This window comes from Shinella lacus, assembly GCF_010994755.1.
Taxonomy (GTDB): Bacteria; Pseudomonadota; Alphaproteobacteria; order Rhizobiales; family Rhizobiaceae; genus Shinella; species Shinella lacus.
Genome location: NZ_WHSB02000017.1, coordinates 1 through 57,671 on the forward strand (window position 1 = coordinate 1; position 57,671 = coordinate 57,671).

The window sequence follows — 57,671 nt, forward strand, 5'->3', positions numbered from 1 at the left end:
CGTCAGGAAACCTTGGAGCGAGTTCGTCGGCCGCCAGAAGCGCCGCCGCTCTCGTTCGATGAGCGGGTTATAAGCCCACCTATACGAACACGTCAACAGCTCAAAACAAGAAAAATCAAAAAAGTGATAAGCTGTTGAAATGATAGGCTTTTCTTGTTTTGGAGCGACTGAAAGGCCCTCGAAGACCCCTCGCAAAGCCCAAATCACTGCGCAAAACTTTGTCCAGATGGTCAAACAGAGGGGTGAGAGGCCGATATTGCACCGCGGCACCTCAAAGGCTCCCGGTGCATAAGGAGAATGTCGGGGAAAGCCCGACGGTTTCGCTTGACTTCGCGCCAAAAGAAAAGGGCGCCGGCGGATATCCGCGGCGCCCTCCCCTACCGGTCTTGGCAAGGCTTTCAGCCCTTCAGCTTGGACATAATCTGTTCGAGGAAACCGAGCAGCACGGCCGAAACCACGAAGGCGAGGTGAATGAAGGTCAGCCACATCAGCTTGGTGTCGGTATATTGCTGCACATTGAGGAAGACCTGCAGCAGGTGGATGGATGAGATCGCGACGATGGACGATGCGACCTTGATCTTCAGGCTGCCGGAATCGAGCTTGCCGAGGAAGGAGACATCCGCCTCCGCCTCGTCGAAGCGGCTGACGAAGTTCTCGTAGCCGGCGATCATCACCATCAGGATCAGGCTTGCGACGAGCGCTGCATCGATCAGTCCGAGCATGGCGAGGATCATCTCCGCATCGTCGAAGACGAAGACGTTCATCGCAACCTTGCCGAACTTGTAAAGGAACGACACCGCATAGACGGCAAGGGCGGCGACGAGGCCGAGATAGAAGACCACCAGGATCCAGCGGCTCGACAGGATGATGCGTTCAACCAGCAGTTCGAGGGATTTCATAAATTGGGCTCCAAGGATTCGGCATGATTAAGCGCTGATTAACCAATGCTCCAAAGCCTCGCAAGGCCTGCGCGGTAGACGCAAAAAGGGCGGCGTCCGCAAACGCCGCCCTTTCAAGGACACATCATCCTCATGCCCGACGGAACAGGCCCGCAATCAGCGACAGGACCAGAAGGGCCAGGAAGACGAAGAACAGGATCTGCGCAATACCGGCGGATGCACCGGCAATACCACCAAAGCCGAGCAGGCCGGCGACGAGCGCAATCACGAGAAAGACTACAGCATAATAGAGCATTTTGAACTCCTTCCTTGTATTGCTTGAAGAACGGCGGACGGTGGGAAAGGTTCCCGGACGTTTTATGGAATAAAACTGTTTTGTAACGACCGACTTTTCCATAAAATGATGCCGCCGCGGCCTTTCGGCTGCGGCGGCATGAGCGGTGACCGATGTGGTCGCGGACATCTACTTTGCGCAATTCTTGCCAAATCGTTTCCGATTCAGGCGGTCATGGCATTAGTGACGCTGCGCCCAATCGTCGATCTGCCGCTCGGCCTCCTCCTTGGCGAGGCCGTAGCGCTGCTGGATCTTGCCCGAAAGCTCAACCCGGCGGCCCTGGATGACATCGAGATCGTCATCCGTAAGCTTGCCCCATTGGGTCTGGGCCTTGCCCTTGTATTCGGTCCACTTGCCTTCGATGATATCCCAGTTCATGTCGCTGTCCTTTCAGTTCCTTGGAACGCCGTGGCGTTGACGAAAGGAAAACCGTTCAGCCTGAAAAAGGTTCCCGATTTGCTCAATGCATGACGGGACGAACGTCTGTTTTGGTGTTTTCGGCAACGATGACGCCCTCTGCCGGCGGGCTTGCCTGGCGCACGTCGACCTCGAGACCTTGTCGGGTCATGCTCCAGCTGATCTCGACGTCTTCTTCGATCCAGGCCGGATCAATTGCCGCGCATCGGGCATGCACGATGCGCCTGCTGGCACCGGCGCCACCGAGCGCCGATGGCAGCGCGCTCTGACATTCTTCCATGGATTCGAACGCCACCTGGGGCGCTTGCAGTTCTTCACAGGCGAGGCTGCCATGGCTGCAGCCGACCAGAAGCATGATTGCGGCTATATGTTCCATTTCATGTCTCCATCACCTTCGGGCCAGACCCGTCGTGTCGGACAAAACAACGGAGGCACGGGCCGGAAAGTTCCGGACCACCCTCATGACGTCGCTGTCACATTTTCGGGAACAAAATCCGTTGCGGCCCGTTGTCGGCCCATCGCTCGATAGCGAAGTGGACGTGAAAGGAAGCGCAGATGCTCAGCACCATACTCCTCGTGATTTTGATTTTGCTTCTGGTCGGCGCATTGCCGAACTGGGGATACAGCCGCAGCTGGGGTTATGGCCCGTCCGGCGGTCTGGGCCTGATCGTCCTTATCCTTCTCATCCTCGTCCTTATGGGACGTATCTGATCCCACAACCATTCCAGGAGCCGCAACAATGAAGAACACCATCATCGCGCTTGCCCTCGTCGCCTCCACCATCACCCTCACCGCCTGCACCCAGACTGAACGCGGCACCGCGATTGGTGCTGGCACGGGTGCCATTATCGGCGGCGTCGTGACCGGCCGTGCCGGCGGCGCGCTTGCAGGTGCTGCCATTGGTGGCGTGGCGGGCTACCTCGTCGCCCGCTCTGACCGCAATGGCTACTGCATCTATCGCGACCGCTACGGCCGCCGCTACGAAGCACGTTGCCGCTGACAGGCAGCGGGTCGATCGAAACGCGAAACGGGCCTCACGGCCCGTTTCTTGATGTGATGAACTGGAATGGATGGATGCGTTCAGGAACCGCGCTTGGCCTTTTCCTCGGCCTCGTCGAGTTTTCCCAACAGGTCCAGAATGCGATCTGGCACAGGCTCCGTCTCGATGACGTCGTAGAAGGATTTCAGCTTGCGGCCGATCGGACCGTTCGGGTCGAACGCAGCCTTGTGCGGCGCATCCCGACCAACGCGTTTCTTTTCCTTGCTGGGCTCGATCATGGTCTTGTTTCCATCGCGTGCTGCCCGCTATCTTCCTTTTGCCCAAGATACCAAATAGCAAGTTTGACTTAGCATGCTACCAATAGGTTTCCGTATAGTGAACTCTAGCGGAAACGGTTCCGATGCGGAACATATTCACGGAGAACTAAATGTCACTTTCCACCCGTATCGCACCGCATCTAGCCTATCTGAGGCGGTTTTCCCGTGCCGTGACGGGCTCCCAGACGTCCGGCGACGCCTATGTCGCCGCCATGCTCGAAGCGCTCGTCGCCGACATTTCGCTTTATCCGGAGGGTCGCAACGACCGCCTGGCGCTCTATCGGCTTTATTGCACGCTGTTCGAGAACCTCGACGTGACGCTGCCGGTCAACACGTCTCCCTTCGGCTGGGAGCGGCAGGCCGCCGCAAACCTCGCTAACCTGCCGCCGGCCGAGCGCAAGGCCTTCCTGCTGGTCTCCGTCGAGGGCTTTGATTTTTCCGAAGGCGCCGACATTCTCGATGTTTCCGAAGAGCGCTTCAGCGAATTGCTCGACGAGGCGTCGCGCGACATCTCCAGCCAGGTCGCGACCGACATCATGATCATCGAGGACGAGCCGCTGATTGCTATGGACATCGAGGACATGGTGAAGGGTCTCGGCCACAATGTGACCGGCATCGCGCGCACGCATTCGGAGGCGGTCGAGCTCTATCACCGCACCTCGCCGCGCATGGTGCTTGCCGATATCCAGCTTGCCGACGGCTCGTCGGGCATCGACGCGGTCAACGACATCCTGAAGAACAGCACGATCCCGGTGATCTTCATCACCGCCTTCCCGGAACGGCTCTTGACCGGCGAGAAGCCGGAGCCGGCCTTCCTCGTCACCAAGCCGTTCAACCCCGACATGGTGAAGGCGCTGATCAGCCAGGCGCTGTTCTTCGACGAACAGGCGCGGCTGTCCAAGTCGGCCTGATAGTCGAGATGGCAATAAAAAAGGCCCGCGCAAGCGGGCCTTTTCCGTTTCAGCCGCGCGGCGCCGATCAGAGCGCGGCGACGACGATGACTTCGACCAGGTAATCCGGCGTGGCGAGCTTGGATTCGCCGGTGGCGCGGGCGGGCGTGTGGCCCTGCGGCGCCCAGGTGTCCCAGACGGCGTTCATCTTGGAAAAATCGGCCATGTCGGCAAGCCAGACCTGGGCGGAGAGGATGCGGGTCTTGTCCGTGCCGGCGAGCGCCAGCAGGCGGTCGACTTCGGCCAACGCCTGCTTGGTCTGCTCGGTGACATCGGAACCAGCCTCGCCGACCTGACCGGCCAGGTAGACGGTTCCGTTGTGCACGACGGCCTGGCTCATGCGCGGGCCGGTTTCAAAGCGTTTGATGTCCATGTGTCGTTCCTGTCAGGTCGAGAAAATCTCCCGCGAAAGCGGTGTGCCGTCTATACGGGGCCACGCCCGGCGGCGCCAGTGGCAGGCCGGCAAATTCCGCCGCAGGCTAGCGAAGCGCGGCCAATCCGTCGAACGCATCCGCGACGATCGCCTCGACGGAAGCATCGATATCGACGGTGACGACGCCGGGCTCACCGGAGGGGTCCTCCAGCGTGGCGAGCTGGCTGTCGAGCAGGCTGACGGGCATGAAATGATCGCGCCGCGCCGCCATGCGGGTCATCAGCAGATCGCGGCTGCCCTTGAGGAAGACGAAGGCGAGCGTGCCGCCGGCGGCGTGGCGCAGGCGGTCGCGGTACGCTTTCTTGAGGGCAGAGCAGGAAACCACGAGGCTCTTGCCGTCGTTCAGGGTCTCGGCCATGGCGCGGCCGATCGTGTCGAGCCAGGGCCAGCGGTCCTCGTCATCGAGCGGAATGCCCTTGGACATCTTTTCGACATTGGAGGCCGGGTGCAGGCTGTCGCCTTCGACGAAGGCGGCGGGAAGCGCTGCGGCAAGGCCCTCGGCGACCGAGGTCTTGCCGCAACCGGAAACGCCCATGACGACGATCGCGCGTGTCACGAGCGTTGGTCCTCAGGCCGCGCGCTTGCGGCGTTCGATGCGGGCGCGGATGGCGTCCACGTCGACCCGCGGCGTCGCGGCGAACAGGGTTTTCGTATAGGCGTGCTGCGGGTCCTCGAAGACCTGGTCGCGGCTGCCATATTCCACCGCCTCGCCGAAATACATCACCATCACGTCGTCCGCGATGTGGCGCACGACCGAAAGGTCGTGGCTGATGAAGACGTAGGTCAGGTGGAATTCGTCCTGCAAGTCGGCGAGCAGGTTCAGCACCTGGGCCTGCACCGACAGGTCGAGCGCGGAGACCGGCTCGTCGAGCACCAGAAGGCGCGGATTGAGCATCAGCGCGCGGGCGATCGCCACGCGCTGACGCTGGCCGCCGGAGAACATGTGCGGGTAGCGCCCGTAATGTTTCTCCTCCAGCCCGACCTTCTTAAGGATCGCCATGGCGCGGTCGCGCCGCTCGCCCGCCGGGATTTTGGTGTTGATGACCAGCGGTTCCGTCAGGATGTCGCCAATCTTCTTGCGCGGATTCAGCGACCCATAGGGGTTCTGGAAGACGATCTGCACCTTGCTGCGCATTTCGGAGGTCAGCGGCTCGCTGGCGATATCGACCTTGCGGCCGTCGATCAGCATTTCGCCTTCGGTGATCGGGTCGATCATCGTAACCATGCGGGCAACCGTGGACTTGCCGCAGCCGCTTTCGCCGACGATGGCGAGCGTCTTGCCCTCTTCGACGTTGAAGCTCACGCCCTTGACGGCGTGAACAGTCTTGGCCGGTTTGAACAGGCCGCCGGGGATATGATAGTCGCGCTTCAGGTTGCGCGCTTCGAGAACAGGGGTCATCGCAAAGCTCCCGCAAAAATCTCGGCGTCGGTCAGCTTTTCCGTGATCGTCGGCAGGCGTCCACCCACCGCGTTTTCCGGAAGCGCGGACAGCAGCGCCTTGGTGTAGACGCTCTTCGGATTTTCGAAGAGCGACAGCACATCGGCCGATTCGATCTGGCGGCCCTTGTACTGCACGATGACGCGGTCTGCCGTTTCGGCCACGACCCCCATGTCATGGGTGATGATGATGAGGCCCATGCCGTATTCAGCCTGGAGCTTCATCAGGAGGTCGAGGATCTGCTTCTGGATCGTCACGTCGAGCGCGGTGGTCGGCTCGTCGGCGATCAGGAGCTTCGGGTTGCAGGCAAGCGCCGTGGCGATCATCACACGCTGGCACTGGCCGCCCGACATCTGGTGCGGGAAGTGGCCGAGGCGCTCTTCCGGGGTCGGAATGCCGACCGACTGGAAGAGCTCGATGGCACGATCACGGCGCGCCTTGCGGCCGAGATCGGTGTGGACGCGCAGCACCTCCTCGATCTGGAAGCCGACCGTGAAACACGGATTGAGGCTGGCGATCGGCTCCTGGAAGATCATCGCAATGTCCTTGCCGATGATCTTGCGCCGGTCGCTGTCCGACATGGCCTGCATGTCGCGACCGTTGAAGGTGAGCACGTCGGCCGTCACCTTCGCCGTCCAGGGCAGAAGCCCCATGGCGGCGAGCATGGAGACCGACTTGCCGGAACCGGATTCGCCGACGATGGCGAGCACTTCGCCCTCGTCGACCTTGAGCGAAACGCCATCCACGGCGCGGAAGGGACCGGAAGCCGTCTGGAATTCGACGGTGAGGTTTTTGACTTCGAGAAGCGGCATCACGACCTCTTCAGCTTGGGATCGAGGGCGTCGCGCAGGCCGTCACCCATCAGGTTGATGGCCAGCACGGTGATGAGGATGGCGAGGCCCGGGAAGGTCACGACCCACCAGGCGCGCTGGATGAATTCGCGCGCTTCGGCAAGCATCGTGCCCCATTCCGGCGTCGGCGGCTGGGCGCCCATACCGAGGAAGCCGAGTGCGGCCGCATCGAGGATCGCCGCCGAGAAGGCGAGCGTCGCCTGCACGATGAGCGGTGCGAGGCAGTTCGGCAGGATCGTCAGGAACATCAGGCGAAGTGTGCCGGCACCCGCGACCTGCGAGCCGACCACATAGTCCTTGGTCTTTTCCGTCATGACGGCCGCGCGCGTCAGGCGCACGAAATGCGGCTGGTTGACGAGCGAGATGGCGATCATCGCGTTGAGCAGGCCCGGCCCCAGAACGGCCACCAGCACGAGGGCGAGCAGCAGGGAGGGGAAGGCCAGGATGATATCCATGATGCGCATGATGAAGGTATCGACCTTGCCGCGGAAATAACCCGCGATGAGACCGATCAGCACGCCCGAGACCACCGACAGCGTCACGACGACGAGGCCGATGAAGAGCGAGAAGCGCGCGCCGTAGATGAGGCGCGAGAGGATGTCGCGGCCGACGGCGTCGGTGCCGAGAATGTGCCCCCACATGCCGCCCTCCTGGAAGACCGGCGGCAGGAGAAGCAGTTCGCGGTTCTGGCTGCTCGGGGCGTGCGGCGCCACGAAGGGCGCGAAGACCGCCACGAACAGAATAATCACGAAGAACACGAGGCCGATGACGGCGCCCTTGTTGCGTGAGAAATAGAACCAGAATTCGGAGAGGCCCGACGGCGGCTTGCCGCCCGTCTTGACTTCGGTGGTGGTTGGAACAGCACTCATGAGATCGCCTCCTAATGCCGGATTCGCGGGTTGACCCAGCCGTAAAGCAGGTCGACCACGAGATTGACGATCATGATGACGGCGGCGATCAGCATCAGGCCACCCTGCACCACGGCATAGTCGCGCTTGAAGACGCTGTCGACCATCCACTTGCCGATGCCCGGCCAGGAGAAGATCGTCTCGGTGAGGATGGCGCCCGCGAGCAGCACGCCGACCTGAAGGCCGATCGTGGTGATGACGGGGATCATCGCGTTGCGCAGCGCATGCACGCCGATGACGCGGAACGGCGACAGGCCCTTGGCGCGGGCGGTGCGGACATAGTCCTCACCCAGCACTTCGAGCATGGCCGAACGGGTCTGGCGCGCGATGACGGCGAGCGGGATCGTCGCGAGCACGACGGTCGGCAGGATCAGGTAACTGAGCGCCGACTTGAACGCGCCCGCCTGCCCCGAGATCAGGCTGTCGATCAGCATGAAACCGGTGACCTGCGGGAAAAAGTACATCAGCGAGATGCGTCCCGAGACCGGCGTCCAGCCGAGATAGCCGGAGAAGAAGATGATGAGCAGCAGCCCCCACCAGAAGATCGGCATCGAATAGCCGACGAGGGCGACGCCCATCAGCGACTGGTCGAGCCAGGTCCCCCGTTTCACCGCGGCGAGCACGCCGGCCGGAATGCCGAGCGCTATGGCGACGATGATGGCGCAGAGCGAGAGCTCCAGCGTGGCCGGGAAGAGGTTGACGAAATCGTCGAGCACCGGGCGCTTGGTAACGATGGACGAACCGAAGTCGCCCGTCAGAAGACCGCCGAGATAGTCGAAATATTGGATGTACATCGGCCGGTCGAGGCCGAGCTGGTGCATGAGCTCGGTATGGCGTTCCGGAGACATGACGCGTTCGCCCGACATCAGCATGACTGGATCGCCCGGCAGAAGTCGAATGAAGGAGAACGCGATGAGCGATACCCCGAGGAACGTGGGTATCAGGACGGCGAGCCGTCCGAAGATAAAGCGAAACATGGGAGCCAATCCCTTCTTTTTTGTGAAAAACCGGCGGCTCGAATGTCTTCGAGCCGCCGGCCAATGCACGCTCTTTGCGGCGTGCCTTTTTCGTAGCCGATATTACTCGGCGATGTCCACGCCTTCGAACACGAAGTCACCGAGCGGCGACTGTACGAAGCCCGAGACCTTCTTGCTCATCGGAACGACGGCCAGCGAGTGGTCGAGGGTGTTCCAGGGCGCTTCGCGCTTGAAGATGACCTGGGCCTCTTCATAGAGCTTCGTGCGCTCTGCAACGTCGGCGGTTTCCTTCGCCTTCGTCATCAGGTCGTCGAATTCCTTGTTGCACCACTGCGCGCGGTTGTTGCCGCCGACAGCGTCGCAGCCGAGCAGGGTGTCAAGGAAGTTGTCCGGGTCGCCGTTGTCGCCGGTCCAGCCGAGGATGGCCGCGCCGTCGCGGTCCTTGGCGGACGAGAGCTTCAGGTACTCGGCCCATTCATAAGAGACGATCTCGACTTCGACGCCGATCTTGGCAAGGTCGGCCTGCATCAGTTCGGCTGCACGGCGGGCGTTCAGCATGTACGGACGCGCAACAGGCATGGCCCAGATCTTCATCTTGAGGCCCGAAACGCCAGCGTCTTCGAGCATCTTCTTGGCGGCTTCCGGATCGAACGCGTCGTCGACGACGGCGTCGTTATACGACCACATGGTCGGCGGGATCGGGTTCTTAGCAACCGTTGCCGCGCCCTGGAAGACGGCGTCGACGATGGCCTGGCGGTTGATCGCCATGTTGAGGGCCTTGCGGACCTCGACCTTGTCGAAGGGTGCAACCAGCGTGTTGTAGGCGAGGTAGGCGACGTTGAGGCCGGCCTGCTCGGAGATGTGCAGGTTCGGATCGGCCTTCAGCTCGGCCACGTCAGCCGCGTTCGGGTAGGACATCAGGTGGCATTCGCCGGCCTTCAGCTTCTGCGCGCGAACGGCGGCATCCGTGGTGATCGCGAAGACCAGGTCGTCGATCTTCTGCTTGCCGCCCCAATAGTCCGGGTTGGCCTTGTAGCGGATCGCGGCATCCGGCTGGTAGGCGACGAAGGTGAACGGACCGGTGCCGAGCGGCTGCTGGTTCATCAGCTCCATCTTGCCGTCAGCCTGAAGCTTGTCGGCATATTCCTTAGAGACGATCGAGATGAAGGGCATGCCGAGGTTCGCCAGCAACGGCGCTTCGGGACGCTTCAGCGTGATCTTGACCGTCAGGTCGTCGACCTTCTCGATCTTGTCGAGAACATCCGGCAGGCCCATGCCGGAGAAGTATTCCCAGGACGCGCCCGGAACGTACTTGTTCCACGGATTGTCGGCCTTGTACTGGCGCTCGAAGGAGAAGATGACGTCGTCTGCATTCAGCTCACGCGTCGGCGTGAAATACTCGGTCGTCTGGAACTTGACGCCCTTGCGGAGCTTGAAGGTGTATTCCTTGCCGTCTGCCGAAATTTCCCAGCTCTCAGCCAGCGCGGGTTCGAGTTCCGTCGTGCCGCGCTTGAATTCCACCAGACGGTTATAGACCGTGTGTGCAGCTGCGTCGAAGGTCTGACCGCCCGTATAGAGGCCGGGATCAAAACCTTCCGGCGAGGCTTCCGAGCAATAGACGAAGGTCTTCGACCAGGCGGCCGTTGCCATCAGTGAGGCAAGCGCCGTCGCTGCGAGAAGAGTAGTCAGCTTTTTCATAGTGAGCTTCCCAGGTTTGCTTTTTTGTTCTCTTGTTGCGGGCTCGGGTGCATTTCCTGCCCCGGCCTTGCGGGGATGGAACGACATTTGCCGCCGGATTGCAATAAGTCCGCGAACAAATTTGTCCAAACGGAAAAAACCACGGAACATTATTCTCCACAGCATTAGAAACGCCTTCAAAAGTGCCGCGAATCAGGCGCCGCGGGACCTGTCAATCCCCACCTGCCCCGATGGCGACGACACGGCAGGCGTGCCATATTAGGACATCGAGGCAAGGGAGGCTGCTCTTCGCTGTTTCGCACCGTGGCGGCGGAGCGAAACGTCAAAAGCGAAGGGCAGCCTCCCTTACATTTTTTCCCAATATTTTCAGTATCTTGGCAAGCGGATGGCAAAAAAGTGTCCGCTCTTCGCGAAATTGTCCGGTAAAACCCTTTGCCGCCAGAGATTGCGGCGCTAGATTTGCACGCGTGGAATCCGGGGGTAGAGACCACGTGCCTGTGTTGAACAAACATTACCGGCGATATGGCTTCGAAAGCGATCTTGAGAAAGCTCTCAATCGCGTCGACTTCTTTCGTATTTTCCATACGATGGCGCTGCGCTACGGCTTCGAGCATTTCGGCGTGCTGCAGCTCGCCAACGAGCACGAGACCAGCATGCTTTCGAGCCGCCTCGTGCTGCACGACCTGCCGGCCGGCCTTGCCGAGACCTACGACAAGCGCCACCGCATCAACGATTCCGCGATCTTCAAGAGCTTCTACAAGTCGACCATCTCGACCGTGTGGCTCGGCACCGACGCGCCGGAAAACGGCGCTGCCGGCGTCGACTTCCTCGACCAGATCGGCTTCGACATGGCGCTCGCCATCCCCGTGCACTCCATCGCCGGCACGCGCTACGTCGTGCTGTTCCTTGGCGACGGCGAGGATATCGGCCGCACCGAACATCTGGAAATCGCCTACGAGGCAAACTGTGCCTTCGACTACTTCTACCGCCAGGTGCTCGCCAACAAGGCCGGCATGGGCCTGACGCCGCGCGAGACGGAAATCCTGCGCTGGATCTCCTACGGCAAGACGGCGAGCGAGATCGCCCTCATCGTCTCGGTTTCCGAGCATACGGTGAATTCGCACACGGCAACGATCTTGAAGAAGCTCGACGTGGTGAACCGCACGCAGATGGTCGCCAAGGCGATCCGCGAGCAGATTATTCAATGACGCTCATAAAACACCTGCGCCATGCCACCGATAGCAGAGTTAGGGACTTGTTAATGGCCGCGGTCTGGATGAGAGTAACGGCGGTTTTTCGAGGCCGGCAGCCTCTTTGATGCAACCAGGTTCAGCTACGGCCATGACAGCAAAAGTGCATATCCTGCTCGTCGATGACGATCCTGCGGAAAACGTCATCCTCAGCGCGCTGATGCGCAAGGTCGCAAGCTATGCGATCACGCTCGACTATGTGGAAACGGTGGAAGGCGCGCTCGATTTCATCCGCTCGTCCGGCGTGCCGCTCGACATGATCCTGATGGACAACCGGTTGCAGCCGCAGGCGGATTTTCGCGAGACGGTGCCGGAGCTCAGACGCGTTGGCTATATCGGCCCGATCGGTGTCATCTCGTCGTCGATCAACGACGCCTATTTCCAGAAGATCGACGACTATGGCGTCGACTTCCGCATCGACAAGGCCGAGCTCGATCCGACGGCCATCGAATTCATTCTGCAGGAATATGTGAAGCGCGACGTCAGCGCCGGGGAATGATCCCGGCGCCGTTGGTCAGGCGCCGGTCGCTCAGGCAGCGGGCTGCTGGACGAAGGCCGTTTCCAGGCCGAGAAGCATGCCGATCTGCGGGCGTGCCTTGACGAGATCGTCGATCGTGTACTGCTGAAGCACTTCGAAGAAGGCGTTCAGCGCCTTGCGCAGCGCCGAGTTGAGGCCACAGCTATCGACCAGCGGGCACTCGACCTCGCCGGCCTCGAAACATTCGGCCATGGCGAAGGAATCTTCCGTCACCCGCACGACGTCGAACAGGGTGATCTCGCTTGCGGGCTTGGGCAGGCGCACGCCGCCGTTGCGGCCGCGCACGGTCTCGATGATGCCGGCCCTCGTCAAAGGCTGGAGGATCTTGAACAGGAAAAGTTCCGAGACACCATAGGCCTTGGCGATTTCCGGAATACGGCTGAGCTTTCCACCATTCGCCGCGCAGTACATCAACATGCGCACGGCATAGTTGGTTTGTTTCGTCAAACGCATCGGGAACTCCGAATCCGGGTTTTGATAGGCATCACATATAGGGCAGATCGTCGTTTAGAACAATTCCAAAAACGCGCAATTTCAGAAAAGCGGAAAATCACAATCATGTTATGCCAGTGGTGACATGGTTGACTGCGAGGGGCAAGCCGCTAAACACGACTTTAGCAGTTAAGAATAAATGCACTCAGGAGGACACTATGCCACTGCTCAAGAACGCCCTCGCCGCCCTCACGCTTTCCACCGCCGCCCTGGCGCTTGCGCTGCCCGCGCATGCGGAAGGTGAAGTCAACATCTATTCCTATCGCCAGCCGGACCTGATCAAGCCGCTGCTCGATGCGTTCACGAAGGAAACCGGCATCACCGCCAACGTGCTGTTCCTCGACAAGGGCCTTGTCGAGCGCATCCAGGCGGAAGGCGCGAACTCGCCGGCCGACGTCATCTTCACGGTCGATATCGCCCGCCTGACGGAAGCCAAGGACGGCGGCGTGACGCAGCCCGTCGTGAGCGAGGTCATCAACAAGGACATCCCGGCGCAGTACCGCGATCCGGACGGCAACTGGTTCGGCCTCACCACGCGCTCGCGCGTCGTCTACGCCTCGAAGGACCGCGTCGCACAGAACGAAATCACCTATGAAGAGCTTGCCGACCCGAAGTGGAAGGGCAAGATCTGCACCCGTGACGGCCAGCATTCCTACAATATCGGCCTGACCGCCTCGATGATCGCCCATCACGGCGAAGCGAAGGCCGAGGAGTGGCTGACGGGCCTGAAGAACAACCTCGCCAAGAAGCCGGACGGCGGCGACCGCGACCAGGCCAAGGCGATCCTCGCCGGCGAATGCGACCTGGCACTCGGCAACTCCTACTATGTCGGCCTGATGCTGACCAACGAGAAGGAGCCGGAGCAGAAGGACTGGGCCGCCGCCATCAAGGTGCTCTTCCCGAACGCCGGTGACCGCGGCAGCCACGTCAACGTTTCCGGCATGGCGCTCGCCAAGAACGCCCCGAACAAGGACAATGCGCTGAAGCTGATGGAATTCCTGTCGGCCGGCACCGCGCAGCAGATCTATGCCGAGCAGGTCTACGAATATCCGGTCCTGCCGGGTGCCGAGCCCTCCGACGTGGTGAAGTCCTTCGGCACACTGAAGGCCGACGAACTGCCGCTCGTCGACATCGCGGCCAACCGCAAGAAGGCATCCGAGCTGGTCGACAAGATCGGCTACAACGACGGCCCGTCGCAGTAAGCCACGGCTTTAAAGCACTCAAAGGAAACGGCGGCCGATGGCCGCCGTTTTCATTTCATTGCAGGTCCGGATCCGACTGGCCGGAAATGATCCGGCTGTAGTCGATGATGTCCTTCTTGCGCTGCGGCGTGCCCGGATGGGTGGAGAGGATGTTGGTATCCCCCTTGTCGCCGAGCTTTTCCTCCAGGAGGCCGAAGAAGCGGGCGATCGCCGTCGGGTCGTAGCCGGCTTTGGCCATCAGCTCCACTGAGCGCCTGTCCGCCTCGGCTTCCGCGCTGCGCGAATAGGACAGCGCCAGCAGGCCGCCGCCCTGTACCAGCACGTCCTCCACGCTGGAGCCGACATCGCCGGCAATCAGCATGATGAGGCCGGTCATGCCGGCGGCGCGGTAGAATTGGCGCAGGCTGTGCTCCAGCTCGACATGGCCGATCTCGTGCGCCAGCACACCGACGATCATCTCGGTGTCGCCGGCTGCCAGCTCGACGAGCTGGTCGGTGATGACCAGCGTGCCATCCGGCAGCGCGAAGGCGTTCGGGCCGATCAGGCCGCCATCGCGGAAATTGAGGTTGTAGGCGCCAGCACCGCGCGGCGACTGCGCGGCAATGCGCGCAAAGCCGTCGGCGATTTCCTTGCGGCGTGCTTCGGCAAGCTTGGTCGGCGAGAAGGTCGTCTGGTCGAGCGCTTCCAGCGTGCCCTGTGCCATCAGTTGCGGCACGATCGGCGGGGTCGTCAGGATGGCGACTTCGACAAGGGCCGGCACGCCCCAGCGATAGACAGCGCCGCCAAGCAGGAAGGCGGCGAGCACGATGAGGATGAGGCGGAGCTTGAACTGCTCCAGCCAGTGCACGAGGCCGGCACCGCCCTTGCCGCGCGCGGCGAGATAACGGTCGATGCCGTCATTGTCCCAGGTCTCGAAGACCGAACCGTCCGGAAAGGTCACGCGGCGCGGGATGGCGCCGACGCGGCTGGAAATCTCCACCCAGGAGAGGCCGGCACCGGCAAGGGGCTTGTCGCCCCCCGCCGGCACGGCGACGATCTCGCCGGCCCGCTCGACGAGGCGAGCCTCGACCGAGCGGCTGGAACCGGCGGGGTGCCAATCTCCGCCGGCTATGGCAACATTCTCAGAAGCCAAAATCGAACCCTTCGAAGTCCATGAATTCGGAGCCGACGGCCGACCCCTGGGCCTCGATCCGGCTGAACAGCTCGCCGATATCGCCCGTGAAGGTGATGCCGGTGTGCTCCCAGGTATAACGCGCCATGCGCACCGCCGCCCAGGGCCGCATCAGGCCGAAGGTCAGGATGGTGATGAGGACGTTGGAAATGGCGATCCAGGTATAGCGGGTGCGCGAGACATCGCTCATCAGCCGGTGCTGACCATCGAAGGTCGTGGCGGAATAGGCGATGTTGCGCACGCACGCCCGGTAGAACAGGCCCGCAATGCCGAAAGTGGCGAACAGCGTGATATAGGCGATCGCGCCGGCGATGAAGAGCGGGATCTGCTGCTCCGGCGTCAGCGCGCCGGGCGTCTCGATCATCGACAGGATGATCGGCAGGTTGATGAAGGCCAAAAGCGCAATGATGCCGAGGCCAAGCACGACGATGAGCAGCGAGAGAAGCCAGGACTTGTAGATCGCGCCGAGCTGCGGATCGGTGTCGAAGGCCTTGCCGCCGTAGCGCAGGTTCGAGCCGACGTAGCGCGAGACCCAGCGGCTGGCGAGCGGTGTCAGGATGCCGATGGTGATGACGGCGAGCAGGCTGCCGAGGATGAAGGCCTTGAAGGCACCGCCGGCACCGCCGACGAAATCGAAGCGCACGTTGCGGTAGCTCGTGACGCGCGCGGAGAAGCGCAGGCCCTTGGCGACCAGCCACGGCAGCGCGATCAGCACGACGAGGGTGGGCAGCAGCACCAGGATCGGCACAAGGGCTGCGATCACGTTGAGCACGACGAAACCGCCGAGAACGATGAGGCGGCCGATGAGGATCTGCAGGCCCTTGGCGTGGTATTCGAAGGACCGGCCAAGCAGCACGGTATTGCCGTAGAAGTATCGATTGCGGCGCACCTTCGCCCAGGCCGAATAAATGCCGAGCGTGATGATCGTCAGCAGCACATTGACGATCCAGATGCCGAAATATTCAGACGCCCTGCCGGTGAACGTAATCCGGTGAAAGCCGCTCGCCTGTGCGGCGGGCTGCGCAGATGCTGCGAATGACATATTGTTTGCCCCTTCCAAATGCATAGAACACGAGGGCTTAACGGGCCGGGCTAGCCGGCTATTCTTCGCAAAGCACAAAAAATCGGCAATGCAAAAAGGGCCCCCGAAACGGGAGCCCTTTGAATTCCATCAGGGAAGAAGGATCACTTCATCGTCGGCATGACGAATTCGGCGCCGTCCTTGATGCCCGACGGCCAGCGGCTAGTGATCGTCTTGGTGCGGGTCCAGAACTTGATCGAGTCCGTGCCGTGCTGGTTGAGATCGCCGAAGGACGAGGACTTCCAGCCGCCGAAGGAGTGGTAGGCGAGCGGAACCGGGATCGGAACGTTGACGCCGACCATGCCGATGTTGATGCGGCTGGCGAAGTCGCGGGCCGCGTCGCCGTCACGGGTGTAGATCGCGACGCCGTTGCCGTATTCGTGCTTCATCGGCAGGTCGAGGGCCTCCTCGTAGTTTTTGGCGCGAACGACGGACAGAACCGGGCCGAAGATTTCGGTCTTGTAGATTTCCATGTCCGGCGTGACGTTGTCGAACAGGCAGCCGCCGACGAAATAACCGTCTTCATAACCCTGGAGCTTGAAGCCGCGGCCGTCGACGACGAGGTTGGCGCCTTCTTCCACGCCCTTGTCGATGAGGCTCAGGATGCGGGCCTGGGCTTCCTTGGTGACGACCGGGCCCATGTCGGCCTTGTCATCGGTGTAGGGGCCGATGCGCAGGCTCTCGATCATCGGCGTCAGCTTTTCGATCAGCCGGTTGGCGGTTTCCTCGCCGACGGGGACGGCAACCGAGATCGCCATGCAGCGCTCGCCGGCCGAGCCGTAGCCGGCGCCCATCAGGGCGTTGGCGGCCTGGTCGAGATCGGCATCGGGCATGATGATCATGTGGTTCTTCGCGCCGCCGAAGCACTGGGCGCGCTTGCCGTTGGCGGCAGCCGTGCCGTAGACGTAGCGGGCGATCGGCGTGGAGCCGACGAAGGAGACGGCGGCGATATCCGGATGCGCCAGGATGCCGTCGACCGCAGCCTTGTCGCCGTTGACGACGTTGAGGATACCGGCAGGCAGGCCCGCTTCGATCATCAGTTCGGCAAGGCGGATCGGCAGCGACGGGTCACGCTCGGAGGGCTTCAGGATGAAGGCGTTGCCGCAGGCGATGGCGGGCGCGAACATCCACATCGGGATCATGCCCGGGAAGTTGAACGGCGTGATGCCGGCGCCGATGCCGACCGGCTGGCGGATCGAATACATGTCTATGTTCGGGCCGGCGCCTTCGGTGAATTCGCTCTTGGACAGATGCGGGATGCCGATGACGAATTCGCAGACTTCCAGGCCGCGGATGACGTCGCCCTTCGAGTCCTCGACGGTCTTGCCATGCTCGCGGGAGATCAGAACGGCGAGCTCGTCCATGTTCTGGTTCAGAAGCTCGACGAACTTCATGAAGACGCGGGCGCGGCGCTGCGGGTTGGTGGCGGCCCACTTCGGCTGCGCGGAAAGCGCGCTGTCGATCGCGGCCTGCAGGTCGGCATCGTTGGCAAGTGCCACCGTCGCCTGGACTTCGCCCGTCGCCGGGTTGAAGACGTTCGCGGTGCGGCCGCTGGTGCCGGCGACCTTCTTGCCGTGAATGAAATGGCCGATCTCGTACATGGGGAGCTCCTCCGTTGTTGTGAGAGGATCATCGCACTTCAATTTGCACAACTCAATCACCTCATATAAGGAACCGTTGTGCAAAAATTGAAGTCGGAGGCCGGTATGAACTGGGATGACGCACGCATGTTCCTCGCCGTTGCCCGCACCGGCCAGATCCTCGCCGCCTCCCGCCGCCTCGGCGTCAACCATGCGACGCTGAGCCGGCGCGTCAGCGCGCTGGAGGAAGCGCTAAAGACGCGGCTCCTGATCCGCCGCACCAATGGCTGCGACCTCACGGCGGAAGGCGAGGTCTTCTTGCGCGCAGCCGAGCGGATGGAAACGGAGATGCTGGCGGCACAGGCGAGCATCGGCCGCATCGACACCGCCGTCGCCGGCACCGTGCGCGTCGGCGCGCCGGATGGTTTTGGTGTGTCGTTTCTGGCACCGCGGCTCGGGCGACTGACGGCGCGGCACCCGGAACTGAAGATCCAGCTCGTCCCGGTGCCGCGTTCCTTCTCGCTGTCACAGCGCGAGGCGGATATCGCGATCACGCTGGAGCGGCCGGAACAGGGCCGCCTCGTCTCCTCGAAGCTCACGGACTATACGCTCGGGCTCTATGCGTCGCGCGACTACCTTGCGGAAAACGGCACGCCGGACACCGTCGAAGACCTGAAGGCGCATCGGCGCGTCGGCTATGTGGAAGACCTGATCTTCACGGCCTCGCTCAACTTCACCGGCGAGATCATGCGCAGCTGGGATGCGAGCTTCGAGATTTCGAGCGCGACCGGCCAGACGGAAGCCGTGCGCTCCGGCGCCGGCATCGGCATCCTGCACGATTATATTGCCCGACAGTACGGCGAACTCGTCCGTCTGCTCCCCGCCAACGCAATCCGCCGCGCCTACTGGACGACCTGGCACGAAAGCGCACGAGATCTCGTGCGCGTGCGCACCGTGGCGGAATTCGTGCAGGAACTCGTGCGGCAGGAGCACGAGATCTTTCTCTGAGGCTTACTCTCCGGGCAGCGGCACCAGCGCGCTTTTCGCCCGCGCGGTCACCGTTGCCTCTTCCACCGGCTTTTCGACCACCGCGACCTTCACCTTTTCCTGGGTGGCCTCGCCCGGCAGGGGAACGCGCACGGCATTGCGGATGATGGCCGGCTCCTCCGCCCGCTTTTCCTCCACCACGCGACGTTTTGGTCTGCGAACCTCGACGTCATCCTCGACGATCGCCACAGGCTCGGCGCGCGTGAGCACGGGCTGGCTGCGGCCGTAACCGCTGCCGCCGGCATAACTCAGCATGTCGAACGTGTCGCGCGTCACCGGCTTCAGCCGCATGCCGGCCATCAGCGACGCGATGCGCTCCTGCGGCATGGTCGGATGGCAGAAGCGCAGGCGCACCTGCGCGGAATAATTGCCCGCCCCGATCCGGCCCATCGCCGTTTCGCGCACCGGCGAAACGCGCTTGGCGAACTGCCAGGCGTAGAGGCAGCTTCCGGACTTCCCGAGCGGGCCGGTGGCATAGCCGTAGATGCCGTGCATGTTCTGGCCGGGCGCGGCATCGATCGTCATGGCGACGCCGGGCAGCGCCTGGCGCATTTCCGCCAGGATGGCGCGGCGTGTCGGTGCGCGCAGGAAGGTCACGCCTTCGGACGGCGTGCCGATGCGCACGGTGAGCACATTTTCGCCGGCGGACGCCGTGGCGTTGGAATAGACGATCGCCTGTTCGAAGAACTCGCCGCGCACCGTCTGGCGCACGCTTTCGATGCGGCCGGAGATCGAGGGCAGATAGGCGGCCGCGAATTCCGGCGACACTTCGGTCGAGATCGGCGGCGCATCCGGCCGGATGGCGCCCGTTTCGAGGAACGGGTCGTGCACCGCGGTGCAGCCGGTGGCGAGGAACGGAAATGCGGCGAGAAGCAGCCAGCGCATGAAAAACCTATCGGGTGGGGTAATCGGAGGAGATGGCGAGGCCCCGCGCGGCCGCCGGGTCATAGAGATGCGTGTTCAGCCGGGCGAAGACGGCCTGCGCCTCGGCACGATGGCCGAGATGATAATGCGCCCAGCCGCGAAGCTGGCTGAGATCGGCGGGTTCGGCGACGAGGCCTGCGCGCGCATTGAGGGCGTCGAGCACGCGCTGGTACTGCTTGTGATCGAAAGCCGAGCGGGCGCGCTGGAAGTAGATTTCGGCCCGCACCTCGCGGTCCCGCTTTTCCGAGAGCGCATACATGCCGATCATCGCCTCGGCATCGTCTGTCAGGCGGCCGCGCAGCAGGGTGAGTGCCGCGCCGTAGGCTGCATCGGCCTGCGTGCGGCCGTTGCCAAGTGCCGCCTCGAAGGCGTTGCGCGCGTCGGCAAGCCGGTTCAGCCCGAGATGGCACCAGCCCTTGATGAGCATGGCATCCGCGGACACCGCGCCCCGCGCTTCCATCGCGGAAATGTCCTCGATGCAGGCGCTGAACCGCTTCGCCTTGAAATGGGCGAGGTAGCCGGTGCCGCCGATGGAGGCGACCGGCATGTCGATGGCAATGCTGCGGCGGCCCTTCGGCGGGGTCGCGACCTTTATCTCGGCCCAGATATCCGGGTAGATGTCGCGGTACTCGCCTTCGAGCGCCGCGTAATCCTTCTTCTCGCCGAGCCGCAGCAGGCTGAGCGCCAGGCCCTTGACCCGCACCGGCGCGCTTTCCCAATCGATCGACTTTGCGAACCAGGCCTTCGACGCCTCGTACTGGCGGGAATTATAGGCGTACCAGGCGAGGATTTCCGCATGGTCGGCATTGGAGGTCGCGAGGATGGCGTTGCTGTAGGCCGTGACGGTCTTCACGTCCGCATCCGGCTGGTCAGGCTTGGAAAAGCGCAGCGACAGCGCGTTCATCAGGAATTCCGGATCGCCCGAAAGGTCCTCCAGATACTGTTCCGCGACGGCGTAGGCCTCGTCCTGCTTGTTCTGGGCGGCGAGCGACAGGTAGAGGCCCTTGGCATCGTTCTCGTCGCGATGCTTGACGAGCGCTGCCTTGAACCAGCGCTCGGCGCTCTCCGGCGCCTTCAGCTTCAGGTCGTACCAGCCCAGCAGTGCGAGGTCTTCGGGGCGGTCGCCCTTCTCCGCAGCCAGACGCAGCTTGCCAACCTCGCTTTCGCCGATCGGCGTCTGGCGCTTCTCGTCGGCATTGAAGTCGGCGACCTCCTTGCGGGTCAGGTCCAGTTCGACGGGCTGCAAGACGGCCTGGAGCATCGGTGAGGTCGCAAGCAGACCCATCGCCTTGCGCACGTCGTCGGCCGAAAAATCGCGCGTGGATTTCTGCAGGGTCGTCAGGAGCTGCTGGTCCGGCAGGCGTTTGTCCCCCTCGCGGAAGAGCAGGCCGCGATAGACATCGGTCAGCGCATCCTTGGCGCCGGTCTGCGCATAGGCGTCGAGCAGCATCCAGACGAGATCGACTTCCGTTTCGCTGGACGGATCGAGGCTCTTTGCGGCCTCGATGACGCCCATCCAGTCCTTGCGGGCAGTGGCGGCCATCATGTCGACGCGCTGCTTGCGGCGGGCGAGCTTGCCGGAAAAATCCTCGCTCGGGCGCCATTCCGGATTTTCCGACTGGCGGCGGCCGATCTCGGCATCGATGCCGAGGAAGTCGTTCTTCTCGTAGAGCGCCCAGAGCGTGCTTTCATCCACCTGCCGGGCGGCCGGCGAATAGACGTCGGCGGGCACGACGAAATCCGGATATTTCAGCCGCAGCCGGTTCGTCTCGGCCTCCAGCCGATCCTGCTGTTTCTGCTCGGCATAATAATAGAGGGCAGCGAGCTCGACCTCACCGGGGCCGGGCTTCGTTTCGCCGGCCAGCGCCGAGGAGCCGAGCAGCAGGGGAACAAGGAAAAGCGCTCTCATCGGTCGTACCTCACGCCCTTGCGCGGCACCGTGATGCCGAGCCAGACGGCGAAGATGCCGAGGCAGGCGAGCACGAGCAGCACGTAGATCTGGAAATTGTCGGAGAACCAGGCGGCGGCGACGCGACGCAGGTTGCCGGGGCTGCGATCCTGGAGATCGGCGATGTAGCGATCCGCGGCCGGCAGGCTGACGAGCGACAGGCTCGCGATTTCGATGGTGGCCGTGCCGCCGTCGAGGTCGCGCCAGATGGCGGGCTCGACAAGCCGGTTCACGCCCGCCTCGATATCGCGCGGCGCGCTCGCCTTGATCACCGTCCAGGTGGAGAGGCCGTCGGGCGAGCGCATCTGTGAGAGCGTCACCAGCGAACCGGCGCCATGCGGTGTGACGCGCGCAGTGTCATCCCCCTGGTAGCTCAGCCAGCGGCCGAAATTCTTCGTGGCGGCGGACAGCCAGAGCTGTGCACGCGAGCCGAAGGACAGGTCGCCCTCGCCGGCCGCCGTCGAATTGTGGAAGGCTTGCAGCAAGTCGGCGGTCTCGTTGCCGGTCGCGGTGTCCGAGACCGATGCGGTGACGACAGGGTCTGGTTCCAGCAAGGCGGCGACGGAGGCGCTGATATCCGTTTCGCTCGGGAAGGATGCCTTGTCGGTGGCGCCGAGTTCGGCGAATTCGTTCTGCGACGAGACGACCAGCGCATCGCGGCCAGTGCCTTGCGTGGGCGTGCCGATGGCGATTTTCGCGGTCAGCGGCGCGCGGGCCGAAAGGGCTAGACGCGACAGCAGGGTAAGGCCGGCACCGACCGACTGGCTGTCCGCCCGGTCGATGACGAGATCGAACGGCTTGCCGCCGCCATAGGGATAGGCCTTGCCGGCGAGTGCCGCGAGATCGGGAAGCCGGCCGACGCGGGCGAGTGCCGGCACCTCGATCGCCGTCGTGTCTAGCAGGATGAAACGCGGCTTGCCGTCGTCGCGCTCTTCCGGCCGGCAGGCGGCATCGGCGGCTACCGGCAGTTCGGCGAGCAGTTCGACGTGGTTGACGCCGGGGCGGAAGGCGCGCAGCGGCAGTTCGATGCGCTTGCCATCGAACTGTTCGCCCTCGCGGTTGCGGAACGGGTAGCTCTTCACGACCTTGTCGTTGACGCGCACGAGAAGCTGCGCGGTCTGGTCGAGGCCGGGCGAGGTGGCGGCATGCAGGCGCAGGTCGAGCGTCGCATATTCTGCGGCGTAGAAATCCGCCGGCATTTCGACGGCGAAATCGGTGCGCGACAGGCGGCCGGAGAAGACGCGGGTCTCGTAACCCGCTTCCTTCAGCGTGCGGCGCTCGCCAGCATCGACCGTGAGCACTCCCCTGCCCTTTTCGAAAATGCCGGACTTCAGCCCATCGGCAAGCGGCCCCTTGACGGCGGCGAGCACGGCCGCATTGACGTCGTTGAGATTGGCGGCGCGCAGGACGACGGTCGCCCGGTCCGCTGTGGCGCCGCCCTGGACGGAAAGGCCGCGCGGGGCGCTCGAAAGGCCGAGCTTGGACAGCGTTGCGGCGCCACCGCGATCCATCGCCATGACGAGATCGATGCCCGGGCCGGTGCCCGGCTTATCCGCAACCGAGACACTCACATCGTCCCGGTTCAGGAAGAGGATGAGCGATTGCAGGACGGGGGCGAGCTCGTTCAGCGCTTCGGCACTCAGGGCGCCGGGAACGACGATGCGGACATCCGTGCGCTGCGCCGCATTGCGGCGGACGGCCAGCAGGCTGTCGAAATCGGTAAAGCCGGACGCGGCGCTGGTGGCAAAACCGCTCGATGCGGGATCGAGTTTCGTCCACAGCTCATAGGTCGCATCGAGCGAGCAATCCACCCGGTGATGCTGCCGGGCGCGCAGACGCACGACATTGCGGCCGGCCTTGAGGAATTCGGAGGCGACGGCGATCTTTTCCGTCAGCGTGCCGTTCGGCGAGGCGATGGCGAAGCTGCCGATATCGCGGCCATTCACCTCGACATCCATCTTCGCCGTATCGGGCAGCACGGAGACGGCATTGACATAGGCGAGGTTCAGCGTGCCGCCGGCGGAGACCTGCGGACCATCCAACGCGAAGGTGAAGGTCGCGACATCGTCTTCGCCTGCGAGCATATAGGCATCCGTCGATTGCTCGAAGGGCACGAGGTTCTTGTCCGCCGCCTGCTCGGTTTTCTTTGTCTCGACGGGCTTGGGAAGCAGGCCGCCGGACAGCGCCGTGCCTTCGAGCAGCGGCTTGACGCTATCGGCCACCAGCCCTTCCGCCCGGCCGGCACCGGCCGAGGCGACGAGGATGGAAAGGCCCAGCATTGCGAGGAGAGATGTCTTAGCCATAGGCCTGGGTTCCTGTGAGGACCGGCGGCAGCTCGACGGCGCGGCCGGGGATCTGGGCATTGTTTTCCTTCACCACGATGGGGGCATCGGCGAAGGATTTGACGGCGCTTTCGCGGATGAGGCCGGCGGAATATTGCAGCGCGCGCAGCGTCTCGCGGATGCTCCACAGCGCGAAGCGCGACGTGCCCCAGAAGAAGCTGCGGCGCACCTGCCGGCGCACGAGCCGTTCCTGAAGAACCGCCTGGTCGGAGAACATCAGCTCGGCGATCGCCATGAAGGTCTCCGGCGTGCGCTCCTTGTAGGCGAAGCCGTAGATGGCGCCCTCGCCGGCCGCGCGGCTGGAGCGGCAGATCACGTCGAAGGCGATGATCTGGCCGGCGCGGCGAAGCTGGATCGTCGCTTCGAGCGGGGTTTCGAGGTCGATTTCCGGCGCCTTGTCGACGAACTCCACCGAGATGCCACCGGAGGAGGCATCCTGGATGATGATGTTGTTGAGCTTGCCGTCGATCTTCATCAGCGCGTGGCGCTTGACCGGCAGGCGCTGGTTGCGGCGCAGCTCACGGCGTTCGGCGACGACGCCCAGCGCAGCTCCGGCAAGGCCGAGATTGATGAGGTTCCAGCCGGCGACGATGGTTAGAAGCTCGGTCGCGACCGGCTCGGTCAGGAAGCGGTAGCCGGAATAGAGGGCTGCGGCCAGGAGCACGAAGAAGATGATGAAATAGGGCCGTGCCAGCGGCGAGAGCGTGCTGCGGTCGAGCGTCTGGCCCTTGGCGGTGACGTTGAAAGTGGGCTTCCTCGGATTGCGGATCACGCTGAGGATCGAGCCGAAGAGCAGCACCGACTGGACATATTCATACAGCTCGGAAACCCAGGGCCAGCGCACGCGGCCGTAAAGGTAGCTCTGCATGGCGAAGGAGCCGATGAGATAGGTCACGGCATAGGAGGCGAATTCGAGGATGTTCGCCTGGTAGATTTCCAGCGAGAAGAAGATGTAGAGCAGCGGCGAGAAGACGAAGGCAAGCCGCGACAGCGGAAACAGCCAGAACAGGTTAATACCGGCATAGCAGATGCGCTGGGCGAGCGTCAGGCCTTTGGCGAGGAACGGGCGGTTGAGGATGAGGATCTGCAACATGCCCTGGCACCAGCGGGCGCGCTGGCCGATGAAGGACACGAAGGTTTCCGGCTGGAGACCGGCGATCAGCGGCTTGTCGACATAGATGCTGTGCCAGCCCTTGGAGTGCAGCGCCAGCGCCGTCTCGCAATCCTCGGTGATCGACTGGCCGGAGAAACCATTCGCCGACGCAAGTGCCGAACGCCGCAGCACCGCCGCCGAGCCGCAGAAGAACGAGGCGTTCCACTTGTCGAGCCCGCGTTGCAGGATCGAGTAGAACATCTCGTTTTCCGACGGCATGCGCGCGAAGGTCTGGAGGTTCTTCTCCAGCGGATCGGGGTTGAGGAAGTAGTGCGGCGTCTGGACGAGGAACAGCTTCTTGTCTTCGCGGAAGAAACCGACCGTCTCGCGCAGGAACTCGCGCACCGGGGCATGGTCGGCGTCGAAGACCACGACGAGCTCGCCGTTCGAGACTTTCAGTCCCTCGTTGAGGTTGCCGGCCTTGGCGTGGTCGTTCTGCTTGCGGGCATGGTAGTGCACGCCGAGCGAGGCGCAAAGCGCCTTCAGTTGCTCGTGGCGGCGGATCGCGGCGATCGCGATGCGCGGGTCCTTGTGGTTGCGCTTGGCCTCCGTGCCGCCGTCGTCCAGCAGGTAGACGTTCAGCTTGTCCTTCGGATAGAGCAGCGATTTTGCCGCGGCGAGCGTGCCGGCGAGCAGTTCGGGCTCCTCGTTGTAGGACGGGATGAAGACATCGACCGTGGGCAGGCTTGCGGCCTCGCCCGGCTCCGGAGTTTTGCGCTTCAGCGGATCAGCCAGCATGAAGAAGCTGATCGCCAGCATGGCAAGGCAGTACATCTCGGCCAGATACAGGATCAGGCCGGGGATGAAGTTGAGCGGCTCGTAGATGCTCGGCAGCGTTTCCGTGGTGCGCCAGAATGCGTAGCGCATGGCGAGGATGCCGGCAAAGGTGAAGGTGACGAGCCGCAGGGTGGTGTTGGCCGGGCGCGTCATCGCCAGGAACATCACGCCGAGCACGGCGAAGGAGAGAATGAGCTGGGCCTGGAGGCTGATCGGCAGCCAGAGAAGGAACAGCCCGAACATGCCAGCGGGAACCGCCAGCCACTTGACGCACGTCATGTGCATATGAAAACCCCATTTGCATCGCGGCAGCGCGTCATGCGGACCGGTTCCACACAGGAACAGGTCAGACCCTAGGGTTCAGTGGTCAACGGATTCCTAATACAGTGCCAAATCGGGACTGCCGTCAAAAGCTTGGTAAATGAAGGGTTTACGACCCTCTAGGAATGGGCCGGCGCCTGAGATTTCGCAACGATGAGGATACCGACAAGGGACACCGCCAGGCCCACCGCCATCGCCCAGGAAAGCGGCTCACCGAACATCAGCCAGGCCCAGATCATCGTCACCGGCGGGCTGAGATAGAGGATGGCCGTGACCCGGGCGGGCGAGGATTTCTGGAGTGCCAGATAATAGAGGCTCCAGGCCGCGAAGGTGGCGATGAAGACAAGCCAGAGAATACCGCCGATGAAGCCGGCGTCCAGAACCGGCAGCACGCCGCCTTCGTGCCAGGCGAGCACGGCGAAGATCACCGCCGCCGACAGGCACTGGATGCAGAGGCTCTGGTAGACCGGCATGGCGCTCGACGCACTGCGCTTCTGCAAGAGCGTCGCCAGCGCGAGTGAAAGCGTGCCGAGCACGGGCAGGCCATAGGCCCAGAGCGGCACATTGCCGATATCCAGCGACCAGCCGGACGCGATGACCACGCCGGCGAGCCCGATGAACGAACCGATCCACTGCCGGGTGGTGAGCGCCTGCCCGAGAATGGGCCAGGACAGGAAGGCGACCGCGAGCGGCAGCATGTCGGTGATGAGGGCGACGAGGCCGGTCGGCACGCCGAAGGAGATCGCCAGCGCAAAGCCCGACAGGTAGCCGGCCATGGCGAGCGCGCCGAGCAGCATGTGCAAGGCGATGTCTCTGCCGCGGATTTTCGGCCCCATCATCAAGGCGAAGGGCAGCAGCACCAAGCCCGAGACGAGGCTGCGCCAAAGCAGGATGAGGAAGATCGGTGCGTGATCGTGCGCAAAGCGAACGCCGATGAAGCCGGCGCTCCAGCTCACCACCAGCGCCGCTTCGAGAAGCACGAGGACAAGGATCGCCCATAGGCGGGTGGCCGGACGGGGCGCCGTCGCGAGATCCGCGGCGCTCATAGGCTGTCCATGACGGAAATGGCAATCCTGCGCGCCGCCTTCAGCCGCCCGTCATGCCCGTCGAGCCCCGCGCGCGCCATCGCGCCTTCGAGCACGAAGGAGAGATGTTCCGCCGTCTCATCGATCGCGGCACCACCATCAGGTTTCATCTCGCCGAGATATTGCCGGAAGAGCTGCTCCACCTCTTCCTTCTGCAATGCGACCGTCGCCCGGCCGGGATCGGCGATGGACAGTTCGGCAGCCGCATTCAGAAGCCCGCAGCCGCGAAAACCCCAGCCATAGGCGAGTTCGGCATGGTCGACATAGGAATCGAAGACTGCCAGCAGGCGCTCGCGCGGCGAGGCGGCGCTGGCGAGCCGATGCCGATACAGCGCGTGCCACTCCTCCAGCCGCGCATCGAGATAGGCCTTCACCAGCTCCGACTTGGAGGAGAAGTTGTTGTAGAGGCTCATCTTCGCAACGCCGGCATGGGCCGTGATCGTGTCGATCCCCGTCGCCCCTACCCCGTCCCGATAGAACAGTTCGGCAGCTGCCTTCAGCAGCCGTTCCCGTGCCGGCACTCGTTCGGTCATCGTGCACCTCAATTAAATATGTAGACCGATCTACCTATTTTCGTCGGGAGTCAAGCGACGGCCACGCAAAAGGGCGCAGAACTCATCCACGCCCGGAACCGATCAAATTTTGAAGAGTGGAAATGGTACGGTTGGGGGGTCTCGAACCTCCGACCTCAGGTGCCACAAACCTGCGCTCTAACCAACTGAGCTACAACCGCACAACGGCGCGTCGACCGCGCTTGGTGCGTCACATACGGGCAGCCGCACCATTTTTCAAGCGTTTTTTGCATGCTTGCACATACGAAAATGGCCGGGCTCATACCCGGCCATTTTATCGTGCCGTGTAAAACCCTGCCAGGCGGGGCTTAGGCGGTCTTGAAGGACTTCATGGCCTTCTCGGCGGCGGACTTGCCGGGAGCCGAGACCTTTTCGGCAACCTTCTTGGAGGTTTCCTGCAGGGTGCGGGCCTGTTCGACGACGACTTCGGCCTGCTTGCGCAGGAACGCGGTCTGCAGCTCGAACAGTTCGGAGACCGACTTCACGCCGAGCAGGGCTTCCATGTGGGAAAGCGAGTTTTCGGCATTGGTGCGCAGCGCTTCGATGGCCTTGAGGCCGAGTTCGACGGAGCCGGCCTGGGCGCTTTCGAGCGTCGCTTCGACGGTCTTGGTCGCGTCTTCGGCGGCTTCCTTCATCTTGGCATAAGCTTCCTTGCTCTGAGCGGCGCCCTTTTCGGCGAACTCGCGGAAGCTTTCAGAGACCTTGCTGGGGTCGATGGATGCGATGGAGAATACGTCGTCGGTCTTCTTGGTAGCCATTGTCTGCGCTCCTTGGTTTGGCCCTCTCTAGAGGCGCCGTGTTCTTGGATGAGCCGTATATAGACGATCTCTTTTCGCATTGCAACAAAATTGTGCGGTGCACAATAATTCGAGGCGGCGTTAACCCTTCCGCCCGAAAGCCCGGGCCTTTGCGGGCGAAGCGCTGGACCCCCCGCACATGCACCGCTATTAATAAAGCGTTAATCGAAAGCCGGGGCCCCGGAAGCAGACACAGGCCTGAATATGTCCGCAAAGCAGTATCCCTTTATCGACGTCGCCGTCCATGAACGGGTGCGCCTGCCCTTCGCCCGGGGCGAGGCGGTCGTGCTGTTTTCCAAGGACATGGCGCGCGTGCTCTGGTCGAACGGCCGCGGGGCCGCCCTTTTCGGTCACGACAACATCTATGATTTTCTGGACGCCGGCCCGGACCGCGCGGATGTCGCCTTCCGCCAGCTTTCCGCCACCGCCCAGCAGGTGCAGGCGCCCGGCGAGCGCCGCAGCTTCATCATGCGCATCGGCAGCGGGTTTCGCAGCGTCCCGGTAAGTGCGGCCGTCGAGGGCGTCACCATCCGCCTCGGCGACGAGGCGATCCTGTTCAGCACGCCCGTCAGCGCCGGCCGACAGAGCCAGCAAGATGCGGCCGCCGCCATGTTGACCGGCTTCGACGATCCCGACACCCACATGGCCGTGCTCGACGGTGACGGCACGATCATCGCCGCCTCGGCGGATTTCGAAAGCCTCGCCGTCAGCCCGGAAACAAGGCGCGCGCTCGTGGAGGCCGCCGGCCGCAGCACGGAGCGCCTCGTCAAGCGCCCGATCGCCACCGGCCGCGGCAACCTGCCCGCCGCCATCGGCCGCATCGCCACCGATCCGGCGCTGCACCTTCTCTTCGCCGTCGAAACGATCCTCGGGCATCTCGATCCGGATGAGGACGAGGCGGAGCCGATGGCTGTTACCGCGGTGGAGGTCGAGGTCGAGCCGGAGATCGAGACCCCTGTGGCGGAAGAGCCGCAGGTCGAGGACGTGCTGGAAGCCGAAGCGGTTGAGCCGGTTTCCGAGCCTGAAGCGGTCGCCTTCGTCGAGGAAGAGCCTACAATCGAGGACGTCGCTCCGTTGGAAAGTGCCGACGAGCCGGTCGAGGAAGCGCCTGAAGCCACCGCCGAAGACGTCGTTGCGGAAACCGTGGAAGAGGTCGAACCGGCGCTTGCGGAGGAACCCGTCGCCGAGGCCGCCGAAGCGCCCGTTGAAAAATCCGGCTTCGTCTTCAATCCGCAGGGACGGCCGATCCGTTTCGTCTGGAAGATCGATGCCGAGGGGCGGTTCAGCGAGATCTCGGAGGAATTCGCCGCCGCCGTCGGGCCGCATGCCGCGGCCATCTCCGGCGAGCGCTTCACCGATGTCGCGGCCCGCTTTGATCTCGACGCCGAAGGCAAGATCGGCGACCTGCTGCGCCGCCGCGATACTTGGTCGGGCAAGACGATCCTGTGGCCTGTCGAGGGCACGGCGCTCGTCGTGCCGGTCGATCTCGCCGCATTGCCCACCTATTCGCGCAACCGCGAATTCGACGGTTTCCGCGGCTTCGGCATCGTGCGCATCGCCGATTCGAGCGAGGACCCTCATGCGCGTGGGCTGACGCTCAGCCACATTGTCGAAGCGGCCGAGGAAGAGCAGACCGTCCTGGTGGAAGAGGTTCTGGCCGAAGAAGCCGGTACGCTGCTGGAGGACGCGGCGGAAGGGCTGACCGAAACGATCGAGATTCCGGATCATGCCTCTGCGCAGGTGACGGACGACGCTTTCGCGGCACCGGATGAGACGGTTGCCGAAGAAACCGCAGACACCTCCCCGGCTCCGGAAGAAGAACCAACGCCGGTCGTGCCGGCCGATGACGAACAGGATGCCTTCCGCGGCGAGCGCCCGGCGTTGCGCCTGGTCGAAAATCCGGCCCGTCGCCAGTCCGACAAGGTCGTGCAGCTCGAAACCCGGCGCAATCGCGGCGGTCTTTTCGATGGCCTCTCGACCGGCGAGCAGGCGGCGTTCCGCGAAATCGCCCGCCAGCTCGGCGAGACTTTCGGCAAGCGCAAGCCGGAGGACCGCCCGGCAGGCGACCGCGCCGCCGAAACACCGGCTGAGACGATCCGCGACGACGAGCCCGAAATTGCCGCCGTCGTGCCCGCGACAGGCGAGAACGACGCGGAAATGCCGGGCCTCGAAATCGGCCCGCATGCCGACGACCTCCTGAGCGAGGACCATGCCGAGACGCGCACGGCGATCGCCCCCCCGCGCCGGCAGATGGATTACGGCCTCACCGCCGCCGTGGTCGACGCGCTGCCCGTGGCGCTGCTGGTGCATGTCGGCGACCGGCTGATCCATGCCAATCCGGAATTCTTCCGCCTGACGGGCTATTCCAGCCTCGACGACCTCGAAGCCTCCGGTGGGCTCGAAATCCTGCTGGGCGGCCCGGACGAGGACGCAGGCGACGGCGACGGCACGATGGCGCTGCGCCATGCCGATGGCGAGAGTGCCAGCGCCGTGCGCGCCCGCCTCCAGTCGATCCGCTGGGAGGACGGCACCGCGCTGATGCTGGCGCTGACGCCGATCCAGGCCAACAAGCCGACCCTTTCGCTGGTCGAAACCGCGCCCGCGCCCATCGAGACCGAAGAGCGGAACGCCGACCAGGCGGCCGCCTCGGCACTGCGCATCGAGGTCAGCGAGCTGCGCTCCATCCTCGAAACCGCGACCGATGGCGTCGTGGTGGTCGGGCAGGAAGGCGACATTCGCTCGATGAACCGCTCGGCAAGCGCCCTCTTCAACTATGACGAGGACGAGACGCGCGGCCGGCCGTTCGCCATGCTTTTTGCCCATGAAAGCCAGAAGGCGGTGCTCGATTATCTCGCCGGCCTGGCCGGCCATGGCGTCGCGAGCGTGCTCAATGACGGGCGCGAGGTCATCGGCCGCGAGGCCTCCGGCGGCTTCATCCCGCTGTTCATGACGATGGGCCGCCTCTCCTCCTCCTCCGGCTACTGCGCGGTCATTCGCGACATTACCCAGTGGAAGCGCACCGAGGAGGAGTTGCGCAACGCCAAGCGCGCGGCCGAGACGGCGAATGCCCACAAGAGCGACTTCCTCGCCCGCGTCAGCCACGAGATCCGCACGCCGCTCAACGCCATCATCGGCTTTTCCGACATGATGGCGACGGAGCGCTTCGGCCCGATCGGCCATCCGCGCTACATCGAATATGCCAACGATATCGGCCGCTCCGGCCGCCATGTGCTCGATATCGTCAACGACCTCCTCGACATTTCCAAGATCGAGGCGGGCGAGATGGAGCTGGAGTTCACGGCCGTCGGCCTGAACGAGACGATCGCGGAAGCCGTGTCGCTGGTGCAGCCGCAGGCGAACGGCCAGCGCGTCATCATCCGCACCTCGCTTTCGGCCAATGTACCGCAGATCGTCGCGGACCTGCGCTCGATCAAGCAGATCGCGCTCAACATCCTGTCGAATGCCATCCGCTTTACGCCCGCCGGCGGGCAGATCGTCGTGTCGACCGCCTACGAGCCGAACGGCAGCGTCGTGCTGCGCATCCGCGACACCGGCGTCGGCATGACGCGCAGCGAGCTGGAACAGGCGATGAAGCCCTTCCGGCAGGTGACCACGGGTGCGCGCAAGCGGGGCGACGGGACCGGCCTCGGCCTGCCGCTCACCAAGGCGATGGTCGATGCCAACCGGGCAAACTTTTCGATCAGCTCCACGCCGAACGAGGGCACGCTGGTCGAAGTGAGCTTTCCCTCGCCGCGCGTGTTGGCAGATTGACCCTATTGGGCTAGACCGGGAAAAACGTGTCCCGGCGCCCCTGCCCCGTCAGGGATTGCCGCATCGTCGAGGTAAAGCCTTGCAGGTCCTGTCTGAAAGCGTGCCGGCGCGCCGCCGATCCAGCGCCGCCCGCCACCCGCTGCTCTCAGTCACCGCCGTGCTGGCAGCCATGATCGTGCTGATGCCGGCGATCGCCATCGTCGTCATTGCTGCGACGGGCGGCATGGAGAGCTGGCCGCATCTCATCAGCAATGTCATTCCGCGCGCGACGCTGCGCACGCTGATCCTGCTTGCCGGCGTCGGCACCATCAGCGGCGTCGTCGGCGTCGTGACGGCCTGGCTGGTCGCGAGCTGCGAGTTTCCGGGCCGCCGGCTGCTCTCCGGCCTGCTCGTGCTGCCGCTCGCCATCCCCGCCTATCTCGGCGCCTATGCCTTTGCAGAATTCTTCTCCTTCACCGGCCCGGTGCAGACGGCCTGGCGTGGCCTCTTCGGCTTCCAGACGAGCCGCGACTACTGGTTTCCGGAGGTGCGCACCACCGGCGGCGCGATGCTGGTGCTGTCCAGCGTGCTCTATCCGTACATCTACCTCTCCGCGCGCTCGATGTTCCTGATGCAGGGCCGCGCGGCGGCGGATGTCGCACGCACGCTCGGCGCCGGTCCCTTGAAAGTCTTCGCGAAAATCCAGATTCCCATGGCGCGGCCGGCGATCATGGTGGGGCTGACGCTCGTTGCCATGGAAACGCTGAACGATATCGGCGCGGTGGAATATCTCGGCGTGCAGACGCTGACCTTTTCGATCTTCGACACCTGGCTCAACCGCGGCAGCCTTGCCGGTGCCGCGCAGATCGCCTGCGTCATGCTGGTCTTCGTCGTCTGCCTGATGCTGGTGGAGCGCGCCGCGCGCCGCCGGCAGCGTTTCGCCAGCCAGAAGACCACGGCGGCCGTGCACGATTCGGTGCGCCTGAAGCTCGCGGGCTGGAAGAAATGGGCGGCCAGCCTCGCCTGCCTCGCGCCGCCGGTCATCGGTTTCGCCATTCCGGTCTTCGTGCTCGGCGGCTATGCCGCGCGCCGGCTGGAGCAATTCGTCTCGACGCGGCTGCTCTCCGCACTCTGGAACAGCGTGCTCGTCTCGGCATCGACGGCGCTCGTCGCGGTGCTGCTCGCCTTCCTGCTGGCCTATGCCGCACGCACCACGCGCTCGCGGCTGAACGCCGCCGCCGGCCGTTTCGCCTCCTTCGGCTATGGCGTACCGGGCACGGTGCTTGCCATGGGCGTGCTGATCCCGCTCGCCAATTTCGACAATGCGGTCGATGCCTTCCTGCGCGCCCAATTCGGCATCTCCACCGGCCTGCTGCTCTCCGGCACCGGCTTTGCCATCATCTATGCCTGCACGGTGCGTTTCCTCACCATGGCGGAAGGCACGATCGATGCGGGCTTCCACAAGCTCTCGCCGCATCTCGACATGGCGGCGCGCACGCTGGGGCGCACCAGCGGCCAGACGCTGCGGAGCGTGCTGTTGCCGATGATGCGGCCGGCGACGCTGACGGCGGCGCTGCTCGTCTTCATCGAGACCATGAAGGAACTGTCGGCGACGATCATGCTGCGCCCGTTCAACTTCAACACGCTGGCAACGCTGGTCTACGAGGATGCCTCGCGGGCGAAGGTGGAGGACGCCGGCGTGCCGGCCATCATCATCGTCGCGGTCGGGCTCATCCCCGTCTTCCTCGTCTCGCGCTCGCTCGACCGGCACACGGGGTAAAAAAGAGGGCGGCAAAAGCCGCCCCGATAGTTTGAATGCTGTCCAACGTAAGCGTGGGTGAACGGCCTCATGCCATCGGGGTCGGGTGCGACCGGAACGCCCATCATCGGGCGCGCTCAAGTTGGCACGACATTGCCCCAATGCGGTTTAACAAATCCTTACCTGGCCGGTTCCGGCACAAAGGTTTCGTTCACAACTTCGCGAGTTTGGTTAATACGGCCGGTTCGAAATCGCGGGCGCCGCTCACCTTCATGACTTCAACGCGTCCAAACCCGCAAAGAGCGCCAGCGCCTCCGGATTGGCGAGCGCCTCCTGGTTCCGGACCGGCCTGCCATGCACGACCTCGCGCACCGCAAGCTCGACAATCTTACCCGATTTCGTGCGCGGGATATCGGCAACCTCAATGATCTTCGCCGGCACATGGCGGGGCGAGGCGCCGGTGCGGATCTTTGTGCGGATCGTCTTTTCCAGCGCCTCGTCCAGCACTTCGCCGGGCTGAAGGCGCACGAAGAGCACGACGCGCACGTCGTCATCCCAGTCCTGGCCGATGCAGAGCGCTTCGGCGACTTCGTCAAGCTGTTCGACCTGGTTGTAGATCTCCGCCGTGCCGATGCGCACGCCACCAGGGTTCAGCGTCGCGTCGGAGCGGCCATGGATGACGATGCCGCCATGGCTGGTCCATTCGGCGAAATCGCCGTGGCACCAGATATTGTCGAAACGCTCGAAATAGGCGGCACGGTATTTTTCGCCGGCCGGATCGTTCCAGAACATGACGGGCATGGAGGGGAAGGCCCTGGTGCAGACCAGCTCGCCCTTTTCGCCGCGCACCGGCTGCCCGTCCTCGTCCCAGACGTCCATGGCAAGGCCGAGGCCCGGCCCCTGGATCTCGCCCCGCCAGACGGGTTTCAGCGGAATGCCCAGCACGAAACCGGAGACGATATCCGTGCCGCCGGAGATGGAGGCGAGCTGCACGTCCGGCTTGATGCCTTCATAGACGAAGCTGAAGCTCTCGGGTGAGAGCGGCGACCCCGTCGAGGCCAGCACGCGCAAGCTGGAGAGGTCGTGTGTCGAGAGCGGTGTGAGGCCGCTTTTGCGCACGGCGTCGATATATTTGGCGGAAGTGCCGAGCACGGCGAAGCGTTCCGTCGCCGCATAGTCGAACAGCACGTTGCCATCCGGATGAAAGGGCGAACCGTCGAACAGACAGAGCGTGGTGCCGAGCGCGAGGCCGGAGACCAGCCAGTTCCACATCATCCAGCCGCAGGTGGTGAAGTAGAACAGCCGCTCGCCCTCGACCAGGCCGCAATGCAGGTGATGCTCCTTCAGGTGCTGCAGCAGCGTGCCGCCGGCCGAATGGACGATGCATTTTGGCACGCCCGTCGTGCCGGACGAGAACAGGATATAAAGCGGGTGGCGGAAAGGGAGCTGCGCGAAGGTGAGCGGTTTCGCCGCGTAGGGCGCCGTCAGCGCCTCCAGCGTGCGGCCATCCGGCAGCGAGGCGGCGAGCGCTTCGGCATCCCCCGCATAGTGCACGACCACGACCGGCACGCCGAGCTTTCCGGCGATGGCCTGCACCTTGGCGGAGACATCCTGAAGCTTGCCGGCATACCAATAGGCATCGCAGGCGATGAAAAGCTTCGGCTCGATCTGGCCGAAGCGGTCGAAAACACCCTGCTCGCCGAAGTCGGGCGAACAGGAGGACCAGATGGCGCCGAGCGAGGTGGCGGCAAGCATGCAGGCGATGGTTTCCGGCATGTTCGGCATCATGGCGGCGACGCTGTCGCCCTCACCGACACCCATCGCCGCGAAGGCCTGCTGGAGTTTCGAGACGCGGGCGCGCAGCCCGTCCCAGGACCAGCGGTAGGACACCTTGTCCTCGCCACGGAAGACGATCGCATCGTCCGGACCGGCCTTCTTCAGCAGGTTCTCCGCAAAATTCAGACGGCCTTGCGGGAAGAAGCGGGCTTCGAGCATGCGGTCGCCGTTTTCGAGCGCCGTGCCGCCCTTCTCGCCGATCACGCCGCAATCGTCCCAGACCGCGGTCCAGAAGGCCGCCCGGTCTTCCACCGACCAGGCGTGAAGATCCTCATAGGATGTGAAGGCGCGCCCGGCGATGCGGCTAGCGCCTTTCATGAACAGGGCCATCGGGCTCGTCGCCAGGATTTCCGCCGAGGGTTCCCACAGGGGCATTTCCGACATCACGCTGTCCTCCACTCAAGGGCCATTCTACAACATGTTGCACCGCAGTATAATGCCGCGAATGCCGGTTCGCGCCGTTGCCGAACGCAATTCCGCCGTGCCGCCATTTGATTTCTTGGCCCCAAGCGCCTATCCCCGTTCGCTTGAAGAGATGTGACCGCTGCCGGTAGAGGACCCGCCCCCGAATGACGCTTTCCCGTTTCATGCAATCGCGGCTTCTGGTGCGGGGATTCCTGGTCGTTCTGGCACTGTTCGTCGCCGGGCGCGTCGGCTTTCCCTTCCTCATCCAGACGGACACGGTCGGGCGGGAAATCGAGGAGACGTTGGAAGCCTGGACCGGCGCCGACGTCGAGATCGGCCGCGCGGCGGAATTCTCCTTCTGGCCCTATCCGCGCGTGACGCTCGGCAATGTGCGGGTCGTCACGGGCGGCAAGCAGGAACTCGCGCATGTCGAGGAAATATGGGCAAGCTTCGACCTTGTCGGCGCCGTGCGCGGCAAGCCTGTCTTCAGCGATTTCGATCTCGTGCGGCCGACGGTCCGTGTCGGCTGGGACGCCGAGGGCGTGTTCAACTGGCGCCACAGCGGCTGGCTGATCCAGGCGATCGACGCCACCGCCTCCGCTCCCGAAGGCCAGGCGATACCGGAACTGCCGGAGGAGCGCATCGGCACGATCAACGTCGTCGACGGCATCGTCGAGGTGGCGCAGGACGACGGGACCACGCCCTATCGCATCTCGGATATCAACGGCAATATCGACTGGCCGGCGCTTCGGCGTCCGCTGGATCTGACGCTCTCCGGCGTCGTCAATGGCGAGATGACGCGCTGGACCTTCGATTGCGACCAGCCGCTGGCGCTGCTGGCCGGGCACAATGCCAATATGCGCACCAACCTTTCCGCCGATCCGACCACGGTGAACTTCGAGGGCGTCGCCAATCTCTCGACCAATGCCTTCGTGGCCGGCAACATGATGTTGTCGACGCCCTCGCTCGGCCATCTGCTCGCCTGGCAGGGCAAGGACATCCCCTCGGTCGGCAATCTCGGCCATGTCAATGTCGAGGCGAAGGTGACGACGGCCGGCTATTCGGCCAAGCTCGAAAACGTCAAGATGACGCTCGACAATGCGCAGGCGACCGGCGTGCTCGACGTCGACATGCCGCCGGACGGCGTGCCGCAGGTCGGCGGCACGCTTGCCTTCGACCGCATCGACCTGCGCGCCTTCCTTTCCGCCTTTTCGCCCGGCGCCGAGCAGAATGCCGCGAGCATCGACACGGCCTTCCTGCACCAGTTCGGCATGGACCTCCGGCTTTCCGCCAAGACGGCGGATTTCACGCCGTTCTCGCTTCAGGAGCTTGCAGCCGGCGTGCGTGTCGAGAATGGCCGCGCCTCCTTCGATGTCGGCGACAGCGGCTTCATGGACGGGCGCATGACGGGCCGCATCGCGCTCACCGAACAGGGTTTTCGTGGCGGCGGGCGGTTCCAGATGTCGCTGAGCAACGTGGATATCGGCGCCATCGTCAACACTCTGGCGCTGCCGGGGCCGCTGCCTTCCGGGCGTGGCTCGGCCGATTTCGAGCTTTCGACCGACCGGCCGCTCTGGGCGACGACGGCGTCCGACATGTCCGGCCATTTCCGCTTGAACATGGGCTCGGGCACGCTCACCCATTTCAACCGGCAGGCCTTCGAGGAGCGTGCGGCGAAAAACGCCTTCTTCAATTTTTCCGAAGCAGCCGACGGCTCGTTCGATTTCGTGCGGGCCGACGTGGAGGCGAAGCTCGACCGCGGTCTTGCGGAACTGACCAAGGCGGAGATCGAGGGCAACGAGAAACTTCTGACGCTCTCCGGCATGATCCCCTATCGCAGCGGCAGCGTGGCGCTGGCCGGCGCGCTGTCCGACCGCCCGCAGGCGGACGCCTCGGCGGTCGTCAATCCGGCGATCAGCTTCTTCGTCGGCGGCTCCTGGCCGGAGCCGGTAATCTCGCCGCTTTCGATCCTGACGGGGCAACAGCCCCGCCAGGAATAGGGTTCAGCGGCCGGCGAAGGCCGCCTGTTCGTCGCGCTGGCGCTGCACCTCGCGCCGCTTCGTCATGATGGACGCAATAACGACCCCAATGGCGACGAGGCCGATGAGCAGGGTGCAGGCCGCGTTGATTTCCGGCGTCACGCCGAGGCGCACCTGGCTGTAGATCTTCATCGGCAGCGTCGTCGCACCCGGGCCGGAAGTGAAGCTCGAGATGACGAGATCGTCGAGCGACAGGGTCAGCGCCAGCATCCAGCCCGACAGCACCGCCGGCAGGATGACCGGCAGCGTCACCTCAAGGAAGGTGCGGACCGGCGTGGCGCCGAGATCGAGCGCCGCCTCCTCGATGGAGCGATCGAAGGAGAGCAGCCGCGACTGCACCACGACCGTCACGAAGCACATCGAGAAGGTAATGTGCGCCAGCGTCACGGTGACGAAGCCGCGGTCGAAGCCGATGGCGACGAAGAGCAAGAGCAGCGACAGGCCGGTGATGACTTCCGGCATGACGAGCGGTGCATAGACCATGCCGGAAAACAGCAACCTTCCGCGGAAGCGGGTGTAGCGTGTCAGCGCCAGCGCCGCCATGGTGCCGAGGATGGTGGCGATCGTCGCCGACAGCAGCGCCACGCGGATCGTCACCCAGGCCGCATCCATGAGGCCCTGGTTGTTGAAGAGCGCGACGTACCATTTCGTCGAGAAGCCGGCCCAGACCGTCACGAGCTTCGACTCGTTGAAGGAGAAGACCACCAGCAGCACGATCGGCAGGTAGAGGAAGGCGAAGCCGAGGACGACGGAGACGATGTTGAAACGGGACCAGTTGCTCATGGCCTATCTCCCTTGCTCTTCGGCCTTGGCCTGCGCATTCTGGAAGAACACGATGGGCACGACCAGGATGAGGAGCAGGATGGTGGCGACGGCGGCGGAGACCGGCCAGTCGCGGTTTGCGTTGAACTCGTTCCACAAGGTCTTGCCGATCATCAGCGTCTGCGACCCGCCGAGCAAATCCGGGATGACGAATTCGCCGACGGCCGGAATAAAGACGAGCATGCAGCCCGCGACCACGCCCGGAAGGGAGAGCGGGAACGTGATCTTCCAGAAGGCGGAAATGGGCGGGCAACCGAGATCCTTTGCCGCCTCGATCAGCGAATTGTCCATCTTCTCCAGCGCGGAATAGAGCGGCAGGATCATGAAGGGCAGATAGGAATAGACGATGCCGATATAGATCGCCCAGTTGGTGCCGATGATGATCAGCGGCTGGTCGATGACGCCGATGCTGAGCAGGAACTGGTTGAGCAGCCCTTCCGGCTTGAGGATGGCGATCCAAGCATAGACGCGGATCAGGAAGCTCGTCCAGAACGGCAGGATGACGAGCATCAGCAGCGTCGGGCGCAGCGTGCGCGGCGCCTGCGCCATGCCATAGGCGATTGGGTAGCCGATCAGGAGCGTGATGAACGTCGAGACACCGGCGATCCAGATGCTCGACAGGTAGGCGTTCAGATAAAGCGCATCCTCGGTCAGCCAGATGTAGTTCGCGAAACTGAACTGCCCCACCTTGCCGAAGAAGCCGGAGAGGCCATCCGCCAGCGCGAAGACCGGCTCATAGGGCGGCTGGGCGATCGCGGTGGTGGAGAGCGAGATGCGGAAGACGATGAAGAAGGGAACGAGGAAGAAGAACAGCAGCCACGCATAGGGAAGAATAATGACAAGGCGGCTGAAGATGGCGGAGCCGAGCTTGTTCATCGGTCAATCCTTCAAGACGACGCCGGCGGTTTCGCCGAAGGAGACCCAGACCTTCTCGTCATAGGAAATCGGGTCCTCCACCTCGCGCAGCGCGTTCAGCATGGAGGCCTTGACCACCTTGCCGCTGTCGAGCTTGACGTAGAAAACCGTCATGTCGCCGAGATAGCCGATGTCCCAGATTTCGCCCGGCGCCGCGTTGACGGAGGCATCGGCGGGAGCGGCCCGCGTGACCTTCATCTTTTCCGGCCGGATGGCGAAGCCGGCAGCACTGCCCGGCGTGGGGCCGTTGGCGGTCGCGGTGCGGATGGTGAAACCCTCGTTGACGGCAAGCTCGATCTTGCCGTTGCCATTGGCCGAAACCTTGCCATCGAGGATGTTGACGTCGCCGATGAAGTCGGCGACGAAGCGCGAATTCGGCGCCTCGTAGATTTCCGCCGGTGTGGCCACCTGGATGACCTTCCCGTGGCTCATCACCGCGATGCGGTCGGCCATGGTCATGGCCTCTTCCTGGTCGTGCGTGACGACCACGAAGGTGAGGCCGAGTTCCTGCTGCAGGTCCATCAGTTCGAATTGCGTTTCCTCGCGCAGCTTCTTGTCGAGCGCGCCGAGCGGCTCGTCCAGCAGCAGCACCTTCGGACGCTTGGCGAGCGAGCGGGCGAGCGCCACGCGCTGGCGCTGGCCGCCGGAAAGCTGGTGCGGCTTGCGCTTGGCGAACTGTTCGAGCTTGACGAGCTTCAGCATCTGCGAGACGCGCTCGGCAATCTCGTTCTTCGGCATGCCGTCCTGGCGCAGCCCGAAACCGATATTGCTCTCCACCGTCATGTGCGGGAAGAGCGCGTAGGACTGGAACATCATGTTGACCGGCCGCTTGTAGGGCGGAATGCCGGCAATATCCTGGCCGTCGAGGATGATTTCGCCGGAGGTCGGCCGCTCGAAACCGGCGAGCATGCGCAGCAGCGTGGACTTGCCGCAGCCGGACGCGCCGAGCAGCGCGAAGAACTCGCGGTGATAGATATTCAGGGTGAGATCATCGACGGCGGTGAAATCGCCGAACCTCTTCGTGACATTGCGGAACGTGATGAATGGTTTTGCGTCCGGATCCGTCCACGGCGCGAAGGAACGACGGATATTGCCGAGAGATTTCATTACCTGTCCCCATCTCTTTTTTCTGGCAGTCAAAATGAAATTGCCCGGAAGAGACTTCCGGGCAATTCGTCCTGTGCCGGTTATTGGCCGGTCACGATTTTGGTCCACGCCCGTGTGAACAGGCGCTGCGTTTTTGCGTCCAGCGTCGTGTTGGTGAAGAGCTTGGCCAGCGTCGCCTCATCCGGATAGATCGTCGTGTCCTTGATGATCTCTTCCGGCATGATGGCCTGGGCCGCCTTGTTGCCGTTGGCGTAGTGGATGTAGGTCGAGGCCTTGGCGATGACTTCCGGGCGCATGATGTAGTCGAGGAAGGCGTGCGCCTCTTCGACATGCGGTGCGTCGGCGGGGATCGCCATCTGGTCGAACCACATCTGCGTGCCTTCCTTCGGGATCGTGTAGCCGATCTCGACGCCGTTGCCGGCCTCTTCCGCGCGGTCGCGGCCCTGGAAGATATCGCCCGACCAGCCGACCGCGATGCAGATATCGCCGTTCGCCAGGCCGTTGATGAATTCGGAGGAGTGGAACTTGCGCACGAAGGGGCGGATCTTCTGGAGCGCTTCCTCGGCCTTGGCAAGATCGGCCGGGTCATGGCTATCCGGGTTCAGGCCGAGATAGGCGAGCGTCACCGGGATGATGTCGGTCGGTGAATCGAGCAGGTTGATGCCGCAGTCCTTGAGCTTTTCGGCATTTGCCGGGTCGAAGATCGCCGTCCAGCTGTCGATCGTGTCCGTGCCGAGGGCTTCCTTGATCTTGGCCTTGTTATAGCCGATGCCGATCGTGCCCCACATGTAGTTGATCGAATATTCGTTGCCCGGATCGAAGGGCTGCATGCGGGTGGCGACCATGTCCCACATATTCTTCAGGTTCGGCAGCTTCGACTTGTCGAGCTTCTGGTAGACGCCGGCCGAAATCTGGCGTTGCAGGAAGGTGTTGGTCGGCACCACCACGTCGTAGCCCGTGCCGCCGGCAAGCAGCTTCGTCTCAAGGATCTCGTTCGAATCATAAACGTCGTAGACGACCTTGATGCCGGTTTCCTTGGTGAAATCGTCGATGATCGATGAGTCGATATAGTCCGACCAGTTATAGACATTAACGACTTTTTCCTGCGCCAGCGCACCACCTGCACCAAACAGGGCGACCGTGGCAGCCGTCGCCAAAAGAGTACGTCTTATCATTGATTTATCTCCCAGTTTTTTTCCGTGCCTATGAGTTGCTATGAAAGAACAGTCACCGATTATGGATGTTTTTCGAGAGGCGACAAGCTGCATTCTACGCATAGACAGGGCGATTTTTGATATCACATTGTTCCCATTCCTATCATATTTGAAGCCCTATCCGCGGCGGAAATCAAGCGAAAATTCACTGGAAGTCGAAAAGGCTCAATCCCGCAACCATTTCGTCAAGCCCGAGGGGGCGCGTGACGGGCGGTTCGGCGCGCGCAAGACAGCCCTGCCGCTCGCACAACCGACAGGCCGTGCCGACCGCAACCGTGCCGTCCCTGCGCACCGCTTCGGCATAGACCGTCTCTTCCGCATGCGCCGCATCGCAGCCGATGAGCAGTGCCGTGCGGCGCACGCGCTCCGCAAAGGCGCCCTGCGGGCCTTCGAGCGTTCGCGAGACCGTCAGGAAGGCGGCGCCGTCCGGCATCTCGACGCGATCGACGAGGATCTGCCCCGGCTGGGAGAAGGCAGAATGCACGCCGAGCTTGGGACAGCCGCCGCCGAAGCGCGCCTGCGGAAAGCCTGACGCGCCCGCCCGGCGGAAGCGGTGGCCGGCATTGTCGATCTCCAGCATGAAGAAAGGCACGCCCGGCTTGCCCGGCCTTTGCAGCATGGTGAGCCGGTTGGCCGCCTGCTCGTAGGAGACGCCGAAGCGCGAGCGCAGGATATCGACATCGTAGCGCGCGCGCTGCGCCGTCGCGTGAAAGGCCTCGTAGGGCATCATCAGCGCATGCGCCGCGTAGCGCGCCAGTTCGAAGCGGGCGATGCGCTTGGCCTCGGCATTCGACAGGGCGAGTTGGTCGAGTTCGGCAAAAATCTCGTCCTGAAGCGCCAATTGCACCGTCTCCATGGCGATCTCGCGCATCTGGTCGAAGGGCGACAGGCGCTCCGACAGGAAGAGGCGCATGGAATGCCGGTCGAAGCGGCGCCGCAGGTTCGGCATGGTGTGCACAGGCAGCAGGCGCACGACGACGCCGTGCTCCTTGCGCAGCCACCCCTTCAGCGCCGCTACCAGATCGTCGCCGGGCGCAAGCGCCGCATGAAACCGCTCCGCCGCCTCGTCGATCGCGCCAAAATAGTTCGGGCGGTTCTCCAGCTTGTCACGCACCTCGTCCATCGGCAGCAGCGCGCCGGAGAGTGTGGTCGCATGGCCTTCGCGGGCGAGCAGGTCGGCGAGATCGGTGAGGCGGGCGGCCTGTTCGCGATAGGCGCGGTAGAGTTTCAGGATACCGCTCGCCACGTTCGGCGCGGCATCGGCAATCTCGACCAGTTCATGGTCGCCCGGCAATTCGCCGGCGAGCAGCGGATCGGCGAAGACCTCGCGCAGCTGGCGCGCATTGCCGGCGCTTTCGCCCTGAAGCTCGTCGAGGTCCACCTTATAGACGGAGGCGAGGCGCAGCAGGAGCTGCACCGTCAAAGGGCGCTGGTTGCGCTCGATGAGGTTGAGGTAGGAGGGCGAGATCGACAGGCCCTCGGCCATCGCGGTCTGGGTGAGGCCCAGCGTGTTGCGGATGCGCCGGACTTTCGGGCCGGCAAAGATCTTGTTCTCCGCCATATGTCACATCCTTTACACGGTTGGGCGCCGTTGGAAATTTACAATCTTTACTTTTTTACAGACGCCCTTTGTCAAAGGCAAGACATCGTTACCCGATTGCGCCGCTGATTTTCCGGTTTTCTCTCGCCCTATTGTGCGCTGCGATGTAAATACTGTCACATGAAATCGGGCGACAAAGAGAGCCAAGCCCGATCCCGAGACATCGCATTGGAGGATACTATGACCGATTTTTACAATCTCGTCCCGAGCGCGCCAAAAGGCCGATTCGACGGCATCGAGCGCCCCTATACGGCCGAGACGGTCGAGAAGCTGCGCGGCTCGGTCCAGATCCGCCATACGCTCGCCGAAAACGGTGCGAACCGTCTCTGGAAGCTCATCCATGAGGAAGATTTCGTCAACGCGCTCGGCGCGCTCTCGGGCAACCAGGCCATGCAGATGGTCCGCGCCGGCCTGAAGGCGATCTACCTGTCCGGCTGGCAGGTTGCCGCCGACGCCAACACCGCGTCCGCCATGTATCCCGACCAGTCGCTCTACCCGGCAAATGCCGCACCGGAACTGGCCAAGCGCATCAACCGCACGCTGCAGCGCGCCGACCAGATCGAGACCGCGGAAGGCAACGGCCTTTCGGTCGACACCTGGTTCGCCCCGATCGTCGCCGACGCGGAAGCCGGTTTCGGCGGCCCGCTCAACGCCTTCGAGATCATGAAGGCCTTCATCGAGGCTGGCGTCGCTGGCGTTCACTTCGAGGACCAGCTCGCGTCGGAAAAGAAGTGCGGCCATCTCGGCGGCAAGGTCCTGATCCCGACCGCAGCCCACATCCGCAACCTCGACGCAGCCCGTCTTGCCGCCGACGTCATGGGCACCTCGACGCTGGTCGTCGCCCGCACCGACGCCGAGGCCGCCAAGCTTCTGACCTCCGATATCGACGAGCGCGACCAGCCCTTCGTCGACCGGGACAAGGGCCGCACGGTCGAGGGTTTCTACCAGGTCAAGAACGGCATCGAGCCCTGCATTGCCCGCGCCATCGCCTATGCGCCGCATTGCGACCTGATCTGGATGGAAACCGGCAAGCCGGACCTCGAACAGGCCCGCAAGTTTGCGGACGCCGTGCACAAGGCCCATCCGGGCAAGCTGCTCGCCTACAATTGCTCGCCCTCGTTCAACTGGAAGAAGAACCTGGACGACGCAACGATCGCCAAGTTCCAGCGCGAGCTGGGTGCGATGGGCTACAAGTTCCAGTTCATTACGCTCGCCGGCTTCCACCAGCTGAACTACGGTATGTTTGAACTGGCCCGCGGCTACAAGGATCGCCAGATGGCGGCCTATTCGGAACTCCAGGAAGCGGAATTCGCCGCCGAGATCAACGGCTACACCGCGACCAAGCACCAGCGCGAAGTCGGCACCGGTTACTTCGATGCCGTGTCGATGGCCATCACCGGCGGCCAGTCCTCGACAACCGCCATGCACGAATCGACCGAGCACGAGCAGTTCCGCCCGGCCGCCGAATAACCCGACCCGTCAACCCTTCAAGAACCCCCATAGAGCCCGCATTCCTGCGACGGCAGGTGTACCACCTGCCTGCAAATGCTCAAAAAAGAGGAGAAATGCCATGGCAGTCCAGACCAGAGTCAAGGAACGTGCGGAAGAACAGGCCTCCGCCATGTCCCCCGACCAGCAGGCCATGATCCGCATGGTCGCCAACGACCTGCACCGCCTCAACCAGTCCGTCATGAAGGCGGTCGAGGCGGGGGTGTCGGTCGAGCTTGTCCGCTCCGCCCGCCACCACGGCGGAGAGGGCAACTGGGGCGACCTGCTGATCCCGGTCATCGTGACGCAGGGTCGCGGCTGACAGGCAAGACATCCAGTCGAAACAAGGTCCCCGGTGCTCCCTGCGCCGGGGACCTTTTTACGTGCGGCTCGGCCGCTTGCCGGCGAAGAGATCGGCGTGGCTCCGGAGCAGACGGAACAGCCGGTCGGAGACCGCGCGGATATCGCGCCGGTGCCGATCCTCGCTGTTGGTGACGACCCATTGGTGGTGCCGCAGCGCGCGGATTTCTTCGCCTGCCCGCTCCAGCGCCGGGTCGAGATCGCCGACGAAGCAAGGTAGCACCGCCTGCCCCGCCCCGGCGCGCACGATATCGAGCAATGAGCGCGGCCGGCTGACGATGACGGCAATAGTGTCTGCCTCCCGCTCATGCGGCCAGCGCAGATAGGCGGAGACCGCATCCTCCTGCGACACCGCCAGCCAGCGGCCGGCAAGCGCCTCCCCGGAATTCTTCCGGCGATAGGCCGCATAGGCCACCTCGCCGGCATGCCGGCTGATCAGGCTCGGCTCCGTCGGCTCGACAGCCCGGATGCCGACATCCACCTCGCGGTGGGTGAGCGTCGCCCGGCGCTCCGAGATGGACAGGTCGAGGCGGAAGGGATCGCGCTCGGTGCAGATTGCGGAAAAATTCTCGCAGACGAGCCACGTTACCCAGGTGCCGGCCATCAGCCGCACGGTGCTCGTCCCCTGCCCCTCCTGCCGCCAGCTTTCCACACCGCGGGCGATCGCCTCCATGCCCTGCAACTGCTCGAACAGCGCCTGGCCCTCGCTGGTCAACCGGTAGCCGGTCTGGCTGCGCAGGAACAGCGGGCGACCCATCGCCTCCTCCACCTGCAGCACGCGCCGGCCGACCGTGGCGGGGCTCAAACCCGAGACCTGCGATGCGCCGGTGAGCCCGCCCTGCCGGGCGACTTCGAGGAAGATGCGGTAGGATTCCCAGGACATGTCTTTCATGGATGAAAAACATAGTGCAATTTCCGCTGTTCGTGAATGCGGATTTGAAGGGTAATTTCCCCTCGTCAAACACGGCGCAGACAGCGCCGCCTACCCAGTCACCGCCACGGCGCGCCCCTCCCGGCGCCACGGCCGGTTGTTGCCTTCAAAACGGAGACAGACGTGCAGGATATGTACGGACTCGCGATCCTCTTCGAACTTTCACAGAAGCAGAGCGGCCGCCGCAGACACGAATTCGACCATCTGCGCGAAACCGCGCCGCTCCGTGCCGGCCTGCTGCGGCTGTGGCGCCGCCTGCGTCCTCTCCGAAACACGAAAGGCCCGGCATGACCGGACCTTTCTGCAACAGGTATGCAGTGCTTATCAGGCCGCGCGCGAAGAGCGCATGGCCTGGGCTTCCCGCTCCCTCTCGAAGCGGAACTGGGCGATGAGCGCCATCAGTTCGTCGGCCTGTCCCGCAAGGTGGCGGCTGGCGCCCGTCGTCAGTTCCACCATCGAGGCATTCTGCTGGGTCATCTGGTCCATCTGGTTGACGGACCCGTTCACCTCCTGCAACGCGGCCGACTGGTCGCGGCTGGCGGTCGCGATCATCGCCACATGATCGCTGATGACGACGATCTGCTGGCTGATGGAGGCGAGCACCGCCCCCGTCTGCTGCACGAGGCGCGAACCGGTGCTGACCTCCTGCGTCGACTTGTCGATCAGGCCCTTGATTTCCTTGGCGGCCTCCGCTGAACGCTGGGCCAGCTCGCGCACTTCCTGCGCCACCACCGCGAAGCCCTTGCCCGCCTCGCCGGCACGCGCGGCCTCGATGCCGGCATTGAGCGCAAGCAGGTTGGTCTGGAAGGCGATGTCGTCGATCACCTCGATGATCTGCTCGATCTGGCGCGAGGCCTCCTCGATCCGCCCCATCGCCTCGATGGCGCTGGTGACGACCGCGCTGGAATTGTCGGCGCTCGCCTTGGTTTCGGCGACCTTGGTGTTCGCCTCCTGGGCGCGCTCGGCAGACGAGCGCACCGTGACGGTGATCTCGTCGACCGCGGCGGCCGTCTCCTCCAGCGAAGCGGCCTGCGCTTCCGTGCGGCGCGACAGGTCGTCGGCGGAATGGCGCATCTGCGTGCCGCTCGACTGGATCGCCTCGGCATTGCTGCGAATGCTGCCCAGCGTATCCTGGAGCCGCGCGAGCGAGCCGTTGAAATCCTGCCGGAGCTGTTCCAGGCGGCCGGAGAACGGCGTGTCGATTGCCTGCGAGAGATCGCCCCGCGCAAGGCGTCCGAGGCCGGCGGCGAGCTCGCTGACGGCAAAATCGATCTGCCGGTCGGTTTCGCGCTTTTCCGCGTCGCTGAGTTCGCGCTCCGCCGCTGCCTGTTCGTCCTGGCGCTGCGCGATGCCCTCCATCTCGATCTTGCGCTGGGCATTCTCGCGGAACACTTCGAGCGCACGGGCGATCTGCCCGAATTCGTTCGCCTTGTCGCGGCTCGGAATGTCCGTGTCGAGACGCCCTTCGGCAATGCCCCCGACGGCGCCGATCAGCGCGCGCAGCGGCCGCGTCGCCCGCCTGACGGCGAAATAAGCGAGCGCGCCGAAGACCAGCATCGAAAGCACGCCGGCAAGGATCGCGCGGACCTGAAGGTCATGGATCTTCTGGAAGTAGATCTCCATCGGGATACCGATGAAAAGGATGCCGACATTGGCGCCGGCGGCGTTCTTGACCGGGAAATAACCGGTCATGAAGTCGCGGCCGAAGAGCTGGGCCGGCCCGAAATAGGGCTCGCCATTGGCAAGAACCGCCTGTGCCGGATGCTCGGGCGCCAGTTTCGTGCCGACGGCCCGCGACCCGTCCTCCTTCTTCACATTCGTCGAGATGCGCACATAGTCGGCGCCCTGCTTGGCGAAAACCGTCGCGACGCCGGCAATCGAGCTGGCCGTGCGGTCGACGAGATCGTGGTTGGCAAGCTCCGGCATCGCCTCGCTGTGGATCGCCGTGAGCCCGCCATCCTTCAACGCAACGGAGGCGTCTTCGATCGCCGCACCGTAGAGAACGGCCATGGCGCGCGTGGCATCCCGCGCATCGTTGGCCGCGTCCTCCAGCACATAGCTGCGCAGGTTGTAGTGCATCACACCAACGATCACCGCGGCGCTGAGGAAGATGAAGGCAAAGGTCATCGCCGCATACTGATAGGCGACGGAAGATCTGAAAATCCTGATCATAGCGGACTCCTCTTGTCCGCAAATGATAAGAATCAAATATATAAGAAAAGCTGAAAATTCGCTGCAATAACCCATAAGAAACAGGGGTTTTTCAAGCAAAAAGGCCTGGAAATCCAGGCCTTTTCTTGGTTAACGGCGGTCCGTTCTACGCCGCGCGATAAAGGCCCTGGCCGTCGCGGTCCTCTTCCAGGCGGAACTGCTCGACCAGCATCATCAGCGTGTCTGCCTCGCTGGCAAGCTTGCGGCTGGCGGCGGTCGTCAGGTCCACCATCGAGGCGTTCTGCTGGGTCATCTGGTCCATCTGGTTGACGGAGCCGTTGACCTCCTGCAGCGCTGCCGCCTGGTCGCGGCTGGCGGTCGCCATCATCTCCACATGGTGGCTGACGGTAACGATCTGCTGGCTGATCGAGGCCAGCACCGAACCCGTCTCCTGCACGAGGTGCGATCCCGCGCTGACCTCGCTCGTCGATTTCTCGATGAGGCCCTTGATCTCGCGGGCAGCGCTGGCGGAACGCTGGGCAAGCTCGCGAACCTCCTGCGCGACGACGGCAAAACCCTTGCCGGCTTCGCCGGCGCGGGCGGCCTCGATGCCGGCGTTGAGCGCCAGGAGGTTGGTCTGGAAGGCGATGTCGTCGATCACCTCGATGATCTGCTCGATCTGGCGTGAGGCGCCCTCGATGCGGCCCATCGCGGCGATCGCATTGCTGACGACGGAGGCGGAGCTGTCGGCGCTGCGCTTGGTGGCGCCGACGACGACATTCGCCTCATGCGCCCGCTCGGCGGAGGAGCGCACGGTCACGGTGATCTGCTCGACGGCGGCGGCGGTTTCCTCCAGCGACGAGGCCTGCGCCTCGGTGCGCTTGGCAAGCGCATCGCCGGAGCTCAGCATGTCCGCGCCGCTGCGCTGGATCGACAGCGCATTGTTGCGGATCTGGCCGAGCGTATCCTGAAGGCGCACGAGCGAGATGTTGAAATCCTGCCGAAGCTGTTCGAGGCGGCCGGAGAACGGCGTGTCGATCTGGCGCGACAGGTCGCCCTGTGCCAGGCGGCCGAGGCCGGCGGCAAGCGCGTTGACGGCGAAGTCGATTTGCCGGTCGAAGGCCTGCTTTTCAGCATCGTTGCGGGCGCGTTCGGCTTCCGCGGCGCTGCGCTGCTCCTCGCTTTCCGCCTCGATGCGGATCTTTGACAGCGCGTTCTGCTTGAAGACGCCGAGCGCGCGGGCCATGTCGCCGATTTCGTCGCGGCGGCCCTCACCGGAGATGCCGGTATCCAGGAAGCCATCGGCAAGGCGGCGCATGGCGCCGGTGATCTGGCCGATCGGTCCCTTCAGCGTCAGAACCAGCGCGATGCCGGCAAGCACCGCGATCGCGACACCGGCGACGGTTGCCAGGACCGAGACCTGGTTTGCCTTTTCGCGCTCGCTGCCGGCGCTGGTCTTCTGCTCTTCGGCGAACTGGCTCAAGAGATTCCAGATCGTGTCGATGGACTGGCCGGCCGCGTCGAAGTCGGCGGCGCGCTGCGTGCTGATCGTCACGAGCGTCGCGCTGTCCGCATCCATGCGCTCAAGCACCGGCGCCAGCGTTTCATCGACCGTGTCGAAGAAGGCAAGGCCGCTGGCGCTGCCGCGCAGGCCGCTCATGTCGCTGCGCAGAAGCGAGAGATTGCTGAGCAGCTTGGTGCGATTTTCAACCGATGTCTGGCCGAGGAAGCGGGCGGCGATGATTTCGATGTCATAGATCGAATTGACCAGCTTGCGGGTGGCCGAAAGGATGGCTTCGGATTTGATGATCGGCTCGTCGAGTTCGCCGAAGATGCGGGTCGCCTCGCGCATTTTCTCGCCCGCAGCGCCCTGAAGCTGGATGGCGACCTGGCGGAAGCGGTTGATGCGGCGCGCGATTTCCGGAACGGTGACATCCGCCGGTTCGGTCGAGGAAAGGAAACCGCCGAGTTCATCCACCGTGTTGCGGATGGTCGTGGAGACGACCTTCTGGCTCTTTGGCAGGATCATCGAGATGGAACGGTCGGTCTTCGAGATGGAGGGATAGCGTTCCTTGACGAGCTTCAGCTTGTCGTCCGGCGTGGCTGCCTTGGTGAAATCGGAGAGGAAATCGGCGAAGAACTTGCTGGCATTCGTCAGGCGGTCGGCCTCGCGCAGCATGCTCTTGGCGGTGTTCTCGTTCTGGCGCACCGTGCGCTGGAGCTTGGTCGCCTCTTCCAGGATCTTGCCCTGCTCGGCTGCAAGATAATTGAGGTTCTTGCCCATCGCTTCATGTAGCTTCGCCTCGCGGACATAGAGCAGCCAGAGCCCTTCCATGCGCGCTTCGATATCCTTGGTCTGCTTCTGGGCTTCGAGGAGCTTGGAGGCGTCGACGTCCGGCGTCAGGCCATCCATCGTCACCCGCAGAAGCGCCACCTGCGCCTTCAGGCGCTCGTTCACGGCGTCGCGGCTTTCCTCGCTGGTGTTCTGCAGGAACCGGTTCATACCGGCATAGACATCCTTGAAGCCGCTCAGCGACTGGAGGACGCTGTTGGAAATCTCCATCCTGCCTTGCAGGAGGCCCGAGGCGTAAAGCCCGGTAAAGCCCACGGCGCAGATGCTGAGCACGAAGGGCAGAATGAAGACCAGAACCTTGGTCTGGATCTTGAAACGCGCGAGGATCTTATCAATGAACATGGCGGAACATCCGTTGTCGGCGTGTCCCACCCCTGCTCTTAAAGAGCCTCCCAAGGATTCGGACCGCCGGATTACCGACTTTCATGCGGCCGCAATGCCGCTGATCCGGGGAGCACTCATTGCCAGCCGCGTTGCATCCGTCATGGGACGCGGCTTCCGGAACCCTATCCGGAAATCATCGACGGCAAACTTTAAAATTCCATCACTTTTTAAACCGATTTATGACGGCTCAAAGGGCGGCGATGGCAAGGCCGGCGACAAGGATGGCGGCGAGCGCGCAATTGATACCGATCGCGACGAGGCGGCGGCGGCTTTCCTCGGCAGCAGCAATGGCGATGGCGCGGGCGGGGCGGCTTTTTGCAGGCATGCGGCGATACTCCGTTACGAGATACTACGGGCACCCGGATGATCCGGCCAGCCGGCCCACATCATGTTGTCTCCACGCGAAGGCCGCGCGGAATTGCCGACATCCTTGGAGCATCCGCCGCGAGGTCTTAAAGGACGGTAAACGCCGCCTAGCAGTCCTGGCGATCAGGCGTCCTGGCCGGCCGCATGGCCGGACGCCCAGGCCCACTGGAAATTATAGCCGCCGAGCCAGCCGGTGACATCCACCGCCTCGCCGATGAAATAGAGGCCCGGCACCGCCTTTGCCGCCATGCTGCGGGAATCGAGTGCCGCCGTGTCGACGCCGCCGAGCGTGACTTCCGCCGTGCGATAGCCTTCGGAGCCCGGCGGGCGGAAGCGCCAGTCCTTGAGTTTCTGCACCAGCGCATCGGTGCGCCGCGCCGGCTGTTCGGCGAGCGGGCCATCGATGCCGAGTTCGGTGACGACAAGCTGTGCGAGCTTCTTCGGCATATGGTCGGAAAGCACGGTCTGCACCGCCTGCCGCCCGTTTTCGCGTCGGGCGGCGGCGAGCACCGCGGCGAAATCGACATCCGGGCGGATGTGGAGCGCGATCTCCTCGCCCTCCCGCCAGTAGGACGAGATTTGCAGGATGGCGGGGCCGCTTAAGCCCCGATGGGTGAAGAGAGCGGCTTCGGAAAACTCCGTCTTGCCGTGGCGGGCGATGACGTCCACCGCGACGCCGGGCAGGCCCTCATGGGCGGCAAGCGTCGCTGGGTCCAGCGTCAGCGGCACGAGGCCGGCGCGGGTTTCCACCTGCGGCAGGCCGAATTGCTCGGCGATGCGGTAGGCAAAACCCGTCGCGCCCATCTTGGGGATCGACTTGCCGCCGGAAGCCATCACCAGCGAGGCGGCCTCGACGGTGCCGTTCTCCGTGACGATGCGGAAGGATGAGCCGTCGTGCTCGACGGCGCTGATGGACGTCGAGAGCCGCAGCTCGGCACCGGCCGCCTTCATCTCGGCGAGCAGCATCGCGATGATGTCCTTCGCCGAGTTGTCGCAGAAGAGCTGGCCGAGCGTCTTCTCGTGCCAGGCGATGCGGTGGCGCTCGACGAGATCGAGGAAATCGCGCGGGGTGTAGCGGGCGAGCGCCGACTTGCAGAAATGCGGATTGGCCGAGAGGAAATTCTTCGGACCGGCGTGGATATTGGTGAAGTTGCAGCGCCCGCCGCCGGAGATGCGGATCTTTTCGCCGGGTGCGCGGGCATGGTCGAGCACGAGCACGCGGCGCCCGCGTTTGCCCGCTTCGATGGCGCACATCAAACCTGCCGCGCCCGCTCCGATGATGACGACGTCCCGCCGCTCTGCCACGTATAATATCCCCGTTCGCGTTCTCCTTTCGGCCATCCAGTCCGAAAGTCAATCGCTGCGATAAAACAGATTTTCCGCAAAGATTCGCGATTTCTACCCCCCGGGGGGAGCTAGTAAAGGGCCAAACACCGGCTATGATGCGCCATCGTCAACAACCCCGGTGTGTCATGCCGTCCAAAAAAAAAGTCGTTACCCCCACCATCGAGAAAGCCGCACGCTCTACTAAAATCCCTCCCGCCATCAGCGTGCCACGTGGGGTAAAGACCTGGAAGGACGCCGCAGACTGGCTGAGGGCCCGTGGCATCGAGGATATCGAATGCATCACGCCGGACCTCGCAGGCGTGCCGCGCGGCAAGATGATGCCGTCCTCGAAATTCACCTCGAACACCTCGCTGGCGCTGCCCTCGGCGCTCTATCGCCACACAATTTCCGGTGACTATCCGGAAGAGACCGGCAATTTCCGCTACGAGCCGCGCGACAGCGACCTGAAGCTGCTGCCGGATCTGTCCACGCTCTCCGTCGTGCCGTGGGAAAGCGACCCGACCGCGCAGGTCATCTGCGACATCGTCGGCTCGACCGGCGAGAACGTGCCCTATACGCCGCGCAACGTGCTCAAGAACGTCGTGAAGATGTATAGCGACCGCGGCTGGCGGCCCGTCGTCGCGCCGGAAATCGAGTTCTATCTCGTCGCGATGAACGAGGACCCGGACTATCCGCTGCACCCGCCGAAGGGTCGCTCCGGCCGCGCCATTCTGGGCGGCCAGGGCTATTCGATCGCCGGCATCAACGAGTTCGACGAACTGATCGACGACATCTACCACTTCTCCGAAAAGCAGGGTCTGGAGATCGATACCCTGATCCACGAGGAAGGTCCGGCCCAGCTCGAAATCAACCTGCGCCACGGCGACCCGATCGAACTTGCCGACCAGGTGTTCCTGTTCAAGCGCACGATCCGCGAGGCGGCGCTGAAACACGGCATCTACGCCACCTTCATGGCCAAGCCCATGCAGGGCCAGGCGGGCTCGGCCATGCATATCCACCAGTCGGTGGTGGAGATCGCGACCGGCAAGAACGTCTTCTCCAATCCAGACGGATCGGCCTCGAAGGAGTTCTTCCACTTCATCGGCGGCATGCAGACCTATGTGCCGAAGACGCTGGTGATGATGGCGCCCTATGTGAATTCCTACCGGCGCCTGACCCCCGAAATGTCGGCACCGGTCAACAATGCCTGGGGCTACGACAACCGCACGACGGCGTTCCGCGTGCCGGTTTCGGATGCCGCCGCACGGCGCGTCGAGAACCGCCTGCCGGGATCGGACGCCAATCCGTACCTGGCGCTGGCGGCCTCGCTCGGCTGCGGCCTGCTCGGCATCATGAACGAGATCGAACCGAGCGAACCGACGGGCGACACCGCCAACGAAGGATCGATCGACCTGCCGCGCGGCCTGCTTGAGGCCGTGTCGCTGCTCGAATCGGACTCGGCGCTTGCCGACGTGCTCAGCGCGGAATTCATCGGCCTCTATGCCGGCGTGAAGCGTGGCGAGTTCGAGACCTTCATGCAGGTGATCAGCCCCTGGGAACGCGAGTTCCTGCTGCTCAACGTCTGAGCGGCCCCGGCGGTCCGGGCCGCCCGACGAGATCAGATCCTGAGAGCGGCCGGCGCCCCGGCGCGCCGCCGCATCCTCTTGAACATGAGAGTGTGCAATGCCCTGGCAAAGCCCGATTTCCCCCGGCGTCTCCTGGTATGAGGCGAGCGTCGGAGACCGCCCCGAATATGCGCCCCTCGACGGTTCCGTCGAGGCCGATGTCGCCATCGTCGGCGGCGGCTTCACCGGCCTCCAGGCCGCCTACAATCTCGCGAAGACGGGCGTCCGCGTCGTGCTCATCGAAGCGCACCGCTTCGGCGACGGCGCCTCCGGCCGCAATGGCGGCCAGCTCGGCACCGGCCAGCGCACGGACGCGGAGACGCTTGAGGCCGAAATCGGTTTCGAGCGCGCCAAGGCGCTGTTCGACCTTGCGGAGAATGCCAAGCGGCACATCCACGATTTCGCCGCCAGCCAGAACCTCGACATCGACTATGTCCCGGGCCAGCTGAACGTGAGCCACAAGGCAAGCTATGAGAAGGAGTTTCGCGATCACATCGAGATCGCTGCGACCCGTTTCGGCTATCCGCATCTGAGCTACCTCGACAGGGCGCAGACCGAGGAGAGCGTCGGTTCCAAGCGGTTCCTCTTCGGCATGCGCGACACCGGCACCGGCCATATCCACCCGATGAAGCTGCTTGTCGGCATCGCGCGGGCGGCGCAGGCTGCCGGTGCGGGCCTGCATGAAAAGACGCCTGCCCTGAAGATCGAGCGGACGGGCGGCAAGGCGGTGATCACGACGGCCAGGGGCACGATCCGCGCCGACAAGGCGCTGATCGCCTGCAACGCCTATATCGGTAATCTCGAAGCGAAGACGGCCTCGCATGTCATGCCGATCCGCTCCTTCATCGGCGCGACGGTGCCGCTCGACAAGTTCCCCGCGATCATTCCCGGCGGCGAATCGATTGCCGATACGCGCTTCGTGGTGCGCTACTTCCGCAAGACCCGCGATGGCCGCCTGCTTTTCGGCGGGCGCGAGGCCTACACGTCGGACAATCCCGCAGACATGACCCCGCCCATCCGCCGGCAGATCGAAGAGGTCTATCCCGAGCTGAAGGGTATCGAGCTCACCCATGCCTGGGGCGGCTCGGTCGGCATCACCATGCCGCGCAAGCCCTATGTGCGCGAGGTCCTGCCCGGCATCACGACGATCGGCGGTTATTCCGGCCATGGCGTCATGCTGTCAAACTACTGTGGCAAGCTTTATGCGGAGGACGTGACCGGCGGCAGTGCGGAACTCGACCAGCTGAAGGCGCTGAAAATCCCGGCCTTCCCCGGCGGTCCCCGGTTCCGTTCGCCGCTTCTGTTCCTCGCCATGACGTGGTACGCGCTGCGCGACAAGCTCTGATCGAGTCGGAACCGTCGTTTTTGTTGCGTTGCACTCTGGCGTTTTTAAATCGATTAGATTATAACACCCGGCAACAGAACGAGATCGAGAAATCCGATGAGCAGCCAGATCATTCCCGTTGAGCCCTTCGACTATGTCGTCTTCGGCGGAACCGGCGACCTTGCTGAGCGCAAGCTCCTTCCGGCCCTCTACCACCGGCAGCTCGCCGGCCAGCTCTCCGACCCGACGCGCATCATCGGCGCGTCGCGAACCGCCTATACGCACGAGGAATACCGCAAGTTCGCCGTCGCCGCGCTGAAGGAACACCTGAAGCAGGGCGAATTCGACGAGACGGAAGTCAAGACCTTCTGCGACCGGCTGTTCTACGTCGCCGTCGACGCCAAGTCGGACGGCGGCTGGGACAAGCTGAAGGAGCTTCTCGACGAGGGCAAGGATCGCGTGCGCGCCTTCTATCTCGCCGTGGCACCGGCGATCTTCGGCGACATTTCGGAAAAGATCCGTGACCACAAGCTGATCACCAAGCAGACCCGCATCGTCGTGGAAAAGCCGATCGGCCGTGACCTCGCGTCCGCCAACGAGCTCAACAACACGATCGGCAAGGTTTTCCGCGAAGAGCAGATCTTCCGTATCGACCACTATCTCGGCAAGGAGACGGTGCAGAACCTGATGGCGCTGCGCTTTGCCAACGCGCTCTACGAGCCGTTGTGGAACTCCGCCCATATCGACCATGTGCAGATCACGGTCGCGGAAGCCGTCGGCCTCGAAAGCCGCGCCGGCTACTACGACAAGGCCGGCGCGCTGCGCGACATGGTGCAGAACCACATCCTCCAGCTGCTCTGCCTTGTGGCGATGGAAGTGCCCTCCTCCATGGATGCGGAAGCCGTGCGCGACGAGAAGCTGAAGGTGCTTCGCGCGCTGAAGCCGATCGACCAGTACAATGTCGAGCGGCTGACGGTGCGTGGCCAGTACCGCGCGGGTGCTTCCGCCGGCGGCCCGGTCAAGGGCTATCTCGAAGAGCTCGAAGGCGGCGTTTCCAAGACGGAGACCTTCGTCGGCATCAAGGCGGAGATCGGCAACTGGCGCTGGGCGGGCGTGCCCTTCTACATCCGCACCGGCAAGCGGCTTGCCGCGCGCATGTCGGAAATCGTCATCACCTTCAAGCCGATCCCCCATTCGATCTTCGACCCCACGGCCGGCCGCATCGAAGCCAACCAGCTCATCATCCGCCTGCAGCCGGACGAAGGCGTCAAGCAGTCGCTGATGATCAAGGACCCCGGTCCGGGCGGCATGCGGCTGCGCAACGTCTCGCTCGACATGAGCTTTGCCGAAGCCTTCGACGCCCGCAATGCGGATGCCTATGAGCGCCTGCTGCTCGATGTCGTGCGCAACAACC

49 protein-coding genes and 1 tRNA gene (1 of these 50 running past the window's edge) are annotated in these 57,671 nt (G+C 63.7%); 15 read left to right on the forward strand and 35 right to left on the reverse strand.

What is annotated here, in order from left to right; translation table 11 throughout:
* Positions 1–398: 398 nt before the first annotated feature.
* The 4 genes from GB927_RS28745 to GB927_RS28760 all read right to left on the reverse strand — a co-directional run bounded on the left by GB927_RS28745 (position 399) and on the right by GB927_RS28760 (position 2,026).
* Positions 399–899 carry a TIGR00645 family protein gene (locus tag GB927_RS28745; protein WP_069059874.1) on the reverse strand — a complete coding sequence of 167 codons (501 nt, stop codon included), beginning with the start codon at positions 897–899 and terminating at the stop codon, positions 399–401.
* Positions 900–1,029: 130 nt separating this feature from the next.
* Positions 1,030–1,194: a DUF1328 domain-containing protein gene (locus GB927_RS28750; protein ID WP_023514833.1), complete on the reverse strand. Its 165-nt coding sequence runs from the start codon at positions 1,192–1,194 to the stop codon at positions 1,030–1,032.
* A gap of 219 nt (positions 1,195–1,413) precedes the next feature.
* Positions 1,414–1,611 carry a CsbD family protein gene (locus GB927_RS28755; protein WP_256120654.1) on the reverse strand — a complete coding sequence of 66 codons (198 nt, stop codon included), beginning with the start codon at positions 1,609–1,611 and terminating at the stop codon, positions 1,414–1,416.
* An 82-nt stretch (positions 1,612–1,693) separates the two neighbouring features.
* Complete coding sequence (locus GB927_RS28760) at positions 1,694–2,026, reverse strand: hypothetical protein (protein ID WP_256120655.1); 333 nt, start codon at positions 2,024–2,026, stop codon at positions 1,694–1,696.
* A gap of 179 nt (positions 2,027–2,205) precedes the next feature.
* On the opposite strand from GB927_RS28760, the gene GB927_RS28765 reads away from it, so the two are divergent.
* Together GB927_RS28765 and GB927_RS28770 are read left to right on the forward strand one after the other, a co-directional pair.
* Positions 2,206–2,361: a DUF3309 family protein gene (locus GB927_RS28765; protein WP_256120656.1), complete on the forward strand. Its 156-nt coding sequence runs from the start codon at positions 2,206–2,208 to the stop codon at positions 2,359–2,361.
* 28 nt (positions 2,362–2,389) lie between these two features.
* The gene (locus GB927_RS28770; protein WP_256120657.1) at positions 2,390–2,650 is read left to right on the forward strand and encodes a YMGG-like glycine zipper-containing protein; all 261 of its coding nucleotides are present in this window, start codon (positions 2,390–2,392) and stop codon (positions 2,648–2,650) included.
* Positions 2,651–2,730: 80 nt separating this feature from the next.
* Here GB927_RS28770 and GB927_RS28775 read toward each other — a convergent pair whose 3' ends face one another.
* The gene (locus tag GB927_RS28775; protein ID WP_256120658.1) at positions 2,731–2,928 is read right to left on the reverse strand and encodes a NepR family anti-sigma factor; all 198 of its coding nucleotides are present in this window, start codon (positions 2,926–2,928) and stop codon (positions 2,731–2,733) included.
* A gap of 149 nt (positions 2,929–3,077) precedes the next feature.
* Between GB927_RS28775 and GB927_RS28780 the strand changes: the two genes are divergently transcribed.
* Positions 3,078–3,878, forward strand: coding sequence for a response regulator (locus tag GB927_RS28780; protein WP_256120659.1), 801 nt, complete (start codon positions 3,078–3,080; stop codon positions 3,876–3,878).
* A gap of 67 nt (positions 3,879–3,945) precedes the next feature.
* Here GB927_RS28780 and GB927_RS28785 read toward each other — a convergent pair whose 3' ends face one another.
* From GB927_RS28785 to GB927_RS28815, 7 genes are all read right to left on the reverse strand, one after another.
* Positions 3,946–4,290 (reverse strand): RidA family protein, encoded by a 345-nt coding sequence (locus GB927_RS28785; RefSeq protein WP_256120660.1) that lies wholly within the window; start codon positions 4,288–4,290, stop codon positions 3,946–3,948.
* A gap of 106 nt (positions 4,291–4,396) precedes the next feature.
* A complete protein-coding gene (locus GB927_RS28790; protein ID WP_256120774.1) occupies positions 4,397–4,885 on the reverse strand; it encodes a gluconokinase in 489 nt (162 codons plus the stop codon).
* Positions 4,886–4,918: 33 nt separating this feature from the next.
* Entirely contained in the window at positions 4,919–5,749 is an 831-nt protein-coding gene (locus tag GB927_RS28795; protein ID WP_256120661.1) for a dipeptide ABC transporter ATP-binding protein, read from the reverse strand.
* The gene (locus tag GB927_RS28800; protein ID WP_256120662.1) at positions 5,746–6,600 is read right to left on the reverse strand and encodes an ABC transporter ATP-binding protein; all 855 of its coding nucleotides are present in this window, start codon (positions 6,598–6,600) and stop codon (positions 5,746–5,748) included. Before GB927_RS28800 ends, GB927_RS28795 begins: the two co-directional genes overlap by 4 nt.
* The gene (locus GB927_RS28805; RefSeq protein WP_256120663.1) at positions 6,600–7,508 is read right to left on the reverse strand and encodes an ABC transporter permease subunit; all 909 of its coding nucleotides are present in this window, start codon (positions 7,506–7,508) and stop codon (positions 6,600–6,602) included. The genes GB927_RS28800 and GB927_RS28805 overlap by 1 nt, the downstream gene beginning before the upstream one ends.
* Positions 7,509–7,519: 11 nt before the next feature.
* On the reverse strand, positions 7,520–8,524 hold the full coding sequence (locus tag GB927_RS28810) for an ABC transporter permease subunit (RefSeq protein WP_256120664.1): 1,005 nt from the start codon (positions 8,522–8,524) through the stop codon (positions 7,520–7,522).
* 102 nt (positions 8,525–8,626) lie between these two features.
* The gene (locus tag GB927_RS28815) at positions 8,627–10,222 is read right to left on the reverse strand and encodes an ABC transporter substrate-binding protein (RefSeq protein WP_256120665.1); all 1,596 of its coding nucleotides are present in this window, start codon (positions 10,220–10,222) and stop codon (positions 8,627–8,629) included.
* 500 nt (positions 10,223–10,722) lie between these two features.
* Between GB927_RS28815 and GB927_RS28820 the strand changes: the two genes are divergently transcribed.
* Positions 10,723–11,430, forward strand: a complete 708-nt coding sequence (locus tag GB927_RS28820) for a helix-turn-helix transcriptional regulator (protein WP_256120666.1) — start codon at positions 10,723–10,725, stop codon at positions 11,428–11,430.
* A gap of 133 nt (positions 11,431–11,563) precedes the next feature.
* Positions 11,564–11,971, forward strand: coding sequence for a response regulator (locus GB927_RS28825; protein WP_256120667.1), 408 nt, complete (start codon positions 11,564–11,566; stop codon positions 11,969–11,971).
* Between the two features lie 30 nt (positions 11,972–12,001).
* Here the strand turns inward: GB927_RS28825 and rirA are convergent, their stop codons facing one another.
* On the reverse strand, positions 12,002–12,463 hold the full coding sequence (rirA, locus tag GB927_RS28830) for an iron-responsive transcriptional regulator RirA (RefSeq protein ID WP_256120668.1): 462 nt from the start codon (positions 12,461–12,463) through the stop codon (positions 12,002–12,004).
* 197 nt (positions 12,464–12,660) lie between these two features.
* Here rirA and GB927_RS28835 point away from each other — a divergent pair, with 197 nt between their 5' ends.
* Positions 12,661–13,704 carry a Fe(3+) ABC transporter substrate-binding protein gene (locus GB927_RS28835; RefSeq protein WP_256120669.1) on the forward strand — a complete coding sequence of 348 codons (1,044 nt, stop codon included), beginning with the start codon at positions 12,661–12,663 and terminating at the stop codon, positions 13,702–13,704.
* Positions 13,705–13,759: 55 nt separating this feature from the next.
* On the opposite strand, the gene GB927_RS28840 is transcribed toward GB927_RS28835, so the two are convergent.
* The 3 genes from GB927_RS28840 to GB927_RS28850 form a co-directional block, all read right to left on the reverse strand.
* Positions 13,760–14,836 (reverse strand): M48 family metallopeptidase, encoded by a 1,077-nt coding sequence (locus tag GB927_RS28840; RefSeq protein ID WP_256120670.1) that lies wholly within the window; start codon positions 14,834–14,836, stop codon positions 13,760–13,762.
* The gene (locus GB927_RS28845) at positions 14,826–15,917 is read right to left on the reverse strand and encodes a YjgN family protein (protein ID WP_256120671.1); all 1,092 of its coding nucleotides are present in this window, start codon (positions 15,915–15,917) and stop codon (positions 14,826–14,828) included. Before GB927_RS28845 ends, GB927_RS28840 begins: the two co-directional genes overlap by 11 nt.
* A 143-nt stretch (positions 15,918–16,060) precedes the next feature.
* Positions 16,061–17,557, reverse strand: coding sequence for a CoA-acylating methylmalonate-semialdehyde dehydrogenase (locus tag GB927_RS28850; RefSeq protein WP_256120672.1), 1,497 nt, complete (start codon positions 17,555–17,557; stop codon positions 16,061–16,063).
* A gap of 105 nt (positions 17,558–17,662) precedes the next feature.
* Here GB927_RS28850 and GB927_RS28855 point away from each other — a divergent pair, with 105 nt between their 5' ends.
* Complete coding sequence (locus tag GB927_RS28855; RefSeq protein WP_256120673.1) at positions 17,663–18,544, forward strand: LysR family transcriptional regulator; 882 nt, start codon at positions 17,663–17,665, stop codon at positions 18,542–18,544.
* Between the two features lie 3 nt (positions 18,545–18,547).
* On the opposite strand, the gene bcsN is transcribed toward GB927_RS28855, so the two are convergent.
* From bcsN to GB927_RS28895, 8 genes are all read right to left on the reverse strand, one after another.
* On the reverse strand, positions 18,548–19,468 hold the full coding sequence (gene bcsN, locus GB927_RS28860) for a cellulose biosynthesis protein BcsN (protein WP_256120674.1): 921 nt from the start codon (positions 19,466–19,468) through the stop codon (positions 18,548–18,550).
* 7 nt (positions 19,469–19,475) lie between these two features.
* Positions 19,476–21,416 carry a bacterial transcriptional activator domain-containing protein gene (locus GB927_RS28865; RefSeq protein WP_256120675.1) on the reverse strand — a complete coding sequence of 647 codons (1,941 nt, stop codon included), beginning with the start codon at positions 21,414–21,416 and terminating at the stop codon, positions 19,476–19,478.
* Entirely contained in the window at positions 21,413–23,758 is a 2,346-nt protein-coding gene (locus GB927_RS28870; protein ID WP_256120676.1) for a cellulose biosynthesis cyclic di-GMP-binding regulatory protein BcsB, read from the reverse strand. Before GB927_RS28870 ends, GB927_RS28865 begins: the two co-directional genes overlap by 4 nt.
* Complete coding sequence (bcsA, locus tag GB927_RS28875; RefSeq protein WP_256120677.1) at positions 23,751–26,012, reverse strand: UDP-forming cellulose synthase catalytic subunit; 2,262 nt, start codon at positions 26,010–26,012, stop codon at positions 23,751–23,753. Before bcsA ends, GB927_RS28870 begins: the two co-directional genes overlap by 8 nt.
* Before the next feature lie 155 nt (positions 26,013–26,167).
* Entirely contained in the window at positions 26,168–27,094 is a 927-nt protein-coding gene (locus GB927_RS28880) for a DMT family transporter (protein WP_256120678.1), read from the reverse strand.
* Entirely contained in the window at positions 27,091–27,666 is a 576-nt protein-coding gene (locus GB927_RS28885; protein WP_256120679.1) for a TetR/AcrR family transcriptional regulator, read from the reverse strand. Before GB927_RS28885 ends, GB927_RS28880 begins: the two co-directional genes overlap by 4 nt.
* 123 nt (positions 27,667–27,789) lie before the next feature.
* A tRNA-His gene (locus GB927_RS28890) sits at positions 27,790–27,866 on the reverse strand.
* Between the two features lie 147 nt (positions 27,867–28,013).
* Positions 28,014–28,463 (reverse strand): phasin, encoded by a 450-nt coding sequence (locus tag GB927_RS28895; RefSeq protein ID WP_256120680.1) that lies wholly within the window; start codon positions 28,461–28,463, stop codon positions 28,014–28,016.
* Positions 28,464–28,706: 243 nt separating this feature from the next.
* On the opposite strand from GB927_RS28895, the gene GB927_RS28900 reads away from it, so the two are divergent.
* Complete coding sequence (locus GB927_RS28900; RefSeq protein WP_256120681.1) at positions 28,707–32,273, forward strand: ATP-binding protein; 3,567 nt, start codon at positions 28,707–28,709, stop codon at positions 32,271–32,273.
* A gap of 169 nt (positions 32,274–32,442) precedes the next feature.
* Positions 32,443–34,032: an ABC transporter permease gene (locus GB927_RS28905; protein WP_256120775.1), complete on the forward strand. Its 1,590-nt coding sequence runs from the start codon at positions 32,443–32,445 to the stop codon at positions 34,030–34,032.
* 249 nt (positions 34,033–34,281) lie between these two features.
* Here the strand turns inward: GB927_RS28905 and GB927_RS28910 are convergent, their stop codons facing one another.
* Entirely contained in the window at positions 34,282–36,231 is a 1,950-nt protein-coding gene (locus GB927_RS28910) for an acetoacetate--CoA ligase (RefSeq protein WP_256120682.1), read from the reverse strand.
* A gap of 185 nt (positions 36,232–36,416) precedes the next feature.
* Here GB927_RS28910 and GB927_RS28915 point away from each other — a divergent pair, with 185 nt between their 5' ends.
* Positions 36,417–38,252 carry an AsmA family protein gene (locus tag GB927_RS28915; RefSeq protein ID WP_256120683.1) on the forward strand — a complete coding sequence of 612 codons (1,836 nt, stop codon included), beginning with the start codon at positions 36,417–36,419 and terminating at the stop codon, positions 38,250–38,252.
* A gap of 3 nt (positions 38,253–38,255) precedes the next feature.
* On the opposite strand, the gene GB927_RS28920 is transcribed toward GB927_RS28915, so the two are convergent.
* The 5 genes from GB927_RS28920 to GB927_RS28940 all read right to left on the reverse strand — a co-directional run bounded on the left by GB927_RS28920 (position 38,256) and on the right by GB927_RS28940 (position 43,910).
* Entirely contained in the window at positions 38,256–39,074 is an 819-nt protein-coding gene (locus GB927_RS28920) for an ABC transporter permease (RefSeq protein ID WP_256120684.1), read from the reverse strand.
* Between the two features lie 3 nt (positions 39,075–39,077).
* A complete protein-coding gene (locus tag GB927_RS28925; protein ID WP_256120685.1) occupies positions 39,078–39,989 on the reverse strand; it encodes an ABC transporter permease subunit in 912 nt (303 codons plus the stop codon).
* A 3-nt stretch (positions 39,990–39,992) separates the two neighbouring features.
* Positions 39,993–41,135 carry an ABC transporter ATP-binding protein gene (locus GB927_RS28930; RefSeq protein ID WP_256120686.1) on the reverse strand — a complete coding sequence of 381 codons (1,143 nt, stop codon included), beginning with the start codon at positions 41,133–41,135 and terminating at the stop codon, positions 39,993–39,995.
* An 80-nt stretch (positions 41,136–41,215) separates the two neighbouring features.
* On the reverse strand, positions 41,216–42,325 hold the full coding sequence (locus tag GB927_RS28935) for a polyamine ABC transporter substrate-binding protein (protein ID WP_305112861.1): 1,110 nt from the start codon (positions 42,323–42,325) through the stop codon (positions 41,216–41,218).
* A 169-nt stretch (positions 42,326–42,494) separates the two neighbouring features.
* Complete coding sequence (locus tag GB927_RS28940; RefSeq protein WP_256120688.1) at positions 42,495–43,910, reverse strand: helix-turn-helix domain-containing protein; 1,416 nt, start codon at positions 43,908–43,910, stop codon at positions 42,495–42,497.
* 219 nt (positions 43,911–44,129) lie between these two features.
* Between GB927_RS28940 and aceA the strand changes: the two genes are divergently transcribed.
* Entirely contained in the window at positions 44,130–45,419 is a 1,290-nt protein-coding gene (gene aceA / locus GB927_RS28945) for an isocitrate lyase (protein WP_256120689.1), read from the forward strand.
* A gap of 100 nt (positions 45,420–45,519) precedes the next feature.
* Complete coding sequence (locus GB927_RS28950) at positions 45,520–45,759, forward strand: SMc00767 family acetate metabolism repressor (RefSeq protein WP_256120690.1); 240 nt, start codon at positions 45,520–45,522, stop codon at positions 45,757–45,759.
* A 57-nt stretch (positions 45,760–45,816) separates the two neighbouring features.
* On the opposite strand, the gene GB927_RS28955 is transcribed toward GB927_RS28950, so the two are convergent.
* The 5 genes from GB927_RS28955 to GB927_RS28975 form a co-directional block, all read right to left on the reverse strand.
* Positions 45,817–46,689 carry a LysR family transcriptional regulator gene (locus GB927_RS28955; RefSeq protein ID WP_256120691.1) on the reverse strand — a complete coding sequence of 291 codons (873 nt, stop codon included), beginning with the start codon at positions 46,687–46,689 and terminating at the stop codon, positions 45,817–45,819.
* A 363-nt stretch (positions 46,690–47,052) separates the two neighbouring features.
* On the reverse strand, positions 47,053–48,900 hold the full coding sequence (locus GB927_RS28960; protein WP_256120692.1) for a methyl-accepting chemotaxis protein: 1,848 nt from the start codon (positions 48,898–48,900) through the stop codon (positions 47,053–47,055).
* A 145-nt stretch (positions 48,901–49,045) separates the two neighbouring features.
* Positions 49,046–51,574 carry a methyl-accepting chemotaxis protein gene (locus GB927_RS28965; RefSeq protein ID WP_256120693.1) on the reverse strand — a complete coding sequence of 843 codons (2,529 nt, stop codon included), beginning with the start codon at positions 51,572–51,574 and terminating at the stop codon, positions 49,046–49,048.
* 229 nt (positions 51,575–51,803) lie between these two features.
* Positions 51,804–51,941, reverse strand: coding sequence for a hypothetical protein (locus tag GB927_RS28970; RefSeq protein WP_256120694.1), 138 nt, complete (start codon positions 51,939–51,941; stop codon positions 51,804–51,806).
* Positions 51,942–52,105: 164 nt separating this feature from the next.
* Positions 52,106–53,287: a BaiN/RdsA family NAD(P)/FAD-dependent oxidoreductase gene (locus GB927_RS28975; protein ID WP_256120695.1), complete on the reverse strand. Its 1,182-nt coding sequence runs from the start codon at positions 53,285–53,287 to the stop codon at positions 52,106–52,108.
* 167 nt (positions 53,288–53,454) lie between these two features.
* Between GB927_RS28975 and GB927_RS28980 the strand changes: the two genes are divergently transcribed.
* The 3 genes from GB927_RS28980 to zwf form a co-directional block, all read left to right on the forward strand.
* Positions 53,455–54,894, forward strand: coding sequence for a glutamine synthetase family protein (locus GB927_RS28980; protein WP_256120696.1), 1,440 nt, complete (start codon positions 53,455–53,457; stop codon positions 54,892–54,894).
* Between the two features lie 97 nt (positions 54,895–54,991).
* Positions 54,992–56,278, forward strand: coding sequence for an NAD(P)/FAD-dependent oxidoreductase (locus GB927_RS28985; protein ID WP_256120697.1), 1,287 nt, complete (start codon positions 54,992–54,994; stop codon positions 56,276–56,278).
* A 96-nt stretch (positions 56,279–56,374) separates the two neighbouring features.
* Positions 56,375–57,671, forward strand: partial view of a glucose-6-phosphate dehydrogenase gene (gene zwf / locus GB927_RS28990; protein ID WP_256120698.1) — the 5' portion only. The gene runs 176 nt beyond the window's last position; only the first 1,297 of its 1,473 coding nucleotides appear in the window; the start codon lies at positions 56,375–56,377; the stop codon falls past the right edge of the window.

Coding starts and splice junctions, on each gene's coding strand:
- GB927_RS28745 (WP_069059874.1), bottom strand. CDS start 899: ATGAAATCCCTCGAACTGCTGGTTGAACGCATCATCCTGTCGAGCCGC.
- GB927_RS28750 (WP_023514833.1), bottom strand. CDS start 1,194: ATGCTCTATTATGCTGTAGTCTTTCTCGTGATTGCGCTCGTCGCCGGC.
- GB927_RS28755 (WP_256120654.1), bottom strand. CDS start 1,611: ATGAACTGGGATATCATCGAAGGCAAGTGGACCGAATACAAGGGCAAG.
- GB927_RS28760 (WP_256120655.1), bottom strand. CDS start 2,026: ATGGAACATATAGCCGCAATCATGCTTCTGGTCGGCTGCAGCCATGGC.
- GB927_RS28765 (WP_256120656.1), top strand. CDS start 2,206: ATGCTCAGCACCATACTCCTCGTGATTTTGATTTTGCTTCTGGTCGGC.
- GB927_RS28770 (WP_256120657.1), top strand. CDS start 2,390: ATGAAGAACACCATCATCGCGCTTGCCCTCGTCGCCTCCACCATCACC.
- GB927_RS28775 (WP_256120658.1), bottom strand. CDS start 2,928: ATGATCGAGCCCAGCAAGGAAAAGAAACGCGTTGGTCGGGATGCGCCG.
- GB927_RS28780 (WP_256120659.1), top strand. CDS start 3,078: ATGTCACTTTCCACCCGTATCGCACCGCATCTAGCCTATCTGAGGCGG.
- GB927_RS28785 (WP_256120660.1), bottom strand. CDS start 4,290: ATGGACATCAAACGCTTTGAAACCGGCCCGCGCATGAGCCAGGCCGTC.
- GB927_RS28790 (WP_256120774.1), bottom strand. CDS start 4,885: ATGGGCGTTTCCGGTTGCGGCAAGACCTCGGTCGCCGAGGGCCTTGCC.
- GB927_RS28795 (WP_256120661.1), bottom strand. CDS start 5,749: ATGACCCCTGTTCTCGAAGCGCGCAACCTGAAGCGCGACTATCATATC.
- GB927_RS28800 (WP_256120662.1), bottom strand. CDS start 6,600: ATGCCGCTTCTCGAAGTCAAAAACCTCACCGTCGAATTCCAGACGGCT.
- GB927_RS28805 (WP_256120663.1), bottom strand. CDS start 7,508: ATGAGTGCTGTTCCAACCACCACCGAAGTCAAGACGGGCGGCAAGCCG.
- GB927_RS28810 (WP_256120664.1), bottom strand. CDS start 8,524: ATGTTTCGCTTTATCTTCGGACGGCTCGCCGTCCTGATACCCACGTTC.
- GB927_RS28815 (WP_256120665.1), bottom strand. CDS start 10,222: ATGAAAAAGCTGACTACTCTTCTCGCAGCGACGGCGCTTGCCTCACTG.
- GB927_RS28825 (WP_256120667.1), top strand. CDS start 11,564: ATGACAGCAAAAGTGCATATCCTGCTCGTCGATGACGATCCTGCGGAA.
- rirA (WP_256120668.1), bottom strand. CDS start 12,463: ATGCGTTTGACGAAACAAACCAACTATGCCGTGCGCATGTTGATGTAC.
- GB927_RS28835 (WP_256120669.1), top strand. CDS start 12,661: ATGCCACTGCTCAAGAACGCCCTCGCCGCCCTCACGCTTTCCACCGCC.
- GB927_RS28845 (WP_256120671.1), bottom strand. CDS start 15,917: ATGTCATTCGCAGCATCTGCGCAGCCCGCCGCACAGGCGAGCGGCTTT.
- GB927_RS28850 (WP_256120672.1), bottom strand. CDS start 17,557: ATGTACGAGATCGGCCATTTCATTCACGGCAAGAAGGTCGCCGGCACC.
- GB927_RS28855 (WP_256120673.1), top strand. CDS start 17,663: ATGAACTGGGATGACGCACGCATGTTCCTCGCCGTTGCCCGCACCGGC.
- bcsN (WP_256120674.1), bottom strand. CDS start 19,468: ATGCGCTGGCTGCTTCTCGCCGCATTTCCGTTCCTCGCCACCGGCTGC.
- GB927_RS28865 (WP_256120675.1), bottom strand. CDS start 21,416: ATGAGAGCGCTTTTCCTTGTTCCCCTGCTGCTCGGCTCCTCGGCGCTG.
- GB927_RS28870 (WP_256120676.1), bottom strand. CDS start 23,758: ATGGCTAAGACATCTCTCCTCGCAATGCTGGGCCTTTCCATCCTCGTC.
- bcsA (WP_256120677.1), bottom strand. CDS start 26,012: ATGCACATGACGTGCGTCAAGTGGCTGGCGGTTCCCGCTGGCATGTTC.
- GB927_RS28880 (WP_256120678.1), bottom strand. CDS start 27,094: ATGAGCGCCGCGGATCTCGCGACGGCGCCCCGTCCGGCCACCCGCCTA.
- GB927_RS28885 (WP_256120679.1), bottom strand. CDS start 27,666: ATGACCGAACGAGTGCCGGCACGGGAACGGCTGCTGAAGGCAGCTGCC.
- GB927_RS28895 (WP_256120680.1), bottom strand. CDS start 28,463: ATGGCTACCAAGAAGACCGACGACGTATTCTCCATCGCATCCATCGAC.
- GB927_RS28900 (WP_256120681.1), top strand. CDS start 28,707: ATGTCCGCAAAGCAGTATCCCTTTATCGACGTCGCCGTCCATGAACGG.
- GB927_RS28905 (WP_256120775.1), top strand. CDS start 32,443: ATGATCGTGCTGATGCCGGCGATCGCCATCGTCGTCATTGCTGCGACG.
- GB927_RS28910 (WP_256120682.1), bottom strand. CDS start 36,231: ATGTCGGAAATGCCCCTGTGGGAACCCTCGGCGGAAATCCTGGCGACG.
- GB927_RS28915 (WP_256120683.1), top strand. CDS start 36,417: ATGACGCTTTCCCGTTTCATGCAATCGCGGCTTCTGGTGCGGGGATTC.
- GB927_RS28920 (WP_256120684.1), bottom strand. CDS start 39,074: ATGAGCAACTGGTCCCGTTTCAACATCGTCTCCGTCGTCCTCGGCTTC.
- GB927_RS28925 (WP_256120685.1), bottom strand. CDS start 39,989: ATGAACAAGCTCGGCTCCGCCATCTTCAGCCGCCTTGTCATTATTCTT.
- GB927_RS28930 (WP_256120686.1), bottom strand. CDS start 41,135: ATGAAATCTCTCGGCAATATCCGTCGTTCCTTCGCGCCGTGGACGGAT.
- GB927_RS28940 (WP_256120688.1), bottom strand. CDS start 43,910: ATGGCGGAGAACAAGATCTTTGCCGGCCCGAAAGTCCGGCGCATCCGC.
- aceA (WP_256120689.1), top strand. CDS start 44,130: ATGACCGATTTTTACAATCTCGTCCCGAGCGCGCCAAAAGGCCGATTC.
- GB927_RS28950 (WP_256120690.1), top strand. CDS start 45,520: ATGGCAGTCCAGACCAGAGTCAAGGAACGTGCGGAAGAACAGGCCTCC.
- GB927_RS28955 (WP_256120691.1), bottom strand. CDS start 46,689: ATGAAAGACATGTCCTGGGAATCCTACCGCATCTTCCTCGAAGTCGCC.
- GB927_RS28960 (WP_256120692.1), bottom strand. CDS start 48,900: ATGATCAGGATTTTCAGATCTTCCGTCGCCTATCAGTATGCGGCGATG.
- GB927_RS28965 (WP_256120693.1), bottom strand. CDS start 51,574: ATGTTCATTGATAAGATCCTCGCGCGTTTCAAGATCCAGACCAAGGTT.
- GB927_RS28970 (WP_256120694.1), bottom strand. CDS start 51,941: ATGCCTGCAAAAAGCCGCCCCGCCCGCGCCATCGCCATTGCTGCTGCC.
- GB927_RS28980 (WP_256120696.1), top strand. CDS start 53,455: ATGCCGTCCAAAAAAAAAGTCGTTACCCCCACCATCGAGAAAGCCGCA.
- GB927_RS28985 (WP_256120697.1), top strand. CDS start 54,992: ATGCCCTGGCAAAGCCCGATTTCCCCCGGCGTCTCCTGGTATGAGGCG.